The sequence below is a fragment of the Streptomyces sp. NPDC048191 genome, assembly GCF_040652655.1.
In the GTDB taxonomy this organism is placed as follows: Bacteria; Actinomycetota; Actinomycetes; order Streptomycetales; family Streptomycetaceae; genus Streptomyces.
Genome location: NZ_JBEZMO010000009.1, coordinates 229,509 through 285,897, shown reverse-complemented (window position 1 = coordinate 285,897; position 56,389 = coordinate 229,509). Strand labels below are relative to the sequence as shown.

General features: G+C 73.3%; 55 protein-coding genes and 1 pseudogene (2 of these 56 only partly in view). 30 read left to right on the top strand and 26 right to left on the bottom strand.

Annotated features, from left to right (window positions below; all coding sequences use genetic code 11):
* On the top strand, positions 1-208 hold the final stretch of the coding sequence (gene hemE, locus AB0D93_RS18220) for a uroporphyrinogen decarboxylase (protein WP_362120367.1). Its footprint begins 851 nt before the window's first position; 208 of the gene's 1,059 nt are visible here — the last part of the coding sequence; the start codon falls outside the window, past its left edge; the stop codon is at positions 206-208.
* 1 nt (position 209) lies between these two features.
* Here hemE and AB0D93_RS18215 read toward each other — a convergent pair whose 3' ends face one another.
* Positions 210-1,034, bottom strand: coding sequence for a rhomboid family intramembrane serine protease (locus AB0D93_RS18215; RefSeq protein WP_362120365.1), 825 nt, complete (start codon positions 1,032-1,034; stop codon positions 210-212).
* 92 nt (positions 1,035-1,126) lie between these two features.
* Here AB0D93_RS18215 and AB0D93_RS18210 point away from each other — a divergent pair, with 92 nt between their 5' ends.
* Complete coding sequence (locus AB0D93_RS18210; RefSeq protein ID WP_362120363.1) at positions 1,127-1,393, top strand: hypothetical protein; 267 nt, start codon at positions 1,127-1,129, stop codon at positions 1,391-1,393.
* A 3-nt stretch (positions 1,394-1,396) separates the two neighbouring features.
* On the opposite strand, the gene AB0D93_RS18205 is transcribed toward AB0D93_RS18210, so the two are convergent.
* Together AB0D93_RS18205 and AB0D93_RS18200 are read right to left on the bottom strand one after the other, a co-directional pair.
* A complete protein-coding gene (locus AB0D93_RS18205; protein WP_362120361.1) occupies positions 1,397-2,791 on the bottom strand; it encodes an FAD-dependent oxidoreductase in 1,395 nt (464 codons plus the stop codon).
* Between the two features lie 27 nt (positions 2,792-2,818).
* Entirely contained in the window at positions 2,819-3,796 is a 978-nt protein-coding gene (locus AB0D93_RS18200) for a DUF4349 domain-containing protein (RefSeq protein ID WP_362120359.1), read from the bottom strand.
* Between the two features lie 159 nt (positions 3,797-3,955).
* Between AB0D93_RS18200 and hemG the strand changes: the two genes are divergently transcribed.
* The gene (gene hemG, locus AB0D93_RS18195; protein WP_362120357.1) at positions 3,956-5,410 is read left to right on the top strand and encodes a protoporphyrinogen oxidase; all 1,455 of its coding nucleotides are present in this window, start codon (positions 3,956-3,958) and stop codon (positions 5,408-5,410) included.
* Between the two features lie 5 nt (positions 5,411-5,415).
* Positions 5,416-6,147, top strand: coding sequence for a hydrogen peroxide-dependent heme synthase (gene hemQ / locus AB0D93_RS18190; protein ID WP_362120354.1), 732 nt, complete (start codon positions 5,416-5,418; stop codon positions 6,145-6,147).
* Between the two features lie 7 nt (positions 6,148-6,154).
* Here hemQ and AB0D93_RS18185 read toward each other — a convergent pair whose 3' ends face one another.
* The 7 genes from AB0D93_RS18185 to AB0D93_RS18155 form a co-directional block, all read right to left on the bottom strand.
* Entirely contained in the window at positions 6,155-7,801 is a 1,647-nt protein-coding gene (locus AB0D93_RS18185) for an alpha/beta hydrolase (RefSeq protein ID WP_362120352.1), read from the bottom strand.
* Positions 7,802-7,948: 147 nt separating this feature from the next.
* On the bottom strand, positions 7,949-8,728 hold the full coding sequence (locus AB0D93_RS18180; protein WP_362120350.1) for a TIGR04222 domain-containing membrane protein: 780 nt from the start codon (positions 8,726-8,728) through the stop codon (positions 7,949-7,951).
* A gap of 97 nt (positions 8,729-8,825) precedes the next feature.
* Positions 8,826-9,599, bottom strand: coding sequence for a DUF4142 domain-containing protein (locus AB0D93_RS18175; protein WP_362120348.1), 774 nt, complete (start codon positions 9,597-9,599; stop codon positions 8,826-8,828).
* A 146-nt stretch (positions 9,600-9,745) separates the two neighbouring features.
* Complete coding sequence (locus AB0D93_RS18170; RefSeq protein ID WP_362120346.1) at positions 9,746-11,062, bottom strand: DUF692 domain-containing protein; 1,317 nt, start codon at positions 11,060-11,062, stop codon at positions 9,746-9,748.
* Positions 11,063-11,152: 90 nt separating this feature from the next.
* A complete protein-coding gene (locus AB0D93_RS18165; RefSeq protein ID WP_362120344.1) occupies positions 11,153-11,761 on the bottom strand; it encodes a TIGR03086 family metal-binding protein in 609 nt (202 codons plus the stop codon).
* 83 nt (positions 11,762-11,844) lie between these two features.
* Positions 11,845-12,483, bottom strand: a complete 639-nt coding sequence (locus AB0D93_RS18160; protein WP_362120342.1) for a TetR family transcriptional regulator — start codon at positions 12,481-12,483, stop codon at positions 11,845-11,847.
* 8 nt (positions 12,484-12,491) lie between these two features.
* Complete coding sequence (locus tag AB0D93_RS18155; protein ID WP_362120340.1) at positions 12,492-13,247, bottom strand: peptidyl-tRNA hydrolase; 756 nt, start codon at positions 13,245-13,247, stop codon at positions 12,492-12,494.
* 54 nt (positions 13,248-13,301) lie between these two features.
* Between AB0D93_RS18155 and AB0D93_RS18150 the strand changes: the two are divergent.
* A pseudogene (locus tag AB0D93_RS18150) lies at positions 13,302-13,607 on the top strand (ABC transporter); the annotation flags it as partial.
* Between the two features lie 36 nt (positions 13,608-13,643).
* Here AB0D93_RS18150 and AB0D93_RS18145 read toward each other — a convergent pair.
* The 8 genes from AB0D93_RS18145 to zapE form a co-directional block, all read right to left on the bottom strand.
* The gene (locus tag AB0D93_RS18145; protein WP_362120338.1) at positions 13,644-14,489 is read right to left on the bottom strand and encodes a polysaccharide deacetylase family protein; all 846 of its coding nucleotides are present in this window, start codon (positions 14,487-14,489) and stop codon (positions 13,644-13,646) included.
* Positions 14,490-14,552: 63 nt separating this feature from the next.
* A complete protein-coding gene (locus AB0D93_RS18140) occupies positions 14,553-15,422 on the bottom strand; it encodes a PPK2 family polyphosphate kinase (protein WP_362120336.1) in 870 nt (289 codons plus the stop codon).
* Positions 15,423-15,472: 50 nt separating this feature from the next.
* Positions 15,473-16,051: a YbhB/YbcL family Raf kinase inhibitor-like protein gene (locus AB0D93_RS18135; protein ID WP_362120334.1), complete on the bottom strand. Its 579-nt coding sequence runs from the start codon at positions 16,049-16,051 to the stop codon at positions 15,473-15,475.
* 10 nt (positions 16,052-16,061) lie between these two features.
* Positions 16,062-16,862 (bottom strand): slipin family protein, encoded by an 801-nt coding sequence (locus AB0D93_RS18130; protein ID WP_362120332.1) that lies wholly within the window; start codon positions 16,860-16,862, stop codon positions 16,062-16,064.
* Between the two features lie 135 nt (positions 16,863-16,997).
* Positions 16,998-18,476 carry a SulP family inorganic anion transporter gene (locus AB0D93_RS18125; RefSeq protein WP_362120330.1) on the bottom strand — a complete coding sequence of 493 codons (1,479 nt, stop codon included), beginning with the start codon at positions 18,474-18,476 and terminating at the stop codon, positions 16,998-17,000.
* A gap of 8 nt (positions 18,477-18,484) precedes the next feature.
* The gene (locus AB0D93_RS18120; RefSeq protein WP_362120328.1) at positions 18,485-19,063 is read right to left on the bottom strand and encodes a carbonic anhydrase; all 579 of its coding nucleotides are present in this window, start codon (positions 19,061-19,063) and stop codon (positions 18,485-18,487) included.
* 102 nt (positions 19,064-19,165) lie between these two features.
* On the bottom strand, positions 19,166-19,504 hold the full coding sequence (locus AB0D93_RS18115; RefSeq protein ID WP_362120326.1) for a hypothetical protein: 339 nt from the start codon (positions 19,502-19,504) through the stop codon (positions 19,166-19,168).
* A 164-nt stretch (positions 19,505-19,668) separates the two neighbouring features.
* A complete protein-coding gene (gene zapE, locus AB0D93_RS18110) occupies positions 19,669-20,772 on the bottom strand; it encodes a cell division protein ZapE (RefSeq protein WP_362120324.1) in 1,104 nt (367 codons plus the stop codon).
* Between the two features lie 37 nt (positions 20,773-20,809).
* On the opposite strand from zapE, the gene AB0D93_RS18105 reads away from it, so the two are divergent.
* The 14 genes from AB0D93_RS18105 to AB0D93_RS18040 all read left to right on the top strand — a co-directional run bounded on the left by AB0D93_RS18105 (position 20,810) and on the right by AB0D93_RS18040 (position 35,600).
* Entirely contained in the window at positions 20,810-21,667 is an 858-nt protein-coding gene (locus AB0D93_RS18105; protein WP_362120322.1) for a pyrimidine reductase family protein, read from the top strand.
* A 130-nt stretch (positions 21,668-21,797) separates the two neighbouring features.
* A complete protein-coding gene (locus AB0D93_RS18100) occupies positions 21,798-22,271 on the top strand; it encodes an indole-3-glycerol phosphate synthase (protein ID WP_362120320.1) in 474 nt (157 codons plus the stop codon).
* A gap of 213 nt (positions 22,272-22,484) precedes the next feature.
* Entirely contained in the window at positions 22,485-23,873 is a 1,389-nt protein-coding gene (murC, locus tag AB0D93_RS18095; protein ID WP_362120318.1) for a UDP-N-acetylmuramate--L-alanine ligase, read from the top strand.
* A gap of 14 nt (positions 23,874-23,887) precedes the next feature.
* Positions 23,888-24,295 (top strand): peptide-methionine (R)-S-oxide reductase MsrB, encoded by a 408-nt coding sequence (gene msrB / locus AB0D93_RS18090; protein WP_362120316.1) that lies wholly within the window; start codon positions 23,888-23,890, stop codon positions 24,293-24,295.
* Positions 24,296-24,729: 434 nt separating this feature from the next.
* Entirely contained in the window at positions 24,730-26,031 is a 1,302-nt protein-coding gene (locus AB0D93_RS18085) for a SpoIIE family protein phosphatase (protein ID WP_362120314.1), read from the top strand.
* 397 nt (positions 26,032-26,428) lie between these two features.
* Complete coding sequence (locus AB0D93_RS18080) at positions 26,429-27,766, top strand: ferredoxin reductase family protein (RefSeq protein ID WP_362120312.1); 1,338 nt, start codon at positions 26,429-26,431, stop codon at positions 27,764-27,766.
* Between the two features lie 16 nt (positions 27,767-27,782).
* Positions 27,783-28,214, top strand: coding sequence for an FMN-binding protein (locus AB0D93_RS18075; RefSeq protein ID WP_362120309.1), 432 nt, complete (start codon positions 27,783-27,785; stop codon positions 28,212-28,214).
* A 1-nt stretch (position 28,215) separates the two neighbouring features.
* Entirely contained in the window at positions 28,216-28,935 is a 720-nt protein-coding gene (locus tag AB0D93_RS18070) for an FAD:protein FMN transferase (RefSeq protein WP_362120307.1), read from the top strand.
* Positions 28,936-29,061: 126 nt separating this feature from the next.
* Complete coding sequence (locus tag AB0D93_RS18065; RefSeq protein WP_362120390.1) at positions 29,062-30,225, top strand: ABC transporter ATP-binding protein; 1,164 nt, start codon at positions 29,062-29,064, stop codon at positions 30,223-30,225.
* Positions 30,222-30,875, top strand: coding sequence for an ABC transporter permease subunit (locus tag AB0D93_RS18060; RefSeq protein ID WP_362120305.1), 654 nt, complete (start codon positions 30,222-30,224; stop codon positions 30,873-30,875). Before AB0D93_RS18065 ends, AB0D93_RS18060 begins: the two co-directional genes overlap by 4 nt.
* On the top strand, positions 30,872-31,540 hold the full coding sequence (locus AB0D93_RS18055) for an ABC transporter permease (RefSeq protein ID WP_362120303.1): 669 nt from the start codon (positions 30,872-30,874) through the stop codon (positions 31,538-31,540). Before AB0D93_RS18060 ends, AB0D93_RS18055 begins: the two co-directional genes overlap by 4 nt.
* Before the next feature lie 266 nt (positions 31,541-31,806).
* Entirely contained in the window at positions 31,807-32,772 is a 966-nt protein-coding gene (locus AB0D93_RS18050; protein WP_362120301.1) for an ABC transporter substrate-binding protein, read from the top strand.
* Positions 32,773-33,474: 702 nt separating this feature from the next.
* Positions 33,475-34,866: an MFS transporter gene (locus AB0D93_RS18045; RefSeq protein ID WP_362120299.1), complete on the top strand. Its 1,392-nt coding sequence runs from the start codon at positions 33,475-33,477 to the stop codon at positions 34,864-34,866.
* 62 nt (positions 34,867-34,928) lie between these two features.
* Positions 34,929-35,600, top strand: a complete 672-nt coding sequence (locus AB0D93_RS18040) for a GNAT family protein (RefSeq protein WP_362120297.1) — start codon at positions 34,929-34,931, stop codon at positions 35,598-35,600.
* Between the two features lie 104 nt (positions 35,601-35,704).
* On the opposite strand, the gene AB0D93_RS18035 is transcribed toward AB0D93_RS18040, so the two are convergent.
* Positions 35,705-36,718 (bottom strand): AsnC family transcriptional regulator, encoded by a 1,014-nt coding sequence (locus AB0D93_RS18035; protein ID WP_362120295.1) that lies wholly within the window; start codon positions 36,716-36,718, stop codon positions 35,705-35,707.
* Between the two features lie 35 nt (positions 36,719-36,753).
* Positions 36,754-37,209: a TerB family tellurite resistance protein gene (locus AB0D93_RS18030; protein ID WP_362120293.1), complete on the bottom strand. Its 456-nt coding sequence runs from the start codon at positions 37,207-37,209 to the stop codon at positions 36,754-36,756.
* Between the two features lie 166 nt (positions 37,210-37,375).
* On the opposite strand from AB0D93_RS18030, the gene AB0D93_RS18025 reads away from it, so the two are divergent.
* The 3 genes from AB0D93_RS18025 to tatA are packed head-to-tail and all read left to right on the top strand — an operon-like array spanning position 37,376 to position 40,806.
* Complete coding sequence (locus tag AB0D93_RS18025) at positions 37,376-37,744, top strand: metalloregulator ArsR/SmtB family transcription factor (RefSeq protein WP_362120290.1); 369 nt, start codon at positions 37,376-37,378, stop codon at positions 37,742-37,744.
* Positions 37,745-37,772: 28 nt separating this feature from the next.
* Positions 37,773-40,373, top strand: coding sequence for an HAD-IC family P-type ATPase (locus tag AB0D93_RS18020; protein ID WP_362120288.1), 2,601 nt, complete (start codon positions 37,773-37,775; stop codon positions 40,371-40,373).
* Positions 40,374-40,428: 55 nt separating this feature from the next.
* Positions 40,429-40,806 (top strand): Sec-independent protein translocase subunit TatA, encoded by a 378-nt coding sequence (tatA, locus tag AB0D93_RS18015; RefSeq protein WP_362120286.1) that lies wholly within the window; start codon positions 40,429-40,431, stop codon positions 40,804-40,806.
* 342 nt (positions 40,807-41,148) lie between these two features.
* Here the strand turns inward: tatA and AB0D93_RS18010 are convergent, their stop codons facing one another.
* Complete coding sequence (locus AB0D93_RS18010; protein WP_362120284.1) at positions 41,149-41,601, bottom strand: DUF6114 domain-containing protein; 453 nt, start codon at positions 41,599-41,601, stop codon at positions 41,149-41,151.
* A 5-nt stretch (positions 41,602-41,606) separates the two neighbouring features.
* Entirely contained in the window at positions 41,607-42,305 is a 699-nt protein-coding gene (locus tag AB0D93_RS18005; RefSeq protein WP_362120282.1) for a DUF6230 family protein, read from the bottom strand.
* Positions 42,306-42,936: 631 nt separating this feature from the next.
* On the opposite strand from AB0D93_RS18005, the gene AB0D93_RS18000 reads away from it, so the two are divergent.
* A complete protein-coding gene (locus AB0D93_RS18000; RefSeq protein ID WP_362120280.1) occupies positions 42,937-43,590 on the top strand; it encodes a Tat pathway signal sequence domain protein in 654 nt (217 codons plus the stop codon).
* 18 nt (positions 43,591-43,608) lie between these two features.
* Here AB0D93_RS18000 and AB0D93_RS17995 read toward each other — a convergent pair whose 3' ends face one another.
* Positions 43,609-44,460 (bottom strand): lytic polysaccharide monooxygenase, encoded by an 852-nt coding sequence (locus AB0D93_RS17995; protein WP_362120278.1) that lies wholly within the window; start codon positions 44,458-44,460, stop codon positions 43,609-43,611.
* Between the two features lie 431 nt (positions 44,461-44,891).
* Here AB0D93_RS17995 and AB0D93_RS17990 point away from each other — a divergent pair, with 431 nt between their 5' ends.
* Positions 44,892-45,539 carry a ScbR family autoregulator-binding transcription factor gene (locus AB0D93_RS17990; protein WP_362120276.1) on the top strand — a complete coding sequence of 216 codons (648 nt, stop codon included), beginning with the start codon at positions 44,892-44,894 and terminating at the stop codon, positions 45,537-45,539.
* Between the two features lie 22 nt (positions 45,540-45,561).
* On the top strand, positions 45,562-46,764 hold the full coding sequence (locus AB0D93_RS17985) for a damage-control phosphatase ARMT1 family protein (protein WP_362120274.1): 1,203 nt from the start codon (positions 45,562-45,564) through the stop codon (positions 46,762-46,764).
* On the opposite strand, the gene AB0D93_RS17980 is transcribed toward AB0D93_RS17985, so the two are convergent.
* Positions 46,736-47,998 (bottom strand): cytochrome P450, encoded by a 1,263-nt coding sequence (locus AB0D93_RS17980; RefSeq protein WP_362120272.1) that lies wholly within the window; start codon positions 47,996-47,998, stop codon positions 46,736-46,738. The two genes, AB0D93_RS17985 and AB0D93_RS17980, sit on opposite strands and share 29 nt — an antisense overlap.
* Entirely contained in the window at positions 47,995-48,813 is an 819-nt protein-coding gene (locus AB0D93_RS17975; protein WP_362120270.1) for an alpha/beta hydrolase, read from the bottom strand. The genes AB0D93_RS17980 and AB0D93_RS17975 overlap by 4 nt, the downstream gene beginning before the upstream one ends.
* Positions 48,814-49,001: 188 nt before the next feature.
* On the opposite strand from AB0D93_RS17975, the gene cyc2 reads away from it, so the two are divergent.
* Together cyc2 and phsA are read left to right on the top strand one after the other, a co-directional pair.
* The gene (cyc2, locus tag AB0D93_RS17970) at positions 49,002-51,158 is read left to right on the top strand and encodes a germacradienol/geosmin synthase Cyc2 (RefSeq protein WP_362120268.1); all 2,157 of its coding nucleotides are present in this window, start codon (positions 49,002-49,004) and stop codon (positions 51,156-51,158) included.
* 115 nt (positions 51,159-51,273) lie between these two features.
* Entirely contained in the window at positions 51,274-53,151 is a 1,878-nt protein-coding gene (gene phsA / locus AB0D93_RS17965; RefSeq protein ID WP_362120266.1) for an O-aminophenol oxidase PhsA, read from the top strand.
* Between the two features lie 36 nt (positions 53,152-53,187).
* Here the strand turns inward: phsA and AB0D93_RS17960 are convergent, their stop codons facing one another.
* Positions 53,188-53,910 (bottom strand): hypothetical protein, encoded by a 723-nt coding sequence (locus tag AB0D93_RS17960; RefSeq protein WP_362120264.1) that lies wholly within the window; start codon positions 53,908-53,910, stop codon positions 53,188-53,190.
* A gap of 88 nt (positions 53,911-53,998) precedes the next feature.
* Here AB0D93_RS17960 and AB0D93_RS17955 point away from each other — a divergent pair, with 88 nt between their 5' ends.
* The 3 genes from AB0D93_RS17955 to AB0D93_RS17945 all read left to right on the top strand — a co-directional run.
* Positions 53,999-54,862, top strand: a complete 864-nt coding sequence (locus AB0D93_RS17955) for a LysR family transcriptional regulator (protein ID WP_362120262.1) — start codon at positions 53,999-54,001, stop codon at positions 54,860-54,862.
* A 161-nt stretch (positions 54,863-55,023) separates the two neighbouring features.
* Positions 55,024-55,614, top strand: a complete 591-nt coding sequence (locus AB0D93_RS17950; protein WP_362120260.1) for a PDZ domain-containing protein — start codon at positions 55,024-55,026, stop codon at positions 55,612-55,614.
* 225 nt (positions 55,615-55,839) lie between these two features.
* Positions 55,840-56,389, top strand: partial view of an aminopeptidase P family protein gene (locus tag AB0D93_RS17945; RefSeq protein WP_362120258.1) — the 5' portion only. 578 nt of this gene lie beyond the right edge of the window; the window shows 550 of its 1,128 coding nt (coding positions 1-550); its start codon is at positions 55,840-55,842; the stop codon falls past the right edge of the window.

Below are 56,389 nucleotides of genomic sequence, written 5' to 3'. Positions count from 1 at the left end.
CCCCGGCAAGGCGTTCCAGGGCAACCTCGACCCGACCGTCCTGTTCACCGACAAGGACACCGTCGAGACCAAGGCCCGCGAGGTGCTGGACGCGGCCGCGGGCCTGGACGGCCATGTCTTCAACCTCGGCCACGGAGTCCTGCCGAACACCGACCCGGACGCGCTGACCCGGCTCGTGGAGTACGTCCACACCGCGACCGCCCGCTGACTCACCAGGTGTGACGGGGCCGCGCCCGCCTGCCGAACAGCAGGCCGGGCGGCTCCGGCGGGGGCGGGGTGCCGGGCTTGAGCGGCCAGGCGAGCAGCACGCCCGCCACGAAGCCGACCACGTGCGCCGCGTACGCCACCGTGCCCGCCCCGGACACACCGTGACCGGACGAGTACACCGCCTGCAGGACGAACCAGAAACCCAGCACCAGCCAGGCGGGCAGTCTGAGCGGCAGGAAGACCAGGAACGGGACGAGGACCCACACCCGCGCCCTCGGCCACAGCACGATGTAGGCGCCGAGGACCCCGGCGATCGCGCCCGAAGCGCCGATCAGCGGGTCCCCCGACGTGGCGTTGAGCAGCGCGAAACCGTATCCCGCCGCGTAACCGGAGACGACGTAGAAGAAGAAGTAACGGACGTGGCCCATCCGGTCCTCGACGTTGTTGCCGAAGATCAGCAGGAAGAGCATGTTTCCGAGCAGGTGCAGCCAGCTGCCGTGCAGGAACATCGCCGTGAACACGGACAGCGGCGGCGACTTGTCGTAACGGGGCGGCGCGACGACGCAGCCCGGGCCGTGCGGGCCCACCCCGATCTCCCCGGTCGGGACCACCCCGGGCATCTGATGGTGGATCATTTCTCTGGGGACCGCGGCGTACTGGTCCATGAAGGCGTGCAGATGGCACAGCTGCGCCAGATCGCTGCCGCCGGCCACCGAACCGGCTATCCCGGGCGTGGTGATGAACACCAGCACGTTCGCGGCGATGAGGGCGTACGTCACCCAGGGGGTGCGGCGCACCGGGTTCACGTCATGGACGGGGATGACCACACAGAAGTAGTGCCCGGGATGCGGCGGGCGGAATCGGTGAACGGCGCGGGGCGGGTGTCCGTATCTGTTCTCAACCGACGTGAGGACAGGCGATGAGCGAACGAATCACTCCTCCGATGCAGGCTCTGCCCGACGGCGAGGCGGAGATCTCCCTGGTCGTACGGATTCCCTGGGAGGACGTCGCACGGCTCGGTCAGGAAGCGGGGCGGCTCGCCTCGCAGACGGGGCGGCCGGTGACGCTCGACGAAGCGGTGAGCTACCGACTGCGTTCGACCCGGCCGTCCGCCTCCCACGCCAAGCCCGCGGGAGAACAGCCGGCAGCGGTCTCCGCCCTGCCGAGGATCAGCGGGACGGCCTAGGCCCTAGGAAGCCCGTACCTTCACCGCGGCCTTTCTCGCTGCCACCAGGACCGGGTCCCACACCGGTGAGAAGGGCGGGGCGTAGCCCAGATCCAGGGCCGTCATCTGTTCCACCGTCAGCCGCGCGGTCAGCGCGACTGCGGCGACGTCGACTCGTTTCGCGGCGCCCTCCCTGCCGACGATCTGCACGCCGAGCAGCCGGCCCGTGCGCCGCTCGGCGAGCATCTTGACCGTCATCGGGGAGGCGCCGGGGTAGTAGCCGGCACGGCTGGTCGACTCGATGGTGACCGTCTCGTACCGCAGGCCCACCCGGTCGGCGTCCTTCTCGCGCAGTCCGGTACGGGCGATCTCCAGGTCGCAGACCTTGCTGACCGCCGTCCCGACCACGCCTGGAAAAGTTGCGTAACCGCCTCCGACGTTGTTGCCGATGACCTGGCCGTGCTTGTTGGCGTGGGTGCCGAGGGGGACGTACTGGTCCTGGCCGGAGACCAGGTTCAGCACCTCCACGCAGTCGCCGCCCGCCCAGACGTTCTCGTGGCCGCGCACCCGCATGGCGAGGTCCGTGAGCAGGCCTCCATGGGCGCCGACGGGCAGGCCCGAGGCCTTGGCGAGAGCGGTTTCCGGGCGGACGCCGATACCGAGGATCACCACGTCCGCGGGGTACTCCGCGTCCTGCGTGGCCACCGCGCGGGCCCGGCCGTCCGCTCCGGTGAGGATCTTGGTGACCTCGGCGTCGTCGACCATGGTGATGCCGAGGCCCTCCATGGCCCTGTGCACCAGCCTGCCCATGTCCGGGTCGAGCGTCGACATCGGCTCCTCGCCGCGGTTGACGACCGTCACCTCGAAACCGCGGTTGATCATCGCCTCCGCCATTTCCACGCCGATGTAGCCGGCCCCCACCACCACCGCCCTGCGGCCACGCGTGCGTGCCAGCGTCTCCAGCAGGGCCTGTCCGTCGTCCAGGGTCTGCACGCCGTGCACCCCGGGGGCGTCCATGCCGGGCAGGTCAGGGCGGACCGGGCGCGCACCGGTCGCGATGACGAGCTTGTCGTACGACGTCCAGGACTCGGCGCCGGAATCGACGTCACGCGCGCGTACCCGCCCGCCGGCCACGTCGATCTCCGTGACCTCGGTGCGCAGCCGCAGATCGATGTCGCGCGCGCGGTGTTCCTCGGGGCTACGGGCGATCAGGTGGTCCCTTTCGGGGACGTCGCCGCCCACCCAGTAGGGGATGCCGCAGGCCGAGAAGGAGGTGAAGTGGCCGCGTTCGAAGGCCACGATCTCCAGTTCGCCGGGCCCCTTCAGCCGACGCGCCTGCGACGCCGCGGACATGCCCGCGGCGTCGCCACCGATCACGACCAGCCGTTCCGTCCCGCTCCGCCCGCTGCGCATGCTCATGGGAACACGCTACGGCTCGTGGGCATTTCAGTCCCGGTCCGGCCGCTCCTCGGAAGGTCCCGGCGCCGGACGGGCCGACGGCAGCGGGCCCGGTGCGGTCACCGCGGGCGCGGGCTCCCGCCGGCGCGGCAGCCGGGGCCGTACGACCCGCGGCCACAGCAGCGCCAGCAGGGCCGCGCACACCAGGAACGGCAGGGCGGCGCCGAGCGCGAGGACGATCCAGCGCAGGACGGTCACGAACACGTGCCAGCCGCCGGACAGGGCGTCCACGACGCCGGAGGAGTGGCCACCGGAAGTCCGCTGCACCGGTTTCCCGGACAGCGACAGCGTGATGGTGGCAAGGCTCGTGCGGTCCTTCAGCGACGCCTGCCGGGCCAGCAGCGCCTCCAGGTCGGCCTGACGGCTGCTCAACTCGCTTTCCAGCGCGACGACATCGCTGAGCTTGGTCGCCCGGTCCATCAGCGCGCGGATCCGGTCGACGCTGGCCCGCTGCGACTTCACGCGGCTGTCCACGTCCACGACCTGGTCGGTGACGTCCTCGGCCCTGGCCGTGCGGTCGATCAGCCTGCCCGTGCCCTGGAGTGCGGCCAGCACCGTGTCGTACCTCGCGCTCGGCACCCGCAGCACCACCCGGGTGTGCTCGTTGCCGTCGGCGTCCCGGCCCGTGCTCTCCTCGCCGACGTATCCACCCGCGTCCTCCGCGGTGGTCCGGGCCTGCTCCAGGGCCTTGGTCACGTCCTTCACCCGGAGGGTGAGGGAGGCCGTGCGGATGATCGCGTTCTGGGTGAGCCGGGGTGTCTTCGGGGCCGGCTTCGCGCGGTCGGCGGTGCCGGGTCCGGCGGCCACGTCGGCGCCGTTCGCCCCGGACTTCGCCGCGGACTTAGCCGAGGCGCCGCCGCCCGAGTCGTCCGCACCGCATCCGGCGACGGCGAGGGAGGCGGCGAGCAGGATCCCCGCCAGGGTCCGGACCGGGCGTGCGGGTCGTGCGGAACGTGATGGGTGCATGGGCGGTACCCCCCGAGGCCGAAAGCAGTGACGGTCCTTCGACGCCCGGGTGCGCCGGAACGTTGGTACCGGGTGGTTTCCGAAGCGGTCACGGTCCGGACTCGGCGCGGCCACCGGGGCGGCGGAGGAGTGTCCGAGGGGTCTGAGAGAGTGGAGGGCATGAGCGCAACGGGTACGCGTACGGGGCACGTCGTCGTCATCGGAGCCGGTATCGCCGGGCTGGCCGCCGCCCACCGGCTGCTCGGTCGCGGCGGGCGCGTCACGGTGCTGGAGGCCTCCGGACGGGTCGGCGGCAAGCTGCTGCCCGGCGAGGTCGCGGGCGTGCGCGTCGACCTGGGCGCCGAGTCGATGCTCGCCCGCCGCCCCGAGGCCGTGGACCTCGCCCGCGAGGTGGGCCTGGCCGAGCGGCTCCGGCCACCGGCCACCGCGACCGCCTCGATCTGGACCCGCGGCGCCCTGCGCCCCATGCCCAAGGGGCATGTCATGGGCGTGCCCGGCACCGCCGCCGCACTCTCCGGTGTGCTCTCCGACGAGGGCCTGGCCCGTATCGGGCGCGACGCCGACCTGCCGCGCACCGAGGTCGGCGACGACGTGGCCGTGGGGGAGTTCGTGGCCGCGCGCCTCGGCCGCGAGGTCGTCGACCGCCTGGTCGAGCCCCTGCTCGGCGGGGTGTACGCGGGCGACGCGTACCGCATCTCGATGCGCTCGGCCGTCCCCCAGCTCTTCCAGGCCGCCCGCACCCACACCTCCCTCACCGAGGGAGTCCGCGAGATCCAGGCCAGGGCGGCCGCGAACCAGCAGACCGGCCCGGTGTTCATGGGCATCGAGGGCGGCGTCGGCACCCTCCCGCTCGCGGTCGCCGACTCCGTCCGCGCGCGCGGCGGCGAGATCCTGAGCGGCACACCGGTCACGGAGCTGCGCCGGGAGGCGTCCGGCGGCTGGCGGATCACCGCGGGGCAGCGCGTGCTGCACGCCGACGCCGTGATCGTCGCCGTGCCCGCGCCGGCCGCCGCCCGGCTGCTGCGCGCCGAGTCCCCGGAGGCGGCCGCCGAGCTCGCCGCCGTCGAGTACGCCTCGATGGCGCTGGTCACCCTCTCCTACCGCCGCTCGGACGCGGTCCTCCCCGAGGGCAGCGGCTTCCTGGTCCCGCCCGTCGACGGCCGCACCATCAAGGCCTCCACGTTCGCCTCCCACAAGTGGGGCTGGATCGCCGAGGAGGACCCGGACGTGGTCGTGCTGCGCACGTCGGTCGGCCGGCACGGCGAGACGGAGATCCTCCAGCGCGACGACGCCGCCCTGGTCGACGTCTCCCGGCACGACCTGCGGGAGGCCACCGGCCTGGACGCGGTGCCCCTGGAGACCCGGGTCACCCGCTGGACCGACGGCCTGCCGCAGTATCCGGTCGGGCATCACGCGCGCGTGGCCCGCATCCGCGAGCACGTCGCCAAGCTGCCGGGCCTCGCCGTGTGCGGCGCGCAGTACGACGGCGTCGGCATCCCGGCCTGCGTCGCGAGCGCGTACGCGGCCGTCGACCAGCTCGGCGGCGACCTGAGCGGAATCCGGGAGCTTGCGGCCAACCCGGTGCAGAGCCTCCACGGCGGAGCGGGAGAATAGGGACCATGAGTGACGACGCCCCCACCACCGAGTCCGGCAGGATCCCGAACAAGGGCAAGCTGGCCAAGGACCTCAACGAGGTCATCCGCTACACCCTCTGGTCGGTCTTCAAGCTCAAGGACGTACTGCCGGAGGACCGCGCGGGTTACGCCGACGAGGTCCAGGAGCTGTTCGACCAGCTCGCAGCCAAGGACGTGACGATCCGCGGCACCTACGACGTCTCCGGCCTGCGTGCCGACGCCGACCTGATGATCTGGTGGCACGCCGAGACCAGCGACCAGCTCCAGGAGGCGTACAACCTCTTCCGCCGCACCAGGCTGGGCCGCGCGCTGGAGCCGGTCTGGTCGAACATGGCACTGCACCGCCCGGCGGAGTTCAACCGCGCGCACATCCCGGCGTTCCTCGCCGACGAGACGCCCCGCAACTACGTGAGCGTCTACCCGTTCGTGCGCTCCTACGACTGGTACCTGCTCCCCGACGAGGACCGCCGCCGCATGCTCGCCGACCACGGCAAGATGGCCCGCGGGTACCCGGACGTGCGCGCCAACACGGTCGCCTCGTTCTCCCTCGGCGACTACGAGTGGATCCTGGCCTTCGAGGCCGACGAGCTGTACCGCATCGTCGACCTCATGCGCCACCTGCGCGGCTCCGAGGCCCGCATGCACGTCCGCGAGGAGATCCCGTTCTTCACGGGCCGCCGCAAGGACATCGGCGACCTGGTGGCGGGCCTGGCCTGAACAAGCCCTAACGTCGGCCGGACCTCAGCGGGCCCCGCTGGGACTCTCGCACCGGACCGACCGCCCGAGGCAACCGGTGCGGCGCGCACGACGCGCGCCGCCCGGGCACACGGCCGTGGAGGAGATACGCCTCGAAGTGGCCGTTGACGCATGTGTTGGGGCCGCCCCCGATACCGTGCGTGCCCGCGTCCCGCTCGGTCACCAGCACCGAGCCGGCCAGACGGCGGTTCATCTCCAGGGCGCCCGGGTACGGCGCCGCCGCGTCCCGCTCGGCCGCCAGGATCAGCACCGGCGGCAGCTCGCCCGGACCGGTGCGCACGTCCAGCGGCTGCTGCCGCGGCGCCGGCCAGTAGGCGCACGGCAGGTTCATCCACGCGTTGTCCCAGGTCTCGAAGGGCGCGAGGCGGGCGAGGCGGGTGTTGTCCCGGTCCCACACCTTCCAGTCCGTCGGCCAGGGCGCGTCGTTGCACTCCACGGCCGTGTAGACCGCGTTGCCGTTCTCCGCCTCCGCGGCCGTCTCCGGCTTCGGCGCCGCCAGCCGTACCAGGGGCTTGGGGTCGCCGTGCAGATACGCCGAGAGGGCCTCGGCCCGGCTCGGCCAGAAGTCGTCGTAGTACCCGGCCGTCAGGAACGCGCTCTGCAACTGCCCGGGACCGACCTTCCCGCCGGCCGCCTTCCCGGCCAGCCGCTTTTGCGCGGTGTCATAGCTGCGCTGCACCTTCGCGGAGGTGTCACCGAGCCGGTAGACGCCGTTGTGGCGGGCGATCCAGTCCCGGAAGTCCGCCCAGCGCTCCTCGAACGCGGCCGACTGGTCGAGGTTCATGCGGTACCAGATCTTCTGCGGGTCCGGGTTCACCGCCGCGTCCAGCACCATGCGCCGTACGTGCGCCGGGAACATCGCCGCGTACAGCGCCCCGAAGTAGGTGCCGTACGACGCCCCGACGAACGTCAGCCGGTCCTCGCCCAGCGCGGCCCGCAGTACGTCCAGGTCCCGGGCGTTGTTCAGCGAGGTGTAGAAGCGCAGCTTGCTCCCGGAGCGCCGGGCGCAGCCGCGGGCGTAGGCCTTGGCCTGCGCGATGTGCTGCCGCTTGTACGCCTCCGAGGGGTGAGCCGGCGAGTCCGTCGGCCCCTTGAAGAAGTGCTTCGGGTCCTCGCAGGACAGCGGCGCGGAGCGGCCCACTCCGCGCGGGGCGTAGCCGACGAGGTCGTAGGCGGCGGCGATCCGCTGCCACCGCGGGTTCGTGCCGATCAGCGGGAAGTACATGCTGGACGCGCCGGGGCCGCCGGGGTTGTAGACGAGGGCGCCCTGCCGGGGGACCTTCCGCTTGCTGTTGCGCGGGTCTTTCTGCGTCGCCGGGATCCGGCTGACGGTCAGCTTGATCCGCGGGCCGTCCGGGCGGGCGTAGTCCAGCGGGACGGTCACCGTGCCGCACCGCACACCGGCCGGCGCCCGCGGCACGTCGGCGGGTGAGCACGTGCCGTAGTCGATGCCGGCCGCCCGTGCGCGGGCCACCGCCAGCTCGGTGCCGCGCCGTTCGGCCGCGCCGGGCAGAACGGACGCCCCGCTCCCGGCGGCCGCGTGTCCGGCCGGTGCGATGGCCAGGGCGGTCAGGAGCAAGGATCCGGCGGCCGAGTACAGGGCGGCAGCTCTCATCGCGTATCCCTTCGGTGCGGCGGCGAGGCACAGGGCTGCCACGCTCCCGACGACAACAAAAGGGATATTTCGTTCGGCCGACGGTGAAGGCAAGCACCATCCGGCCGGTGTCGGCTCAATGCCCCCTATGCGCCCCCGAAGCCGCTCTCATTCCCGCCAGGGCTGGTCGCGGTGGATGAAGGCGGCGCGCAGCTGCGGCTCGCCGATCGCGCGGATCCCGCGCACGGCGACCGAGGTGAGGAACGACCGCTCGTCGCCGGCCGGCCTGCGCGCGAGCGCGCCGAGCAGCCGCTGTCCGGCCGGGGAGGCCCAGCGCGAGTACGGATGCACCTCGAACCGGGCGATGGCGAGACAGCTCAGGGACAGCGTGAGCGGCAGGGCGAACCACAGGCCGATCAGCAGGCGTGGCGTCCCGGTCTGGACCGGCAGCAGCAGCGCGGTCCCGCCGAGCAGCGCCACGGCCCCCGCGGCGGCGCGGACCTGGCGTACGGCCGCCCCCACCGTCGCACCGGCGCCGTCGGGGACCGCGAGACCGGACCGCACCAGCCCGTCGGCCAGCCGGCGCACGGACTCGGCGCGGGCCGCCCGCGCCCGCGCGGGCGCGATCCGGGACTGTCCCTCCGGTCCTATGGCGCCTATGACGGACTGCTCGATCTCGTCGCGCCCGCGGGGGTCCACCACCGTGGCCCAGCCGGTGTGCGCGAGCAGCAGGCGCCGCTGACGGGCCATCGAGACCATCGTCACATCGGCGACCCGGACGGGGCCGCCGGAGAGGAAGGCCGCCTCGTACAGCGTCAGATCGTGCTCCGGGTCCGCCGCCGTGCCCTGCGCGTCCAGGGCGGCGGCGCGGACGGCCGCGAGGCACAGCCGGGCGCACGCCGTACCGGCGAAAGCCCAGGCCAGGAGCAGGAGAAGGACCCAGAACATGACGTGTTTCTATGCCAGAGGCCTGGCCCGACGCCATGCCCTGTTCATCATCCGGACACAGTGTTGGCGGTCTGTGACATTCCGTTTCCCGCCCAGGTCAGGAGCCGCTCGTCCGCGGCGGCGGGCTGGTGGTGGCGGGCGGCATGGAGTACGTCTCGTCCGGGGAGGGCGTGATCGGCACCGCGGCGCTCGGGTCGACGGCCGGTGGGGTGGGTACGGGCGTCGGCGAGCTCGCCAGCTCCCTGGACAGCGCGCCGAAGTCGACGTAACCGGTTGCCTCCAGGATCTTGATGTGATCCAGGATCGTCGCGTTCGCGTCGTCGGCGAGATCGCGGACCAGGGAGTTCTGGGTGCCCGCCCGGACCTGCGCGACCAGCGCGAACACCCGGCCGTGGGCGAGCCGCACGAGGCCGGCGAACCGGCGGTCGAAGTCCTGGCCCTGAGAGGCCCGCAGGGTGTCGAGCCACTGCTTCTGCTGTGCGTTCGGCTCGTTGGGCAGCGGTACGCCGAGCTGGGTGGCGACGGTGCGGACATGGGCGTCCAGCGAGGTGTGGCCGTCCACCAGGTGCTGGCCCGCGGTGCGCACGGCCGCCGTGGTTCCCTTGCGCTCCGCCAGCTCACCGGCGGGCAGTTCCCACAGTCCCGCCAGCCGGACCCGGATGATCAGGTCCCGGTCCTGTGCGGACAGGGGGCCGTACGGGGTCGTCACCGTCTGGGTGCTCAGCACGGTGGCGCCGGCCGCCGGGCTCTGGCGGTCGGCGTACGACCAGAGCGGGTAGAGCAGCGCCGCCGCGGTCGCCGCGAGGGCCGCGATGACGAGGCCTGTGCCGCTGAATATGCCTCGGCCCTTGATCGGGGGTCGGGGTCGCATGGCGCCTCCTGTAGCGCACCGCACGCGAATGTGCATGAGGGTGGGTGCGAGCAGGCATATTACTGCGGGTTCCCTGCCGGGTCCGTCCGCTGCGCCAGGCCGCCGTCCGGGTGCGGTGCGTCGGTGCGTGCGTGGGCGGCCCGGACTCAGCCGCCGTGTCGCAGCACCCTCCGGGCGACCTGGCTCAGTCGCCCGCGCGGCCTCGGTGCCGGGCCCGCCCGGTCCAGCCACCACTCGCGCAACCGCCGCCGGGTCCCCGCGTCCCCCGGTCGGCCCGACTCCAGCAGGTGCCCGGCGAAGTCCAGGGCGTCACGGCGGTAGCCGCCGGTCATCGGCCGCGGCCGGGCGTAGTCCAGGAACGCTGTCCGGTACCCCTCGCCGAGAATGACCGGCAGCTCGGGCGCCACCTTCGCCACCACGTCCGCCCGCTTCGAGGCGAGTGCCCGTGCCTGCACCCCCATCCGCACCCGGTCGAACCCCTCGGGCACCGGCGTCCCGGCCACGAGGGAGGACAGTACGGCGGCCTGGGCCACCCCGACCCGCTCGCGCGCCCCGACGACCGGCCGGGCGAGAACCGCGACCCCTCCGCCCGCCGGGCCGCCGGCGGAAACCGCTTCCGCCCCCTCGTCGGCCCGTTCGCGTCCCACCGTCACCGCCTCCCGTATCACCGTCAACTCCCGCTCCAGCTCGGCGGGTCCGGGGAAGTTCTCGTCCCGTTCCAGCAGGACGCCGGGCGGTGCGGTGCGGGAGGCGAGGTCGGTCAGGATGTCGAGGACCGGACGCGGCACGGGGTGGGCGTGGCTGTCGTGCCAGACGCCGTCGCGCTCGAAGCCGCCCGCGACATGGACGTAGGCGATCGCCTCCACGGGCAGCACGGCCAGCGCCGCGGCCGGGTCCTCGCCCCGGTTGACGTGGTTGGTGTGCAGGTTGGCCACGTCGATCAGCAGGCGTACGCCGGTGCGTTCGACCAGCTCGGACAGGAACTGCCCCTCGGTCAGCTCCTCGCCGGGCCAGGAGAACAGCGCGGCGATGTTCTCCAGGGCCAGCGGGACGGGCAGGGCGTCCTGGGCGATGCGGACGTTCTCGCAGAGCACGTCCAGGGCGTCCCGGGTGCGCGGGACCGGCAGCAGGTGACCGGCCTCCAGGCGCGGGGAGGCGGTGAGCGGGCCGCCCGCGCGGACGAACGCGATGTGCTCGGTGACCAGCGGGGAGCCGAGGGCCTCGGCGCGCTCGGCGAGCGCCGTGAGCCGGTCCTCGTCGGGGCGGTCGGCGCCGCCCAGGCCGAGGGAGACGCCGTGCGGGACCACGGTGACCCCGCGCTCGCGCAGCCGCAGCAGCGACTCGGGAAGATGACCGGGGCAGACGTTCTCCGCCACGACCTCCACCCAGTCGATGCCCGGCATGCGCTCCACGGCGTCCGCGATCTCCGGCCGCCAGCCGATGCCCGTGCCCAGTGGCCGCATGGCTCCTCCCCTCCCTCGAATGCAGGGGGTATGGCCGCGGCGGCCGGACCCGAACCTCCTCCGCGCCGTGTTCAGAGCAACATTTGAGCTTCAGCCCCGGGCCGGCCACCGCTCGGGGCCACGCCCCAGCAGGCGCAGTGCCTCCTCCAGCGGGCCGGAGCCCTCGGGCACCTCCAGCGCAGGGGCGAAGGCGAAGCCCGGGCCGCGCCGGGCGGGGTCGTCCGGCACCTGACGGGCCACGGCGAGCGCGGCGACCAGGACGTGCTCGGGGAGTTCCACGGCGACGCCGAGGGTGGCGGCGACGTCCCAGGCGTGCACGACGTGGTCGACGAAGTGGAAGCCGATCGCCTGGCCGCCGGGGAAGCCGGCGCCCAGCTCCGGCAGCACGAACTCCCGTTCCGGCGCGCCCGGTTCGGCGAAGGCGGAGAGCACCGAGGCGGCGGCCGACCGGTGTGTCCGGGCCGGATCGCTCATGTCCTCCGGCTCCCGCCAGTACTCCGGCTCCCGCCCCGCTCCGCGGGCCGCCGCGGCGAAACCGAAGTGCTGTGCGGTCATGTGGGCGACGAGCCTGCGCAGGTCCCAGCCCGCGCAAGGGGTGTCCCGCGCCCAGTCCACGGGCGTGGCCAGGTCCACCACGCGTACGGCCTCCTGGACGGCGATCCGGTCGAGTTCGACGAAGTCCGCTCCGGTGACAGTCATGGCCCGAGCCTAAAACAATGCGAACGATCGTGCTTATTTTTTTTGGGAAACAGCGGTGTATGCGGTTCCAACGAGGCTCGCGGTCAGGGAACCTGAGGCACCGTGACGCCGTCCGCGGCCGCGTCGCGCAGCCGTCCCACGATGGCCACGCGTGCCCTGCGGTAGGCCGTCTCCTCGTCGTGCAGCACCGACAGGGCGTTCGCCGTCTCCAGCAACGCGACCAGTTCGAAGGCGAGTTGCGGGGCGTCCGCGCCGGCGCGCAGCTCGCCCGCCGTACGGGCCTCGTCGATCGTGCGCTCCACATGGGCCGACCAGTCGCGCTGGGTCCGGACCACGGCGTCGTGCACCGGCCCGGTCCGCGCGTCGAACTCGGCCATGGCGCCGTAGAAGAAGCAGCCGCCGGGGAACACCCGCTCGCGCGAGTAGTCGAGCCACAGCTCGCACAGCCGCCACACCCGGCCGACGCCGGCCGGGGTCCCGGCGGCGGGCCGGATCACCCGCTCGGTGAAGATCCGCGCCGCCTCCCGCACGGTGGCCAGCTGCAGTTCCTGCTTGGAGCCGAAGAGCGCGAACACCCCGCTCTTGCTCAGCTCCAGCTCGGCGGCGAGGCGGCCGACGGTGAGCGCCTCCAGGCCCTCGACCGAGGCGATGTCCACCGTGCGGCGCAGCACCAGCCGGCGGGTCCGGTTGCCCCGCTCGACCCGCCCGTCGACCCGCGTCATCGGCCCTCCTAGCGCAGGGCGGGGTGGTCGGCGACGACCGTGCAGCTGCCCGGCGCGATCTCCGTGAAGCCGGCGTCCCGCACCACCGGCAGCCCGCTGCCGGTCAGCCGGGCCCAGTCGGCGGGGTCGGTGGTACGGACGGCGAGCACGTGGCCCGCGGCCCGCCAGGCGGCGCGCTCCGCGTCCGGCAGCGCCCACCAGGCCAGCTGGGCGCCGTGCCCGGCCTGGGCCATCGCCTTCCCGGCCGACATCTCCAGCTCCGGATTCAGCCACAGCACGGGCTGCGCCGGGTCGGCGGCGGCGGGCGGCTCCGGGTCGTCCAGCTCGGTGCCGGACACCTGGAGCCTGGCCAGGTCCTTGGGCCAGCCGTCGAGCGGGACCGGCGGGAAGACCCGCACCTGCGCGGACTCGCCGGCCACCGTGATCCCCGGCAGCGCCTCGGCACGCCGCCACTCGGCGCCCCGGGCCCGCCGGACCACCTTGCGGATGCGCGCGTCCTCCCAGCCGCGCACCGCCTCGGCCCACTCTCCGTCCCCCCGCGCCCGCTCGTCACCGAGCAGCACGAGCACCGCCCGGGCGGCCGTCTCCAGCGCGTCGGTACGCGCGGGCGGCGCGCCGCGCTCGATCCGCGCGACGAGGGGCAGGACGAACTGGGGCGCCTCGTCCCGGGCATGGCGCTCGGTCTGGAAGGGACTGTCTCCGGGGGACGGCAGAACTTGGCTCACACCAGCCAACCCTAAGGTGCGAGGGACGGTGTCCGGCATGCGGCTGCCGCAGCCACAATGCCCCTATGCAACGTGATCTACGGCTGGCCCCTGCTGAAGGCGGGCGTGGCCGGGCTGCCGGCCACGCTCACCTGCGCGCTGCTCGGCGCGGCCGTCGGCGCGCTCACCAACCGGCCGCTGCTGCGCTCCACCGGTCGCGCCGTGCCCGCGATGCTGCTGGGTGCGCTGCTGGCGGTGGTGCTCACCGGCTCCCCGGCGCAGGCCGCGGTCAGCGGCCTGGTCACCGGCTCGCGGACCGGCCGGGCCCCGGTGCCGCTGCTGCCGCTGGCCGGGGCGGCCCTGCTCACGGCCGCGGCCTTCGCCGTCGCCGCCCGGCTCACCGCCCACCGGTCACCCTGAGCGGTCCGTGCGCCGGGCTCCACCGCGGGCAGGGCGTCAGTGGTGCTTGCCGGTCCGGGCGATCAGCTCGGAGACCTTCACGAACCGGTAGCCCCGCCTGCGCAGTTCCGGTACGACCGCGCGGACGACCTTCTCGGTGGCCGGGGCGGCGCTGCGGGTGCAGTGCATGATGACCACGGAGCCCGGCTTCACACCCGCCAGCACCTGCCGGGTGACCGCGTCGGCGTTCTTGGCGAACGCGTCGCCGCTCACCACGTCCCACTGCACCGCCGTCACCCCGGTCCCGCTGAGCGCGCGCAGCGCCCGCTGGTCGTAACAGCCGCCGGGGAAGCGGAAGTACGGCAGCGCGTGCGGCACACCCGCGTTGCGCAGGGAGGCGTACGCCTTCTCCACGTCCTCGCGCATCTCGCCGGGATCGAGGGTGCGCAGGCCGTAGCACTTCTCGGTGAACGCGTAGTGACTGTAGGAGTGGTTGGCGACCTCGAACTGCGGGTCGTGGCCGAGGCTGCGGGCCTCGGTCGGGTACTCGTCGGCCCACCGGCCGGTCATGAAGACCGTCGCCGGGACCTTCAGTGTGCGCAGGGTGCCGATGAGGGCGGGGTTGTCGAAGTGCTCTCCGGCGGCCGCGCGGGGCCCCTCGTCGGCGGTCATGTCGGCGTCGAAGGTCAGCGCGACGGTCTTGCCCAGGGTGCGCGGACCGTGCTCGAAGACCGGGGTCAGACCGCCGGGGCCCGGGGCCAGTACCGGCGGACGCGAGGCGGGCGGGGAGGCGGAGACGGACGGCCCGGCCGGGGCCTGCCGGGCACTGCCCGCGGTACCGCAGGCGGCGAGCGTCGCGCCCAGGGCACAGACGGTGGCGATACGGCGTACTCGTGGGATCACCGTACGAACGTAGGACTGAATGGCCGCTTGTATGCCGATATGACCGATGACGCGACGGTACGGTCACCCGGGCGGCTGCGCCAGCAGCCGTTCCCGGCACTCCGCCACGTCGAAGTCGCCCTTCGGGTACTGCGGGTCCAGTTCCTCCAGGTGCTCCAGCAGCAGGCGGCTGATCGCCCAGTTCCGGTACCACTTGCGGTCCGCCGGGACCACGTACCAGGGCGCGTACGGCGCCGCGCAGCGCTCCAGGGCCAGTTCGTACGCCTCCCGGTAGGCGGGCCACAGGGTGCGCTCGTCGATGTCGGCGGGGTCGAACTTCCAGTGCTTGTCGGGGCGGTCCAGGCGGCGCAGCAGGCGGCGCCGCTGTTCCTCGTAGGAGAGGTGCAGGAAGCACTTGATCACGGTCACGCCGTCCTCGGCGAGCGACCGCTCGAAGTCGTTGACGAGGCCGTAGCGGCTGCCGATCTCGGCCGGTACGACGAGACGCCGTACCCGGGCGATGAGGAGGTCCTCGTAGTGCGAGCGGTCGAAGATGCCGATCTCCCCCGGCATGGGCAGGGCCCCGCGCACCCGCCACAGGAAGTCGTGCCGCCGTTCCTCCTCGCTGGGAGCCTTGAACGCCTGGATCCGGCAGCCGGACGGGTTGAGGTGGCCGATGACGTGCTTGACCGTGCCGCCCTTGCCACTGGTGTCCATGCCCTGGAGCACCAGCAGCACGCGCCGGCGGTCCCCGGCCGTGCCCGCCGCCCACAGCCGCTCCTGCAGCCGGGCCAGCCGTTTGCCCATGCGGGTGGCGTCCTGCCGGGCCGGCTTCTTGCCGCCGGGGGCACCGGGAGTGGTCCGGGTGCCGTACGCGGCCAGATCGACCGGCTCGCCCGGCGGGAGCCGCAGCGCGTCACGGAGGTTCTCGCAGCTCCTCTTCGTCACGGCCATCCCTTCCCTCCGCCCACGGCGGACCCGCACACGCACGGCGGCCCACGCCGCTAGCCGCGGCGGTACCGGCCCGTCAACGTCCCGATGGAGAGCGTGTGCCCCGAAAGTGCCCGCAGCAGCTGCGCACGGGAGGCATCCGCGGCGAGTGACAGGCGGCGGTCCGCGGCGTACACGGTGAGGACATAGCGGTGCGGCCGGTCACCGCGCGGCGGACAGGGCCCGCCGTACCCGGTCCGCCCGAAGTCGTTGCGCCCCTCGGTCGCCCCCCGCGGCTGTTCGCCCGCGGACAACCGCGTGGTGTGCGGGCCCAGGTTCCACGCCAGCCAGTGCGTGAACGCGCCGTGCGGGGCGTCGGAGTCCTGCATGACCAGGGCCAGCGCGGCGGTGTGCGCGGGTACGCCGGCAAGGGCCAGCGGCGGCGAGACATCGGCGCCGTCGCAGGTGTGGCGCCGCGGGACGGTGCCGCCGTCGGCGAACGCGGAACTGGTGACGGTCAGCCGCCCGGTGGCCGCGGGGGAGGAGACCGAGGGCGTCGAGGGCGGGGCGGGCGCGGCGGGAGAACCGCCGGCATCCCCGCACCCCGCGACGGCCGCCAGCGCGGCCACGACGGTCACCCAGCATCTGCGCATGCCCGGCACGCTAGCCGGAGCGGAGCTCACCGTCACCGTTCGCCACGGCCTGCTGGTTGCCCCGTTCCAGGAAGTGCAGCAGCTCCACCGGGATGGGCAGGACCAGCGTGGAGTTCTTCTCGGCGGACACCGCCATCACCGTCTGCAGCAGCCGCAGCTGGAGAGCGGCCGGGGTGTCGGCCATCTGCTGGGCCGCCTCGGCCAGCTTCTTGGAGGCCTGGTACTCGGCGTCGGCGTTGATGATCCGGGCCCGGCGCTCCCGGTCGGCCTCGGCCTGGCGGGCCATGGACCGCTTCATGGTGTCCGGCAGGGAGACGTCCTTGATCTCGACCCGGTCGACCTGGATGCCCCAGCCGACGGCCGGGCTGTCGATCATGAGTTCCAGGCCCTCGTTGAGTTTCTCGCGGTTGGAGAGCAGGTCGTCGAGGTCGCTCTTGCCGATGATCGACCGCAGGGACGTCTGGGCCATCTGCGACACCGCGAACTTGTAGTCCTCGACCTTCACCAGGGCGCTCGCCGCGTCGACCACGCGGAAGTAGACGACGGCGTCGACCCGCACGGTGACGTTGTCGCGGGTGATGCCCTCCTGGGCCGGGATCGGCATCGTGACGATCTGCATGTTGACCTTGTGCAGCCGGTCCACGAACGGGATCACGAGGGTCAGGCCGGGTTCGCGCTCGCCTCCCGCCACCCGGCCGAGGCGGAAGAGCACGCCTCGCTCGTACTGCTTGACGATCCGCGCCGCCATCGCCAGGTAGACCACGGCGACCGAACCCGCCGCCGCCACGGCGCCCAGCAGCTCCTGGAGCATGGTGACCTCCTCACGGAGAGGTCTGATTTCGTCCGCTGCTGTCACCATATGCCTGGGGTGGGGCGGAAGCCACAAGCCCGGGACCGGGCCGGGACACCGAGGGGCGTCGGCGTCCCGGCCCGGAGACAGCGGCCGTCAGCCGGCCGGGGCCGTGACCCGCACCAGTTCCGTGCCCGCCGCGCTGTGGCGTACGGCCCAGTTCTCCAGGGCCGTGCGGCAGGCGTGGTCCAGATGGTGCAGGCCGGACAGGTCCAGGCGGACCGGGCGGTCCTGGGGCAGCGACTCCAGGCTGTCCAGGATCTTCGGCAGCCGCAGGAAGGTCGCGTTGCCCGTGAGGCGGACGTCGACGGGGCCGGCGCCCTTGTCCACGACCTCCAGCCTGATGTGCGAGGCCTCCCAGGCCGTCTTGACCACGGCCAGCGCCAGCCCGATCAGCACGCCCTCGAACATGCTGACCGCCACGATGGACAGCGCGGTCACCGACAGGATCAGCGCCTCGCCCCGGTGCTCGCGCCACAGCACGCCCAGTGCCCGGACCGGGACCAGTTTGGCGCCCGAGTGGATCAGGATGCCCGCCAGCGCCGGGACCGGGATGTGGGCGAGCACGTCCGGCAGCAGCGCGGCGAACAGCAGCAGCCACACGCCGTGCAGCACGCGGGAGGCCTTCGTACGGGCGCCCGCCTGGACGTTGGCCGCGCTGCGCACGATCACCGCGGTCATCGGCAGCGCGCCCAGCAGCCCGCACACCGCGTTGCCGGTGCCCTGGGCCACCAGCTCCTTGTCGTACTCGGTGCGCGGCCCGGAGTGCAGCCGGTCCACGGCCGCCGCGCTGAACAGCGACTCGGCGGACGCGATCAGCGTGAAGGCGACGACCGTGCCGAGCGCGCCGACGCCCGCCAGCTCGCCGAAGGCGTCGAGCGGCGGCGGCTGGACCGAGCCCAGCAGGCCCCGCACCTTCACGGTCGCCACCGGCAGGCCGAGCGCGAACGCGGCCACCGTGGCGAGGCCCACCGCGGCCAGCGGGCCGGGCAGCGTACGCACCCTCGCCGGGGTGTGCCGCCACAGCAGCAGCACCCCGATCGTGCCCGCGCACACCGCGAGCGAGGCCACGGCCGTGCCGTCGCCGAGGGCGTCCAGGAACGCCCCGGGCAGACCGGCGATCTTGCCCGGCCCGGAGTCGGGGGCCTTGGCGGCCAGCGCCGGATACAACTGCCCGGCGACGAGCACCAGTCCGATTCCGGCCAGCATGCCCTCGACGACGGAGACCGAGATGGCGCGGAAGTAGCGGCCGAGCCTCAGCAGGCCCATGCCCACCTGGAGGAGCCCGGCGGCGAGCACGATCGCGCCGAGCACCGGCAGCCCGAACTCCTTGACCGCCTCGAAGACGAGCACGGTCATACCGGCCGCCGGCCCCGACACCTGCAGGCTGCTGCCGCGCATCAGGCCGGTGACGAGGCCGCCCACGATGCCGGTGACCAGGCCGAGTTCGGCCGGGACCCCGGAGGCGACGGCCACGCCCACGCACAGCGGCAGCGCGACCAGGAACACGACGAGGGAGGCGGCGAAGTCCTGCCGCGCGCAGGGGAACCGGGATATGAGGTTCCCGCCGGTCATCCGCGCGCTCACAGGGACTCGAAGGTGTCGGTGTGCGGGCGGTGCGCCCGTACGGCGCCGGTGTGCACCTCGTAGTACCAGGCGTGCAGGCCCAGTTGACCCACCGCCAGCTTGCGTTCCACACACGGGTACGAGCGCAGCCGCAGCAACTGGGTCAGGACGTGCGCCTGCACGCCCTCGGCGACCTCGGGGTCCTCGGCCTGGCCGGCCGGGCGCGGGGTGGCGTGCGCGAGCCAGTCGCGCACGGCGGGTACGGCGGTCAGGTCGTCGCCGCGCACCAGCGCACCGACGGCACCGCAGTGCGAGTGGCCGCAGACGACGATGTCGCGCACGCCGAGCACCTCCACCGCGTACTCGATGGTCGCGGCCTCGCTGGTGGGCTGGCGCGAGGTGTGGGGCGGGACGATGTTGCCCGCGGTGCGCAGCTCGAAGAGCTCGCCGGGGCGGGCGCCCGTGATCAGGGCCGGGACGACCCGGGAGTCGGAGCAGGTGATGAACAGGACCTGCGGGGACTGGCCTTCGGCGAGCTTGGCGAACTCCTCAGGGCGCTGTCCGAAGGTACGGGCGTTGTCGATGAGGGGCTGCATGTGTGTGAGTTCCTCCTGGCGCGCCTGCACGGGCGCGTCGGACTTGAACGACGGTTGTGGGGGGGGAGGGGGCCCGGTTCCCGGGCCGGCTCGCACCGGCTGTCAGCAGCGGAAGACCTGAAGGGCTGCCGGGGTGGGGGCTCTTGGGGCTCTGGGGGCGCGCTGGAGGGCGGCGCCGGGGGCGCTCGGTGTGTCGGTACCGGCGGCCCGGCCGACTATGAGGGGGTGTTCCCGCGCGCGGCGGAAGGCGGGGCCGCGGACCCCGTCCGCCGCGTCGCGCACCGGCTGTTCGGGCGGCGTGGTTCCGGCTTCGGCCTTGGCCGTTGCTTCACTGAGAGTGTGCGCAGGTGCGAAGGGGTCCGTGGGGGCGGAGCACAGCAGGGCGAGCAGGACGACGGCGACGGAAGCGAGCACGGCCCGGACCGTCGTACCTCGGGACATGCGGCCTCCTTCCACGGTTCGCGCCTCTCGCGCAGACCAAGCATTGGTCAATGGTTGGTCAAGAAGCACGTTAACCCTGCAAAGGCCTTTGCAGGGTTAACTGGGCGTTACGAGCGCAAGAGAGCGTGAAAAGTGCCGGTCGCGTGGCGCGATCCGGCTCTTGACTACGAGCCGACGAGCCCCTTCGCGTCCCGGGCCAGCGCGGTGAGGCGGGAGATCGCCCGGAAGTACTTCTTGCGGTAGCCGCCGTTCAGCATCTCCTCGCTGAAGAGCTTGTCGAACGGCAGTCCCGAGGCCAGCACCGGGACCTCGCGGTCGTAGAGCCGGTCCGCGAGCACCACGAGACGCAGCGCGGTCGACTGGTCCGGCACCGGCCGCACATCGGTGAGGCACACCGCCCGCACCCCGTCGGTCAGCGCGCCGTACCGGCTCGGGTGGACCTTGGCCAGGTGCTCCAGCAGATGCGGGAAGTCGTCGAGGGAGGCGCCCGGGGTGGCGTAGGCCGCCTTCGTCACCTCTTCGTCGGTGAAGGGCTTCGGGGCCTCGGGCAGACCGCGGTGGCGGTAGTCCTCGCCGTCGATGCGCAGGGCGCGGAAGTGGGCGGACAGGCCCTGTATCTCGCGCAGGAAGTCGGCGGCGGCGAACCGGCCCTCGCCCAGCTTGCCCGGCAGCGTGTTGGAGGTGGCGGCCAGTGCCACACCCGCCTCCACCAGCTTGCCGAGCAGGGTCGACACCAGGACCGTGTCGCCCGGGTCGTCCAGCTCGAACTCGTCGATGCACAGCAGGCGGTGACCGGAGAGGGTCCGCACCGTCTGCTGGAAACCGAGGGCGCCGACCAGGTTGGTCAGCTCCACGAAGGTGCCGAACGCCTTGAGCGCGGGCTCGGCCGGGGTCGCGTGCCACAGGGAGGCGAGCAGATGGGTCTTGCCGACGCCGTAGCCGCCGTCCAGGTAGACCCCGCGCGGGCCGGCCGGGGCCTTGGGCGCCCTGGCCCTGCCGAAGCCGAGGAAGCCGCGCCGGCCGGCGCCGGACGCGTGCGCCCCGCCGAGCCCGCCCGCGAAGCCCTCGAGCACCCGGACGGCCTCGGTCTGGCTGGGCTGGTTCGGGTCCGGTATGTACGTCGAGAAGCGGACCGAGTCGAAGCGCGGCGGCGGCACCATCTCGGCGACCAGCCGGTCCGCGGGGACGTGCGGCGCACGGGCGCACAGGGACAGGGGGCCCGCGTCGGTCAGAGGGCTGGATCCGGGGGCGGTGGTGGAGGACGACACGGTTAACCATGCTAAGCGCCGTGTCAGACTGCACGACATGCGACGCCTGTTCCCTGTGACCGAAGAAACAGCAGCCCAGGCCCCCGGCGGGACGACCGAGCGGGAGGGGGCCAGGGGGGTTGCCGGGGCGCGGGTGACGGATGCGCACGTCGCGGCCCTCGTCGATCGCGAGTGGACGCTCACCGAGCTGGCCGCCGCCTACGCCTACCCGGAGCCCGCGCCCGGCACCCCGCGGCCGTGGCTGCGGGCCAACATGGTCTCCACGCTCGACGGCGCTGCCCAGCACGAGGGGCGCTCCCAGCCCATCTCCAGCGCCTCCGACATGCGGATCTTCGGCACGCTGCGGGCGCTCGCCGACGTGATCGTGGTGGGCGCCGAGACGGTGCGCCAGGAGGGGTACCGGCCCGCACGCGCGCGTGCCGAGTTCGCCGCCGCCCGAGAGGCCGCCGGACAGGGCCCGGCGGCGGCGATCGCGGTGGTCACCGCGAGCCTGGAGCTGGACCTCTCGCTCCCGTTGTTCACCTCGCCGCTGGTGCCCACGCTGATCCTGACCGGAGCCGGGGCCGACGCCGACCGGATCGCGGCCGCCGAGAAGGCCGGCGCCAAGGTGGTGATCGCCGGCGAGGGCGCCGGCGTCGACCCCGCGCGCGCCGTGGGCGCCCTGGCCGGCCTGGGCCACACCCGGCTGCTCACCGAGGGCGGCCCCCGGCTGCTCGGCCAGCTGATCGCCGCCGAGGTGCTGGACGAGCTGTGCCTGACCCTCTCGCCCACGCTGACCGCGGGCGACGCGCAGCGCATCGCCGGGGGGCCGCCGGTCGCCGTGCCGCACCGGTTCGAACTCGCGTCCCTCCTCGAAGAGGCCGGATTCCTGTTCGGTCGTTACCGTCGGTCCTGAAATCAGCGGAATCTACCGTTCCGTTTAGCCCCCGGAGGGCAGACTTAGTCCGGCAGAACCCGTGCGAACACGGGGCAGGATGGTTTCCGCACGGGCCTTGTCCGGGCCCCCGGAGGAGAAGAGGCGTTTGGTGTTCACAAGCGTTCTGATGATCGAGAAGGCTTTGACGTCCGCCGACGTCGAGTTCGTCACCACCTTGCACGGAGACGAGCCCGTCGCTTTCCACGTGCTCCTCCAGCCGCGCGGCGACCAGGCGGACCGCCTGCTGCGGGCCATCGACGACATCGCGCTCGGCGAACTCGACGAGGCGGTCCGGGAACACGACACGCCGGAGGGTGAGGACGCGCGCAGCGTCGGACAGCAGGCGCTCGACGTCTCCGTCCAGGCCCTGCGCTCCTCGGGCAGCGGGGCCGAGGGACGGATGGTCGAGGACCATCCGCTGGACGCGCTGAAGGCGCTGGTCGCCGAGGTGGACGCCGACGAGGTGATCGTGCTCACCGACCCCCACTATGTGGAGGAGTTCTTCCACCGGGACTGGGCCTCCCGGGCCCGCCACAAGGTGGGGGTGCCGGTGCTGAAGCTGTTCTCCCACAGCAAGGCGTAGACGCTCCGCCGCTTCGGCCGCCGATCGCTGTCGGCGAGGGCGTCCGTGGGTGCCGGCGCGTCGTTGCCCGCGCCCGCGCGGCGGAGCCGCACACCGATACGGCCCCGCGCCCCTCGGGTCGGCGACCGGGCCCCTCGCTGCAACGAGCCCGGCGGCCGAGCGCATAGGCTAGGGCCCGCTCAGCCTCGTACCGGAGATCTTGGGGAGAACCACATGGCACCCGGCCTTCCTGCCGCCATGGACCGACCGCACTTCATCGGCATCGGCGGCGCCGGGATGTCGGGGATCGCCAAGATCCTCGCGCAGCGGGGGGCCGCGGTGGCCGGGAGCGACGCCAAGGAGTCGGCGACCGCCGAGGCGCTGCGGGCGCTCGGGGCCACCGTGCACATCGGGCACGCGGCGGAGCACCTCGCCGACGACGCGAGCTGTGTCGTCGTCTCGTCGGCGATCCGCGAGGACAACCCCGAGCTGGCCCGCGCGGCCGAGCTGGGCATCCCGGTGGTGCACCGCTCCGACGCGCTCGCCGCGCTGATGGAGGGGCTGCGCCCGATCGCCGTGGCCGGTACCCACGGCAAGACGACGACCACCTCGATGCTGGCCGTCTCCCTCACCGAGCTGGGCCGGGAGCCGTCGTACGCCATCGGCGGCGACCTCGACGCGCCCGGCTCGAACGCCCTGCACGGAGCGGGCGAGATCTTCGTCGCCGAGGCCGACGAATCGGACCGCAGCTTCCACAAGTACGCGCCCGAGGTCGCCATCGTCCTCAACGTCGAGCTGGACCACCACGCCAACTACGCCTCGATGGACGAGATCTACGAGTCCTTCGAGACCTTCGCCGGGAAGATCGTCCCCGGCGGCACCCTGGTCGTCTCCGCCGACCACGAGGGGGCACGGGAGCTGACCCGCCGGCTCGCGGGCTCGGTGCGGACCGTGACCTACGGTGAGGCCGAGGACGCCGACGTGCGGGTCACGGCCGTCGTACCGCAGGGGCTGAGGAGCCGGGTCACCGTGATCCTCGACGGCGAGGAGCTGACCTTCACCGTCTCCGTACCGGGGCGGCACTACGCCCTCAACGCCGTCGCCGCGCTCACCGCCGCCGCCGCCCTCGGCATCCCGGCCGCGGAGCTGGCGCCCGCGCTCGCCGCCTACACCGGGGTCAAGCGGCGCCTGCAGCTCAAGGGCGAGGCCGCCGGGGTGCAGGTCATCGACTCCTACGCGCACCACCCCACCGAGATGACCGCCGACCTGGAGGCCATGCGGGGCGCCGCCGGCGACTCCCGCATCCTCGTCGTCTTCCAGCCGCACCTGTTCTCCCGCACCCAGGAGCTGGGCAAGGAGATGGGCCAGGCCCTCGCCCTCGCCGACGCCTCCGTGGTGCTGGACATCTACCCGGCCCGCGAGGACCCGGTCCCGGGCGTGACCAGCGAACTGATCATCGCGGCCGCACGCGCGGCCGGCGCCGACGTCACCGCCGTCCACGACAAGGCCGAGATCCCTGTCGTGATCGCGGGAATGGCGAAGCCCGGTGATCTCGTTCTCACCATGGGCGCGGGCGACGTGACGGACCTGGGCCCGCTGATCCTGGACCGCCTGTCGCAGTAAAGGGGCTGAGGCTCATGTCGTACGACGTCGAGAAGCCGGACGAGCAGTGGCGCGCGGAGCTGAATCCGGCCGAGTACGCCGTGCTGCGCCAGGCCGCCACCGAACCGGCCTTCACCGGTGAGTACACGGACACCAAGACCGAGGGTGTCTACTCCTGCCGTGCCTGCGGCGCCGAACTGTTCACCTCGGACACGAAGTTCGCGTCGCACTGCGGCTGGCCGTCCTTCTACGACCCGAAGGACACGGACGCGGTCGAACTGGTCGAGGACCGCTCCCACGGCATGGTCCGCACCGAGGTGCGCTGTGCCCGCTGCGGCTCCCACCTCGGGCACGTCTTCGAGGGCGAGGGGTATCCGACCCCGACCGACCAGCGGTATTGCATCAACTCCATCTCGCTGCGGCTGGCCCCCGCCGAGGACTGACCGCCGGGCCGGCTCCGTCGGTCGGCCGAGGCCGGAAACCGTCCCGATCGACCGGCACTCCCGATCCCGCCCGGTCGTGGGCCCGGACGCCGGAGCGGGGCGGCCCGCCCGTGCGGCTGCCGCCCGGCCTCCCGCCCGGGACGAGGGTCCTCGCCCGTCTGGTGACCGCCGGGGACCGCGCGGGCGCCGCGCGGTTCGCCCCGCGGATCGTCGACGCGGGAGGCACCGCGTACCTCGGGCTGACCGCGCCGGGCGGCGGGGCTCGGCCGGTTCGGGAGCGTGCTGCGGGGGCACGGGCCGGACCCGGACGGCACTCCCGGCCCGCCATGGGGCTGAAGGGCCCGCGTCCGGGCACGGGGGCTGTTGAGGACGCGGGGACGGATGAGGCCGGTGCCCCACTCGCTCCGGTTTGAGATTCTGTGAGGGTGTTGGGTGTGGCGCGCTGGATCCAGTCCCGTCGCAGGCCTGTGCCCGCCGACAGCGGCCACCACCGCGAGGACGGCAGGGGCCGGGAGGGAACCTCGGCGTCCGCGCGGACCGAGGACCCCGCGGATGCCGCGGACGGCGCGTTGCTGAGCGCCCTGCGGGAGGAACTCACCGGCATCGGTACGACCCTCGACGAGGCCACGACCTGTGCCGAGCTGACCCGGATCGCCGTGCGGCTGGCCGGCGGGACGGCCGCCGTGATGCGCCGGACCGGCCAGACCCTCTCCGGGTACGAGGCGATCACCGGCGACGCCGACGCGCTGCCCGACCCCCGCTGGGCCGCCGCGTCGGCCCGGGAAGCGGACGTATCCGAGCTCGGCGCGCCGCCCGGGCCCTGGATCGAGCAGGTGGGCGCCGATCGGGCCGGGGTCGCCCTGTGCGCGCCGCTGACCAGTGGGGAGGACGGCTACGGCGTCCTGGTGTGGGCGCGCTCCGGGCCGCCGCTGCTGCGGGCCGAGGCCGAGCTGGTCAGCCTGCTCGCCGAGCGCGCCGCCTCCCACATACGGCACGCGCGCGCCTACGCGACCGTCAACCGCACCGCCGGCGATCTGCAGCGCGCCCTGCTCGCCGAGCCCGGCCGCCCGCACCCCAACCTCGACATCGCCGTCCGCTATCTGCCGGCCGGCGGTGGCGTCCTGGTCGGCGGCGACTGGTGCGAGACCGTGCGGCTGCACTTCGGGCGGACCCTGCTGGTCGTCGGCGACGTCATGGGGCACGGCCTGGAGGCCGCCGTCGACATGAACGTCTACCGGTCCTCCCTGCGCTACATCGCCTCCGCCGACCTGCCCCCGCACCGGGTGCTGCGGCAGATGGACGAGATCGCCTCCCGGGAGGCGGAACTCAGGCCCGCCACCTGTCTGCTGGCCCGCGTCGACCCGGGGCGCCACCAGGTCACGCTCGCCAGCGCCGGGCATCTGCCGCCGGTGCTCATCACCCGCGGGGGCGAGGCCTCGCTGCTGTCCGTCCCCGTCGGGCCGCCGCTCGGCACGGGGCTCGGCGGGTACGAGTCGGCCACGCATCCGCTGGCTGCGGGGGAGACGCTGGTGCTGTTCACCGACGGGCTGGTGGAGCGGCGGGGGGAGGACATCGACCGGTCTCTGGAGCGGCTGTCCGCCGTGCGGTTCCCCGACGGGGCCGGGCTGGAGAACGTACTGGACATCATCCTCGGCCGCCTGGACGCATGGCATGCGGAGGACGACGTCGCCGCGCTCGCCTGCCGGCCGCACAGCAGGCCCGGTAACTCTCCGTAGGGGCGGCTGGTCGCCCGCCCTCAGGTCGGCAGTCCCACCGTGAACGTCGTCATGCCCTGCTCCCGGGCCGGCCGCGGGCTGCCGCCGTGCGCCCCCCAGGACCCGGGCGGAAGCCGGGGCCCGGGCCCTGGCGCGGCTTCCCCGGAGTACGTGGTGACCGCCCTCCCAGGCCTCGTACCGGGCGACCGTTGCCACCAGGACCGGCAATCGGCGGGTCGTCGTCCACGACGAGTGGCCGTACGTTCTCCCCCCGCTCGTCCCGCGGCACCCGTTCGGCCCCGGCCGGGCTGCGAGCCCCCGCCGGCCGTATCGATACTCGAGTGAAAGTCGTCCGACAGGAGACCGACAGCATCCGCGGGCGAAGCTCGTCCAGGACCCGATCAAGGAGCTGCCGTCCGTGACGACCCTCCAGTCCCGAACCGCGCCCCCCACGGCGATCCGCCCCCGGGTCGTGGCCCGCACCGGCCTCTACACCCTGCTGGCCGTCAACGCGGCCGTTGTCGCCCGGTTCTTCGCCCAGGCCGGATTCGCCTCGAACCCACTGATCGTGCTGGGCCGCCTCGCCGGCCTGTACGGCGCCCTCCTCATGGCCTTCCAGCTGCTGCTGGTGGCCCGGCTGCCCTGGCTGGACCGCCGTATCGGCATGGACCGGCTGACCACCTGGCACCGCCGCACCGGCATCGGGGTCGTGTGGACCCTGCTCACCCACGCGGTGTTCATCACCTTCGGCTATGCCCGGGAGTCCTCGATGGACCCCGTGAACCAGCTGGTGAACCTCGCCGAGACCGTCGAGGGCGTGCTGCGCGCCGCCGTCGCGCTCGCGCTGCTCCTCGTGGTCGGCGCCACCTCGGCCCGCTGGGCACGCCGCCGGCTCGCCTACGAGACCTGGCACTTCGTCCACCTGTACACCTACGTCGCCGTGGTCCTCGCCTTCACCCACCAGGTCGCGGTCGGCACGACGTTCACCGCGTCGCCCGCCGCCCGGGCGTACTGGTACACGGTGTGGGGCGTCGCCCTCGGCGCGCTGTTCCTGGGCCGGCTGGTGCTGCCGTTGTGGCGCAACCTGCGGCACCGGCTGCGCGTCGCGGCGGTCGTCGCCGAGTCCGACGACGTCGTCTCCGTCTACGTCACCGGCCGCGACCTGGACCGGCTGCCCGCCCGGGCCGGCCAGTTCTTCCTCTGGCGGTTCCTCACCCGGGACCGCTGGTGGCAGGCCAACCCGTTCTCCCTGTCCGCCGCCCCCGACGGCCGCACCCTGCGCCTCACCGCCAAGGCGGCCGGCGACGGCAGCGCCGCCCTGCGCCGGCTGAAGGTCGGCACCCGCGTCTTCGCCGAGGGCCCCTACGGCGCCTTCACCACACTGCACCGCACCCGCCCGGAGTCCGTGCTGATCGCCGGTGGCGTCGGTGTCACGCCCATCCGGGCGCTGCTGGAGGACCTGCAGGGCCACGCCGTGGTCATCTACCGGGTGGCCACCGACCGCGACGCCGTCCTCTACGACGAGCTGCGCGACCTCGCCCTCACCAAGGGCGCCGAGCTGCACCTGGTCACCGGGCCGGTCCTCCCAGACAAGCTCGCGCCGGGTGAACTGGCCCGGCTCGTGCCCGACATCGGCGAGCGCGACGTGTTCCTGTGCGGGCCGCCCGGAATGATGACCGCGGTGCTGCGCAGCCTGGCCGACCTGGGCGTGCCCAAGCGGCAGATCCACTTCGAGCGCTTCAGCCTCGCGGGCTGAGAGAGGGCTTCCCACCGTGAAGCGAGCCATTCCCGTCTTCGTCCTGACCGTCGCGGGCCTGATCCCGGTGTGGCGCTACCAGCCCTCGATCGGGACCACCGACGTCGCCCAGCCGGCGTCGACGCCGACCCCCGCACCGACGCCGCCGACGTCTTCCCCCTCCTCCCCCTCGTCCTCCGCGACGGTCGCGAAGGTCGTCCCGGGCCCCGCGGTGAACACGTCCAAGGGCGTCATCCAGGTGGAGGTGACCCTCCAGGGCGACCGGATCACCTCCGTGCGGATGCTCCAGGCGCCGCACCACCGGCAGACCGCGTTCGCCGTACCGCAGTTGATCGCGGAGACACTCCGGGCCCAGAGCGCCCGCATCGACGCGGTCTCCGGGGCCACCATCACGAGCGCCGGATACAGGGAGTCCCTCCAGGCCGCGCTCGACGCCAAGGGCTCCTGAGGTGCGCCGCGTCGAGCACGTCATGGGGTTCCCGGTCTCGCTGCGGATCGACGACGCGGGTGACCACGCCGCCGCCGCGGACGCCGTCTTCGACTGGCTGCGCCAAGTGGACGCCCGTTTCAGCCCGTTCAAGCCCGGCAGTGAGGTGTCCCGGTACGGGCGCGGCGAGTTGGCCGACGGCGAGCGGAGCGCGGACCTGAGGGAGGTCCTCGGCCTGTGCGAGCGGTACCGGGACGAGACCGGCGGCGCCTTCGACGTCCGGCTGCCCGGCCGGGGGCTCGACCCCTGCGCGGTGGTCAAGGGCTGGTCGGTGCAGCGGGCGGCCGCACTGCTGACGGCGGCCGGGGTACGGCGGTTCTGTCTCAACGCCGGCGGTGACGTGGTCGTCTCCGGCGGACCGTGGCGGGTCGGGGTACGGCATCCCGAACGGGCCGACCGCGTGTGTGCCGTGCTGGCGGTCACCGACGCGGCGGTGGCGACCTCCGGGCCCTACGAGCGCGGCGACCACATCCTCGACGGGCGCACCGGACGCCCCGCCACCGGACTGCTCAGCCTCACCGTGGTGGCCGCGACCCTGACGGAGGCGGACGCGACCGCCACGGCCGCCTTCGCCCTGGGCGCCGAAGGACCGGCCTGGGCCGCCGCCCGCCCCGGCTGCGAGGTCTTCGCGGTCGACGCCGCACGCAGCGTGCTGCGCACGCCGGGGCTGCCGGTGGCCTGAGCCGTCGCTCACCCGCCAAAACGCTGAAACACTCGCGGTCTAGACTCTCCCCGCAACGGCCTGCGCACCGACGCCATCGGCCGGAAACGGGCGGAAATCTGCCAAACCCGAAGGGTGTCCGGCGTTTTGATACGGATAGATTCAGTCACGAAGCGGTACCCGGACGGCACGGTCGCGGTCGACCGGCTGTCACTGGAGATACCGGACCGCGGGATCACCGTCCTCGTCGGGCCCTCGGGCTGCGGAAAGACGACGACCCTGCGGATGATCAACCGGATGGTGGACCCCACCGAGGGCAGCATCCTCCTCGACGGCACGGACATCCGGCAGCAGCCCGTCAACACCCTGCGCCGCTCGATGGGTTACGTCATCCAGAACGCCGGGCTCTTCCAGCACCGCACGATCGTCGACAACATCGCCACCGTCCCCCGGCTGCTGGGCTGGAGCAGGCAGAAGGCCCGCGCCCGGGCCGCGGAGCTGATGGAGCGGGTCGGACTCGACGCCTCCCTCGCCAAGCGGTACCCGTACCAGCTCTCCGGCGGCCAGCAGCAGCGCGTCGGTGTCGCCCGGGCGCTCGCCGCCGACCCGCCGGTGCTGCTGATGGACGAGCCGTTCTCCGCCGTCGACCCCGTGGTGCGCAAGGGGCTCCAGGACGAACTGCTACGTATCCAGGACGAGTTGGGCAAGACCATCGTCTTCGTCACGCACGACATCGACGAGGCGATCAAGCTCGGCACCATGGTCGCCGTGCTGCGCACCGGCGGCCGGCTCGCCCAGTTCGCCCCGCCCGCCGAACTGCTCAGCGCCCCCGCCGACGCCTTCGTGGAGGACTTCCTCGGCGCCGACCGGGGCATCCGCCGGCTGTCCTTCTTCCCGTCCGCCGGCCTCGAGCTGCAGACCGCGCCCATCGTGCGCGTCGACGCCGACGCCGCGGGACTCTCCGCCCGCGCCGGTGCCCCCTACCTCCTCGTCACCGACCTCGACGGCCGCCCGCTCGGCTGGAGCGAGCCGGACCGGCTCACAGCCGGGCCCATCGACAGGGACCGGCTCCTCGACCACGGGCGGCCGTTCGTGCCCGGCACCGACTCGCTGCGCGCCGCGCTCGACGGGGCGGTGCTCTCACCCACCGGGTGGGCCGTCGCCGTGGACGGCGAGGGGCGCGCCGTCGGCGTCGTCTCCCAGCAGGTCATCGGCGACGCCATCCGCGCCGCCCACAGCCGGGTCGCGGACGGCTCCGGCGCCGCGCCCGGCCCGGCCGCGGACGGCACCGACGTCGAGGCCGTCCGGTGAACGGCTTCTTCGACCTCCCGAGCGACCTCCAGCACAGCTACCTCGGACTCGTCGGCCTGCATGTGCGCGAGGGCCTGCTGCCGGTGCTGGCCGCGCTGCTCGTCGCACTGCCGGTGGCCCAGCTCTGCGTCCGCTTCCGCTGGGTCTACCCGCCCGTCCTGGGCATCACCACCGTGCTCTACTCCATCCCGTCGCTGGCCTTCTTCGTCGTCCTCATCGACTACTTCGGGCAGAGCGAGACCACGGTGATGATCCCGCTCGCGGTCTACAGCCTGGTGGTGCTGGTGCCGGGCATCGTGGACGGCGTCCGCTCGGTGCCGCAGGAGACCCTGGCCGCCGCCCAGGCCATGGGCCTCGGCCCCGTACGCCGTTACCTACAGGTCCAGTTGCCCATCGCCGCACCCGCGATCATCGCGGGCCTCAGGGTCGCGGTCGTCTCCAGCTTCTCCCTGGTCAGCGTCGGCATGCTCATCGGCAACCAGGGCGCGCTCGGCAACATGCTCAACGACGCCACCACCTACCACCGGCCCGCCCTCGCCGTGAACTCGGTCGTCACGACAGCGGCGTTGGGCATCCTGGCCGACGCCCTGCTCGTCCTCGTCCGCCGCCTGCTCACCCCCTGGATGCCGAGGAAGGGTGCCACCCGGTGAACGTCCTGAACTTCGCGCACGCCTTCTTCGGCGACAGCGCCCACTGGCACGGCTACGACGGCATCCCCACCCGCCTCGCCGAGCACGTCAAGTACTCCCTGGAAGCACTGCTGTTCGCCGCGCTGATCGGGCTGCCCGTCGGCCTGGTCACCGGCCACTACGGCCGCGGCGGCAACGCCCTCGCCCTGATCGCCACCGCAGGCCGGGCCCTGCCCAGCTTCGGTCTCCTCGTGCTGATGTTCATCTGGATCGGGTTCGGGCTGCTGCCGGTGATGATCCCGCTGGTCGTGCTCGCCGTACCGCCCATCCTGGTCACCACCTACGAGGCGATCCGGTCCGTCGACCCCTCGCCCGTGGACGCCGCCCGGGGCATGGGCATGGCCGAGGCACGGGTGCTGTTCCAGGTGGAGGTGCCGGTCGCGCTCCCGCTGATCCTCAGCGGCCTGCGCACGGCGGCCATCCAGATCGTCTCCACCGCCACGATCGCCGCCTACGTCAGCCTCGGCGGCCTCGGCCGGTACATCATCGACGGGCTCTACCAGAAGAACTACGAGAAGGTCGTCGGCGGCGCCACTCTCGTCGCCGGCCTGGCCCTCGCCACCCTCCTGGTCTTCTGGGCGGCCTCCCGCATCACGGTCTCGGCGGGGGTGCGCCGCAGTGGCTGACGTCGGGGCCCGGATGTGTCGGTGACGGGCAAGGGGCATCTCCCGCCCCGTGCCAGGGCGTGCCGGGCCGGAGGGGCACTCGCACACCGGTGTGGCCGATGGCAACTGCCCCTAGACCGCGTCCGCCTGGAAGTCCGGCCGGTGCGCCTTTCATCAGGAATCCGTTACGAAGGGACTGCTCCGTGTGCGCAAGTGACCGCAGATCGAGGCCAATCGGTGATCTACGGCCCTTGACTGACCGAGAACCGGCTGGATTGGATCGTCAGGTGACTTCCACCAACCGCATCAGCAGGTCCATCCGGAGGAACCGAGGCGCGGCGGTGGTCGCCCTCGCGGCGGCGACGGCTCTGCTGGCGGGCTGTTCCTCCAACGGCGACAAGTCCGGCGGCAACCCTCTGTCGGACGACAGCAAGGCGAGCGGCGGCACCGTCGTCGTCGGATCCAACAACTTCCCCGAGAGCACCCTGCTCGCCGACATCTACGGCGAGGCCCTCAAGGCCAAGGGAGTCAAGGTCACGTACAAGCCGAACATCGGCAGCCGCGAGACCACCTACGGGCTGATCAAGAACGGCTCCATCTCGGTGCTGCCCGAGTACAACGGCGCGCTGCTGGCCTACCTCGACCCGAAGGCCGCGCCCAAGACGGCCGACGCCACCACCGCGGCCATCGAGGCCAAGCTGGACTCCAAGCTGACCCTGCTCAAGCCCTCGCCGGCCGAGGACAAGGACTCGGTCACGGTCAACGCGGCCACCGCGAAGAAGTACGGCCTGACCGGGAAGTCGTCGATCTCCGACCTCAAGGACATCGCGAAGGACCTGGTCATCGGCGCCTCGCCGGAGTTCCAGACCCGGCAGCAGGGCCTGGTGGGACTCAAGTCCGTCTACGGCCTGCAGTTCAAGTCCTTCAAGGCGCTGGACGCGGGCGGCCCGCTCACCCAGGCGGCACTGAAGAAGGACGCCGTACAGGTCGCGGACATCTTCACCACGGAGCCGACCATCTCCAAGGAGAAGTTCGTCGTCCTGCAGGACCCGAAGAACCTCTTCGGCTTCGAGAACGTCCAGCCGCTCGTCTACAAGAGCGCCCTGCCCCAGAAGGGCGTCGACGCGCTCAACGCGGTCTCGGCCAAGCTCGACACGGCGACCCTGCTGGAACTGGCCACCCAGGTGCAGAGCCAGAACAAGGACCCGCTGGACGTCGCCAAGGCCTGGCTGAAGTCCGCGGGCCTCGCCTGACACCCTGGCCCTTCGGCCCGGACGTGGACGTGCACGACGCGGGTGCCCCCTCGGCAGGGGACACCCGCGTCGTGCCGTACGGCACCGTCCTCGGTCCGGCCGGCCTGATCCGGCTCGCCGACGGCACCGTCCGACCCGTCGACGGCCCCGGCGCGCCGGACCGGGGCCGCCGCGCCCGGGAGAGGGCCGACCGGCTCGCCGCCGCCGGCCGCCGGTACGGGCGTGGCTCCGGCGACGGCGCCCACCGCTCCGTCCCCGTCGACGTCGCCGGGGAGCGTGCCCGCGAGCGCCGGCTCCCGCGCAGTCACGGCGGCGCCCTGCTCCGCGGTCCGCCCGGTCCGCGCGATGCCCGCCGTCCGCGCCCGCCAACTCCTCGCAGGCGGTTCCGGATCCACCCCTCCTTCGTCACCGCGCCCACCGACGCCCTCCGCCTCGGCGGGCCGCGTCGTCCTCTCCGAGGGCCTGGAGGAGACCGCGGCCCGGAGGCCGCACCACGGCGGCCGAACCGCCGCCCCGCCCCGCCTCGCGGAGTCGCGAGCCCTACGGTCCCCGCCGGTCACGCTGTGGGAATTCTCCGGAAACAGCGCGGCTGATGGAGGAAAACCGCATCCGTACCGCTCCCGGTGGAGCCGGGATCCCTCTCCCTCCCACGCTGGCCCGGGGCCGCTTCCGGCCCCCGGAGCGAGCATGAGAGGAACCACCATGACCACGGAACACGTGGCTGTCGCCCCACCGCACCGCACACGGTGGCCGGGCCTGGCCGCCCTGCTGCTGGGCGAGGCGATGAACCTGCTGGACGCGACCGTCGTCCAGGTGGCCGCGCCGGCCGTCCACGCCGACCTGGGCGGCCCGGTCTCCGACGTCCAGTGGTTCGGCGCCGCCTATACCCTGCCGTTCGCCGTGCTGCTGATCACCGGCGGGCGGCTCGGTGACATCGCGGGCCGGCGCCGGATGTTCGTCCTCGGCGTGACGGTGTTCACGGCGGCGTCCCTGGCCTGCGCGCTGGCGCCGTCGCCGGGGCCGCTCATCGCCTTCCGGGCCATGCAGGGCGCCGCGGCGGCGCTGATCATTCCGCAGACCATCGGGCTGATCAAGGCGATGTTCTCCGGGGAGGAGACGGCCAAGGCGCTCGGCAGCATCGGGCCGGTGATGGGCCTCGCCGCCGTCTGCGGACCCGTCGTCGGCGGTGTGCTGACCCATGCCGACCTGTTCGGCTCGTCCTGGCGGTCGGTGTTCCTGGTGAACGTTCCGGTGGCCGCGGTGGTGCTGGCCCTGGCCCGGAACCTGCCGGAGAACCGCGCCCCGCGCCGCCCGTCCCTCGACTGGCCCGGCACGGCCCTGGCCGCGCTCGGCAGCGGACTCCTGGTGTACCCGCTGATCGGCGGCGACCTCTCCAGGCTGTCCCCACGTGACGGGCTGTTCCTCGCCGCCGGCCTGCTCGTGCTCGCCGTCTTCGCCCGGCGGCAGGCCCGCGCGGCCCGCCCCCTGCTGGAGCGCAGCCTGTTCACACACCGCGGCTTTCCGGCCGCTCTCCTCACCTCCACCGCCTTCTTCGCGGTGACCAGCGGACTGACCGTGGTGGTCGTCCTCCAGCTCCAACTCGGCGCGCACACCGGTGTGCTGGGAGCCGGGCTGAGCCTGCTGCCGTGGTCCGCCGGGCTCGCCCTCGCCTCCTGGTGGTCGGGCTCGCGGCTGGTACGGCGGCACGGGCGCCGGGTCATGCCGTACGGACTCGGGACACTGCTGGCGGGCCTGCTCGCCGCCGTGGCCGCGTACCGCACGACCGCGCCGGGCCACTACCCGGTGGCGTTGCCGCCCGCACTCGCCCTGATCGGCCTCGGCGCCGGCCTGTTCACGCCCGCCTTCTTCACCCTCGCCCTGCTCCCGCTGCGTCCGCAGGAGGTCGGCTCGGCCGCCGGACTGCTCAACGCCGTTCAGCAACTCGGGGCCACGCTGGGGGTGGCGGTGCTCGGCAGCGTGTACCTGGCGGGGAGAGGGCCGGGCGCGCCGCAGGATGCGTGCTGGGTCGCGGTGGGGCTGCTGGGCGTGGCCTGGGTGGCGAGTGCGCGGGCAGGGGCGGGGGAAGGAACGTAGGGCCGGACTCGCGCGGAGGAAAGCGGATGCGGCCCCTGTCCACTGCGGCTAGGGTGGCGCCCGTGCCGGCGACCATGATGACCGCGTCCTCGTATCCTCCGCTGAATGTGCAGGTGCACACGCCCCGGCTGTCGTTGCTGGGAGCGACCGACGAGTTGTTGGAGCGACTCGTCCCGACGGTCCGCAAAGGTGTGGTCACGGAGGCACCGTGGCCGTTCGACGACCCGATGTCCTTGTACAAGGACAGCCCGGAGCGGGAGTGGGAGTGGCTCCGCAAGGTGTGGGCCGGCCGCGGGAACGTCAGTGACAGCTACTGGCGGCTGTATTTCGTGGTGGTCGTCGACGACCAGCCGGTGGGCATGCAGGACCTGATCGGACGGAGCTTCTCGACGTTCGGCACGGTGGAGACGTTCTCCTGGCTCGGCCCCGACGCGCGTGGCCGCGGCCTGGGCAGGGAGATGCGCCAGGCCGTGTTGCATCTGGCCTTCGACGGGCTGGGAGCCCGGGAGGCCGAGAGCGCGGCGTTCGTCGACAACCACGCGTCGAACCGGGTGTCGGAGGCCGTGGGCTATGTGCCCAACGGAGTCTGCTGGGACACCCGCCGCGGCGAGCCTGCCGAGTTGACCCGGTGGAGGCTCACCCATGACCGATGGTCCGAGGGGCGGCGCGACGACATCGAACTCGTCGGCGTCACCGACTGCCTGCCGGTCCTCGGCATCGACCGGTCCGCCTGATCACGAGCGCGGACCCCGGCAGCACGGATGCCGGCCGCCGGGAGACGGTCGCCGGGGGACGGCCGCCGCGGCGCTGAAGCCGTCCCGGACCCCGGCGTACGGTCTCAGCCGCCCCGTTGGACGGAGACCGTGCCCGGCCACCGGCGTCGTACCCTCGCCAGGTCCGTCAGCACGGGGCTCGCCGCCTTCAGCGTGCGCAGCACCGGGCTCGTCTCCAGCGCGTCGATCTCCCGGAGCGCGCCGAGGCGGCGCGTGAGGTAGCGGTGCAGGTCGGCCGGGTCCCGGCAGAGGGCCTGAGCGACCAGATTGGTGCGGCCGGTGGTCGCGGCCACGAAGGCCAGTTCGTCATGGCCGGCCAGGGCGAGCGCCACCCGCTCCAGGTCCGCCGGGCGCACCGACAGCCACAGCAGGGCCCGGGTACGGACGCCGAAGTGCCCGGCGTCCACCTCCACGTCGAAGAACAGCGCGCCCGACGCCCGCAGTTCGGCCAGCCGCCGGGCCACGGTCGTGGGCGACCAGCCGGTCACCCCGGTCAGCTCCCCCTGCCCGGTCCGCCCGTCCCGCTCCAGCGCGGCGAGCAACTCCGCGTCCTCCGGCCCAGGTTGCCGTACTCCCTCCACGCTCTCGCGGTACTCCAGGGCCGCCCGCTGTTCCTCGTTCAACGCCTGTGCGCTGCGCCGCCAGTTGGCGGGGCCGCCCAGGTAGGTGTGCAGCAGACAGTGCGCGGAGACGGCGGTGACGCCGCCCGTGCGCGGCACGTCGTGCAGCAGCAGCGAGCCGGGGGAGGCGTCCTCGGCCGGGGCGTGGATCACCGCCGTGATCTCGGTGCCCCCCGACGTCAGCTTCACCCAGGACGTGTCCGGCCGTCGCACCAGCGCCCCAGCGATGTCCTGCGCCGAGCGTGCCGTCGCCGTCAGCCGGACCAGCCACTGCGCGCGGCCCGCCCGGTCCGGGTCGGCCAGACCGACCACGCGCAGCCCGGCCTCCGCGCGCAGCCTGCGATAACGGCGGGCCACGGTCTGCGCCGAGACCCCGAGCACCTCGGCGATCCTGCTGAACGGCGCCCGCCCGTCCAGATGCAGGGCGTGGATGAGGGCACGGTCGAGATCGTCGAGCATCCCCCCATCCTGCCCGCCGGTCCGGGCCGTACGGCTCAGAGGTCGAACTCGTGCGGCGGCAGGTCCAGCGTGTAACACGCCTCGCGCACCACGGCCTGCTCCGTCTTGTCGAAGTCGCCGTCCGCGCCGCCGATCACGATGCCGATCTGGATGACGGCCCGCGCCTCGGTCGGCTTCTTCTTCGCCTTGGCGACCTCCTGCAGCACGCTCACCTTGCCGAAGGCGAAGTCGGTCGTCAGCTTGTTCAGGTTCTCCTCGAAGCGGCGCCTCAGGTCGTCCGCCGGGAAGTTCTGCAACACCTCGTTCGTCGCAATGAGCTGGGCCACCCGCTGCCGCTCCGACGGATCGACCGTCCCGTCCGCGGCGGCCACGAGCGCGCACATCGCCATGCTCGCGTCGCGGAACGCACCGCTCTTCAGATCGTTCTTCCTCGCCACCAACTGGGTCTGCATCTGCGACGCCGACTCCTTGACGCGGTCCCACAGGGCCATGCGCACTCCTCGTATCACTCGTGGCAACGGCCGGGTGCTCCCCGGCACACCGGCAGCAACCTCTACAGCACCGTAGAAACTCACGGGACCGCCGGAAAGTTCCTGCGGACCTAGACTGATCCCCCGCACACGCATCCGACACAGGACGACACGGAGGAAGGCGACAGTGGCGACAGCGCCCGGCACCGGCCACCAGGACCCCTCCGCCGAGGTGCTCACCGAGGCGGCCGCCGCCTTCGGACTGCTCGCCTCGCCCGCGCGGCTGCACATCGTGTGGGCGCTGATCCAGGGGGAGAGCGACGTCACCGGGCTCGCCGAGCGGGTCGGCGGCGCACTGCCCGCCGTCAGCCAGCACCTGACCAAGCTGAAACTCGCCGGGCTCGTCCGCTCCCGTCGCGAGGGCCGCCGCCAGGTGTACTTCGTGGACGCCGCCGGACAGGCCGCGGTCGTCGACGTCGTACGCCTCCTGGTCGGCCGGCTCGCCGAACGGGAGGTGGCCGCCCCGGCCCCGGCCCGCCGGCTCCGTGGCCTCTGAGCCCCCGACGGGCCCGCAGGCCGGGCCCGTGACCGCAACCTCCCTCCAGGTGCTGCGGCGCCTGGACACCGGCCCGCGCGGACTCACCGACGCCGAGGCCGCCGCCCGGCTCGCCGCACACGGTGAGAACACGCCGCCCCGTCCGCCCGCCCCCTCCGTGCTCCGGCGCTGCCTGCGGGGTCTGCGCGACCCGTTCACCGCCGTGCTCCTCACCCTCGGCATGGTCTCCGCGTTCGTCGCCTCCTGGGGCACCGCCACGGTGATCCTCGCGCTGGTCGCCGTCAGCTGTGCACTGCGCGCGTCCGGCGAGCGCCGCGCCGACCGCGCGCTGGCCGCCCTGCGTGAACTGGTCGCCGGCACCGCCACCGTGCTGCGCCGCACCGACGACACCGCCGCACCGCGCGCCCACGAGGTCCCGGTGGCCGACCTGGTCCCCGGCGACGTCGTCCGGCTCGGCCCCGGCGACCTCGTCCCCGCCGACGTACGACTGCTGCGCGCCCGCGGGCTGACGGTGCGCGAGTCCGCGCTGACCGGCGAGTCCGCGCCCGTGCCCAAGGCCGCCGCCGATGTGCCGGAGCCGCTCGCCGAGGCCCATCTGTGCTTCCAGGGCAGCGCGGTGGTGGCGGGCGGCGCCACCGCGGTCGTCGTGGCGACCGGGGCGCACACCCGGTTCGCCGCGGCGCAGCGGTCGCCGGAGCCGCGCGAGCCCAGCGCCTTCGACCGGTCCGTGCACGGCATCGCCTGGGTACTTGTCCGGTTCATGCTGCTCACCCCGCCCCTGGTGCTCATGGCGGGCGCGGCGCTGCGCGGCCGGGGCCTGCAGACCCTGCCGTTCGCCGTGTCGGTGGCCGTCGGGCTCACCCCCGAGATGCTTCCGGTGATCGTCACCACGTGCCTCGCGCGCAGCGCCGCGCTGCTGGCCCGGGCCCGCCGGGTCGTCGTACGGCGGCTGCCCGCGCTGCACGACCTGGGCGCGATCGACGTGCTGTGCGTGGACAAGACCGGCACCCTCACCCAGGACCGGCCGGTCGCCGCCCGCTCCCTCGGGCCCGACGGCCGGGACGACCCGCAGGCGTTGCACTGGGCGGCCGTCTGTGCCTGGTGGACCCTGCAACTCGCCGAACTGCCTGCCCCCGACGCCCTCGACGAGGCCCTGCTCGACGTCGCCGGCGCGGTGGGGGAGGAGTACGACGGGATCGCCGCGCTGCCCGTCGCGCCCGGCCGGCGCCTCGCGGGCGCCGTCGTCGCCGGCCGGCTCGGCCACCATCTGCTGATCACCAAGGGCGCCGCCGAGGACGTCCTGGAGCGCTGCGACCTCACCGCCGCCGAGCGGCAGCGGCTGCTCGCCCTCGCGGCACGCGAGGCCGCGACAGGCCGGCGCGTGCTGGCCGTGGCGACCGCCGACCTCCCCCACACCCGGCTGCCCTCGGGCGGGGGGACCCCCATCGCCCGCACCCGCCCGTACACGCCCGCCGACGAACGCGGCCTCACCTTCCGCGGCCTGGTCACCTTCCAGGACCAACTCGCCCCCGGCGCCGCCGACTCCCTGCGCCGGCTCACCGCCCTCGGCATCACGGTCCACGTCCTCACCGGCGACCACCCCGCCACCGCCACCCGCGTGTGCCACGAACTCGGCCTGGAACCAGGGGAGACACGGACCGCCGGGGGCGTCGACGGTGCCGGGGCCTCGGCTTCGCCGGGCACCGGGGTCGGCGGGGTCGGCGTGGACGGGGCGGGGGTTGGTGGCGGCGCGTTCGCGGGCGGGGGCACCGTCGTAGTCGCCCGTTGCAGTCCCGAGGACAAGGCACGTGTCGTCGCCGGGCTGCGGGCCGCCGGGCACACCGTCGGCTTCCTGGGGGACGGGGTCAACGACGTGCCCGCGCTGCTCGCCGCCGACGTCGGCATCGCGCCGCGCGACGCGGTGCCGGTGGCCCGGGAGAGCGCCGACGTCGTGCTCGCCGGGAAGGACCTCACCGCCATCGGCCACGCCGTCACGGCCGGCCGCCGCAGCAGCGCCAACATCGCCGCCTATCTGCGCGTGACGCTCTCCTCCAACCTCGGCAACGTCCTCGCCATGCTCGCCGCCGGACTGCTCCTGCCCTTCCTGCCGATGCTCCCGGTCCAGGTGCTCGCGCAGAACCTGTGCTTCGACGCCGCCCAGCTCGCCTTCGCCCACGACCGCCCCGCCCCGGGCGAGCTGCGCCGGCCGACCGTGCTGCGGCCGCCCGCCTTCCTGCGGTTCATCACCGGCTTCGGCGTGCTCAACGCCGTGGCCGACCTCGCGACCTTCGGCGTCCTCGCGCTCGCCCTGAACGGCCCCGACGCCCTCGACGACGAGGCCGTCTTCCACTCGGCCTGGTTCACCGAGAACCTGCTCACCCAGGCGCTGGTCATGCTGCTCCTGCGCGACGGCCGGCGGCTCGCGCGCGGGGCCCGGCCGGGACCGGTCGGCCGGGCCGCCGCCGTCCTCGCCGCCATCGGACTCGCCCTGCCGCCCAGCCCGCTCGGCGCCGCGCTCGGCATGACCGTCCTGCCCGCCGCGTACCACCTGCTGCTCGCCGCCGTCCTCGGCCTGTACGCCCTGGCCCTCACCGCGGCGAAGGTCCGCCACGCGCGGCGCCGGGCGTAGGCCGCGGGTTGTACAGTTGCGCAAAACAGCAAGCATTCCCGAGAAGGGGGCGGTCGTGCTCCGCAACGGACTCGAGCCCTGGCACCTGTTGATCGTCGCCGTCGTGTTCCTCCTGCTGTTCGGTTCCCGGAAGCTCCCGGACACCGCGCGGGCGCTGGGCAAGTCCATGCGCATCCTCAAGAGCGAGGCGAAGGCGATGAAGGACGAGAACGGCACGCCGGGAACCACCGGCACGCCGGTCGTGGAGCCGTCGGAGGTCCTCACGGCCGACGACGTCCACGCGGCGGCGCACACGGGTACGGCGACGGCACACACGGGTACGGCGGCGACGGGCGCGGGTACGGGTACGGCGGATGCCGGTACGGCGACGGCGGGCGCGCGTACGGTGACCGAGCCGGCGTCCCCTGCCGAGGCGCCGGTGAGCGCCGGCTGACGGGCGGAGCGGCCGGTCTCGCGCTCCGCCGACCGGCGGAGCGCCGACGGCGTCCTCGACCAACCCGCGGCCCGGCCCGGTCCGTGCCGGGTGGATTGGCGGAACGGGTCGACTGGCCCGCCCGTGCCCGGTCGTTCGGCGGGATGACGGCGACCGTGGCCGTGCCCGGTCGGCCGGGGGAACGGGTCTACACGGCCGTGTCCGGTCGAGTGGCGGAACGGGTCTGGCATGTGCTCGGTCGTTTCGGCACCTCACGCTCGGGCACCTCACGCTCGGGCACCTCACGCGCCAGCACCTCACACGCCGGCACTTCTCACGCCGGCACCTCACGCCCCGGCTTCCTCAGGCGGGCGTGCGCTCCGCCCCCTCCGGTACCGTGGGCGCCGTCGCCCTCGCGAGCTTCCGGCGCTTGCGGCGACTGGTCCGCGGTTCCTGGTCGGGCAGCCAGCCGAAGGCGAGGCAGCTGCCGGTGATGCCCAGGAGGAGGCCGACGAGGAAGCCGCCCAGGTTCGAGGTCACCCACGTGCCCAGGGAGAGCAGGACGCCGGTGATGGAGTAGAAGAGCCGCTGCGCGGGGTTGAACAGGATCAGCAGCCCCAGCAGTGCCATCAGCGTCGGCAGCAGATAGCCGGCCAGCCCCTGCGCGCCGATGTGCATCACGACCTTCAGCGAGGCCTTCTCGGTGAGCAGGATCTCGCCCCCGGCCAGGGCGAGCAGCAGCCCGCCCCAGAACGGCCGGCGGGCCCGCCACCCGCGGAAGGCGACCCGCGCTCCCTGGTGTGGACGGTCCGGCACCGCGATCAGCAACCCGAGTCGCTGAAGCGCAGCTTGAGACCGGGCAGCTTGAACACACCCGCTGTCGTCGCGTAGTTGGTCTGCCGCAGATTGCCGATGTGCACGGTGTCGGCCTGCTGGCTGAAGACGCCGATCGGACCCTTCACGCCCGCCTTGGTCAGCGTGCTGGCGTCGTTGCCGATCTCGATGTTGTTGAACGCCGCGTCGCCGGACAGCTCCGTGGAGTCCGTCGTGAGGTCGCTCGCGATCACCTTGTCGGCACCGCTCCCCGCGGTGATCAGCAGGTTGGTGCCGCCGAGGTCGACGCTCTGGCACAGCTTGGTGAGCGTGGCGTTTTTGATCGCGGAGGTGACGATGAGCTCCTGCCCGCCGGTGTCGCCGGCGTTCGGGCTGCCGTCCGCCATGGTGTCGAGGCCGCCGAACTGCTCGAAACCGGTTCCGTTCAGTTCCGTCGCGGTGACCGTGAACGGCATGCCGGAGATCGCGAACTGCACACCCAGCGCCCCCTGAGCGGTGAGCACCGCGAGACCGGCGACGACGAGGGTGGCGGGTACCGCCATCACCGCGGCCCGGCGGGCCCGGACCCGGCCCCGTCTCGGGCCGGCGTCGGTGGTCCCGGCGGTCTGCGGTGCTGCGGACGGTGAACCGTTTCCCGGGTTCTCGGGGGTGTTGCCGACGGACGGGACGTCCGGGGACGAGGCCATGTCTGCTCCCATGGGCATGGATCAACGCGGGTTGGGCTTCAGTGGCACGGTGTCCTGGCGCGGACAGCGACCGCCGCGCACGCCTCCTCGCACTCCCGGCGGGGCAAGGGCTTTCTCGTTACGCGGCAGTAGTCTGCGAGGAAGTTACCGCCGGTTACTTTGAAGGGTCAAGGGAGTTGTGAAAAAAGAGTGTCGGATGTGCGCGAGGTGCGACCGCATCCGACAACTCCCTTGGAACTCCTTGACGTTGACGGTTGATCAGGTCTACAACTTCCCCTGTTTCACGGATCCGTGGCGCCGGATCCGCCGAGCGGTACCGGAAGCGTTTTCCCGGTCTCTTACGACGCCGCTCACCTCAGCTCGCGGAAACCGTTCACATCGGTGCGGCCGTGCACGGCCCCTTCCCCCCCGGGCCTGCCCGGCCGCTTCCTGCCGGCCCGGCCGAGGGCCTCCCTCCGGAGGTCTTCGGCCGGTGCCCGGATCACCGCCGGCGCCGGTCCGTCGCGTACGGAGAAGGCGCCACGGCCCGGCGCCGGCGGCACCGCGCAGCCCCGGCGCGCCACGCCTCACGGCGTCATCCGTCACCCCCCGCCACACCTCGTCCGGACCCCACCAGGAAAGAGGCACCCGCATGCGTACTCGATCCCTCCTCGCCCTCGCCGGCACCGCCACCGCACTCGCCCTCGCGGTGGCGGCCCCCGCCTCCGCCGACGGCAGCGCCGTGCTCACCACCGGCGGCGCGGGCGGCACCGCCGTCGCGACCGGCGACACCCTCGTCGCCCCGCTGGCCACCGGCACCTCCGCCACGCTCTACTCCAGCGCGACCGGCACCAGTGGCGTCAGCTGCACGTCCTCCCAGTTCACCGCCGCGGTCACCGGCAACCCGACCGCCCCCGGCACGGCCACCGAGTCCGTCACCGGGCACACCTTCGACGCCTCCTCCTGCACCAGCAACGTCGTCGGTGTCACCGGCGTCAGCAGCATCACCGTCGACCACCTGCCCTACACGGCGACGGTCGCCTCCGACGGCACCCTCACCGTCTCCCCGGCCGACGGTTCGACCATCCAGACCACGGTCAAGCTGAAGACCCTGCTGGGCACCATCACCTGCGTCTACCAGGCGGCGTCCCTGACCGGGAAGGCGGACAACTCCGACAGCAGCATCACCTTCACCAACCAGCAGTTCACCAAGTCCTCGGGCTCGTCACTGTGTTTCGCCAGCGGTTACTTCACCGCCAAGTACGCACCCGTGACGGACGGCGGCGCCCCGGTCTACGTCAACTGAGCCGCTGAGGCGCGCGGTTCACCGTCGCCGTAGCCGTACGGCCAGGGCGGCGCCCCCGGTGAGCACCAGCACCGCGGCGGCGCCGCCCGTCAGCATGTGCGCCGAGGGACCCTTGCCCTGGCCCGCGCCCTCGTTCGCGGCCGGAGCCGGATTCGCCGCCGTGGGCTGCGGGGCCTTCGCCTGCGCTGTTCCGGCCGCCGGCGCTGTTCCGGCCGCCTGCGCCCTCTCCGGGAAGACCACGTCGGAACACGAGTAATAGGTGTCCGGCGTGCTGCTGTTCTGCCAGACGGTGTAGAGGACCTGACGCCCTGTCCGGTCCGTCGGCAGCGTCGCGCCGATGTGGTACGCCCCGTCCCGCAGTGGTGGATCGGTGACCCGGGCGAAGGGCCGCTCGGGCAGATCGGACCACGTAAGCGGTTTCGACGGGTCGTAACCGGGCTTGGTCAGGTACAGCCTGAAGGTGCCCGTGTGCGCGATCGTCGAGGCGTACGTCATCGTCAGCCTGCCGCCGGGCGCCAGCCGCGTCGCCGGCCAGTCGCGCCGGGCGAGGTCCAGGCCCCGGTACGCCGGCAGGTTCCCACTGCACAGTCTGCCGTCCGGGATCAGCTGCCGGTCCCGGCCGTTGACCCCCGCCACGCGCAGGTTGTCCCACGCGGTGAACGGAGCGCCGTTGGCCGCGACCGCCGCCCGGCAGGCCGCCGAGCGGGTGGCGTCGCCGCCCTCGGGGGAACAGGCGTACACCCGGCTCACCGGGGCCGTGGGGGCGCCGTGCGCCTGGGCGGACCCCGCCGCCCACGGCAGGAGCAGGAACACGGCCGCGGTGGCGGTGGCGGCGGCCGTGACGCTCGGGCGGGCGGTCATCCGGGTCATCCGGGACATCTCCTCGGCGGGCGCGGAACGGGGTCTGCGGGTTCCAGTACGGCGGCGGCGTCCGGTGCGTTCACCACAACCGGCGCACCGGTGACCGGGGGGCGTGAAAGCACCGACCGGTTGGGATGTTTCGCGCCTGCTCCGTCACCCCGTTGAGGAGCCGGGCGTCGGCCTCGTATCGTGGCGATCATGGGTTCGGCACCCGCCGCCCCGCGGCTGCCGAGGGTGGTCGGGCAAGGGAAGGGGGAACCGTTCTGGTCTCGTCCGTTCACGGGCCGCCGGGGCGCGTCCGCGACCGGATTCGCAGGTGACAGGTGTTGTGCGGCCGGCCCGCACCACGGACTCCCGTTGCCCTTCGGTGAGTTATCGTGTGCGCGGGGTAAAAACAAACCGCTTGTCCCGTTCGTTCGAGTCGCGAGGAGGGGTCCAGGATGGCGAGGCAGTTACGCGCCGAACAGACCCGGGCAACGATCATCACGGCCGCCGCCGATCTGTTCGACCGGCACGGCTACGAGTCCACCAGCCTGAGCGACATCGTCACCCACGCGAAGGTCACCAAGGGTGCGCTGTACTTCCACTTCGCCGCCAAGGAGGACCTCGCCCACGCCATCCTCGAACTCAACGCCAGGGCCGGGCAGCAGCTCGTCGCGGAGGTGGAGAGCCGCGGCTACTCCTCGCTGGAGGCCCTGATGCGCACCACGTTCGGCGCCGCCAGGCTCGCCGTGGAGGACCCGGTGCCGCGCGCCGCGCTGCGCCTGGCCACCGCCGACATAGCGGTACGGGCGCCGCTCAGGCACCCGTTCACCGAGTGGCTGGAGTTCGCCACCAGGAAGTTCACCGCGGCCGTCAGGGAGGCCGATGTGCACGGCGACCTCGACGTCGGCATCGTCGCGCACTCCTTGGTCTCCTTCTTCATCGGCACGCGGGTCGCGGGCCGCTCGCTCGAACCGGTCGGACGGCTTCCGCGCCGGGTCGCGGAGATGTGGCACCTCCTAGTCCGGGGCCTGGTCCCGGTGCACCGCCGCCCCCGCTACGTCACACTCGCCACGCAGCTGGAGCGGGAGATCAGAACCGCCTGACGCCCGCGCTACCGTGACGGACATGCCCGACACCCCGTTCGCACCCGTGATCCTCGGCAACGAACCCGGCTCGTTCCCGCACAGCGTGCTGGCCGACCGGCACCCCGCGATCATCCAGCGGGTACGGGACGCGTTCCCGTACGGCCCCGGGCACCACCGGGCGCTGGACGAGCTGCTGAAGAGCTGCACCGAAGGGACGGTCGGGCACCTGCCCGCCGACGCCCCGGACCGGGACCGGTGGCAGCGGTGGGGCCTGGCCGAGTACGCCGGGCGCTCCTGGTACGACGTGCCGTGGCTGTGGTCCGAGAGCTACTTCTACCGCCTGCTGCTCGACGCCGTCGGCTGGTTCGGCCCCGGCGCCTGGCAGGGGGTCGACCCCTTCCGCCCCTTCAAGCGTGCCGAGCTGGACGCGCCGGACACGGACGAGGAACTGGCCGCGCTGGACGCCCTGCCCGGCCTGCCGGAGCGGGAGCGGGCGCGCGCCCTGCTGCACGGCTCGCTGTGGGGCAACCGCGCCGACCTCGGCTTCCGGCTCTCCGCCGAGGGCGCCGAGGTCCGGGACCCGGCCCCCGCGCTGGTCGCGGACGACAGCGAGGCCCTGTGGGCGCTGCTGCCGGCCGGCGGCGCGGCCACGCTCGTCCTGGTCGCGGACAACGCGGGCCGCGAACTCGTCCCGGACCTGCTGCTGATCGCCCATCTGCTCGCCGAGGGCCGGGCCGCGCGGGTGGCGCTGCACGTCAAGCCGTACCCGTACTACGTCTCCGACGCCACGACCGCCGACGTCGTCGACGCGCTGCACCGGTTGCGCGCCGCCTCCGGCGCGGCCGCCGAGTACGCGCGCGTACTCTGGTCGGCCATGGCGGACGGCCGCCTCACCGTGCGTGCGCACCCCTTCTCCTGCGCCCCGCTGCCGTACGCGCGGATGCCGGACGACCTGCGCGCCGAGTTCGCCGCGGCCACGCTGACCGTCCTCAAGGGCGACCTCAACTACCGGCGCCTGGTCGGCGACCGGATGTGGCCGCCGACCACCCCCTTCCAGGAGACGACCGCCTACTTCCCCGGCCCGGTCGCCGCACTGCGCACCCTGAAGTCCGACGTGATCACCGGCCTGACCGGGGCGACCGAGGCCCGGCTGGTGGCGTCCGAGGGCCGGCGCTGGCGCACCGGCGGCACCCACGCGCTGATCCAGGTGGACGTCAAGTCACCCGCAGCGGCAGAGACTTGATGCCGTTGATGAAGTTCGACACGAGCCGCCCGGCCGGTGCCGCCAGGCGCGCCTCGGGGAGCACGCGTACCACCTCCTCGTGGAACAGCCGCAGTTGCAGCCGGGCGAAGTGGGCGCCCAGGCACACGTGCGGGCCGTCGCCGAAGGACACGTGCGGGTTGGGGGAGCGGGCGAGGTCGAGCCGGGCCGGATCGGGGAAGGCCCGCTCGTCCCGGTTGGCCGAGGCGTGGAAGACCACGACCTTGTCACCGGCCCTGATTCGCCGCCCCGCCAGCTCGGTGTCGCGCACGGCGGTCCGGCGGAAGGTCAGCACCGGCGGATGCCAGCGCAGCAACTCCTCGACGGCCAAGGGAAGTTCCGCCTTCCCGTCACGCAGGGCCGCGTACGCCTCCGGGTGCTCCGCCAGCGCCAGCAGCCCGCCGGGGGCCGCGCCGCGTACGGTGTCGTTGCCGGCGACGGTGAGCAGGAAGAAGAACATCTCCAGCTCGGCCTCGGCGAGTTCGGCGTCGTTCGCGAGGGTGGTCATGACGTCGTCCGCCGGGTGCCGCCGTTTGTACGCGGCCAGCCCGCGCGCGTAGGCGAACATGTCCTTCAGCATGGCCGGGGAACGCGGATTCACGCGCCTGCCCCGCTCGTCCAGCACCGCGGGACCCGCCTCCTCCGGGTCCTGGTAGCCGATGACCCGCTGCGTCCAGTGCAGCAGCAGCCGCCGGTCGCTCTCCGGGACGCCCAGCAGATCCGCCAGATTCAGCAGGGCGTACTCGTCGGTGACGGACGCCACCAGATCGACGGTGCCGTCCCCCTCCCGTGCCTCCCGGAGCGCTCCGGCGAGGAGTGCGCGCGCCCGCTCCCGGGCGACCGCGGTGAACCGGTCGACCCGGCCGGGGGTGAACGCCCGGCTCACCAGTCGCCGCAACCGGCCGTGCCGGGGCGGGTCCTGATTGAGCATCATGCCGCAGATGAACGGCAGGTCCTCCGGGTCCGGATCGCGGATCTGGGTCGCGCCGAGGTGGGAGGAGTACGTCGTCGCGTCCTTCAGTACCCGGACGACGTCCGCGTGCCGGGTCACCGCCCAGAACCCGGGCCCGGCGGGCCAGCCCAGCACCTCCGGCTCCTCCTGCCAGGCGACCGGATGGTGGTCGCGCAGCACGCGGTAGTCGTCGTGCGGCACCCCGACGGCATACCGGCGCGGGTCGAACACGTCGGGCACCTCCGGCGCCCCGGGCACGCTCACGCCGGCTCGCTCTCGCCGGCCCGGACCGGCTCGCTCGCCGGGGCTCCGGCGTCCTCGTGGAGGAAGTCCTCGACCACGCGGATCAGCTCCAGCGGGCACTCGTCCATGGGGTAGTGCCCGGCGAACGGCAGCGCCACGAGTTCGGCCCGCGGGTACCAGCTCATCCACGTCTGCCGCATGACCTCCGGCGAGAGGGCCGGGTCGAGTCCGCCGGCCACGGCCAGGGCGGGCACCTCGATGCCCTCGACGTCGGCGTGGAAGTCGTCGCCCGCCCAGGAATCCAGCCAGGACCGGAACGCCTTGGCGTCGCTGCGCTCCAGCGAGCGGGCGACCATCCGGTCCAGCCAGGCGGCGGGACGCCGGCCCCCGGTGGTGAAGTCGATGATCGCGCGCCGGTTCTCCGGGCGGTGCGCGGCGTCCGTGAACAGCGCGCCCTGCTCGCCGGCCAGGGGCACCCCGGACGCCGGCACCGGGGAGACACCGACCATCCGGCGCAGCCGGTCCGGCGCGAGGGCCGCCAGTCGCTGCGCGACGGCACCGCCCATGGAGTGCCCGATCACCGAGAACCGGTCCCAGCCCAGCCGGTCGGCCAGCTCCAGCAGGTCCGTGGCCGCCTCGGCCGTCGTGCAGGCGCCCGACACGTCCCGGGCCTCGCCGTACCCGCGCAGGTCGACCAGCGCGTAGCTGAACGTGGTGCGGTCGAGATCCGGCAGGACGGCCGCGAAGGCGGAGCGGTCGGCGAACCAGCCGTGCACGGCGAACACCTTGTGGGCGCCGTCGCCGTGCACCTCATGGGGCAGCACGAAGGAGGTCATGCGCCTACCGTGGCCCGGCCGTGCGGGCACGGCAAGGGCGCGCACGGGCATACGGGCGGAACGGCGGCGCCCCCGGTGAACACCACGGGCCACGGCGGCCGTTCCGTGTTCCGGGGGCGGTTCACGCGATGGTGTGATCATGTCCCGTGCGGTGGATGGGCGTTGGGGACCACGGGTAGGGCCCGGCCATGACGCAGCCGTTCGAACTCCCGCACTTCTACATGCCGTATCCCGCGCGGCTCAACCCGCACCTCGACGAGGCCCGCGCCCACTCGACCGGGTGGGCGCGCGAGATGGGCATGCTGGAAGGCGGGATCTGGGAGCAGGCCGACCTGGAGGCGCACGACTACGGGCTCCTGTGCTCCTACACCCACCCCGACTGCGACGGTCCCGCCCTCTCGCTGATCACCGACTGGTACGTGTGGGTGTTCTTCTTCGACGACCACTTCCTGGACATGTACAAGCGCACCCAGGACCGCGCCGCCGGAAAGGCCCACCTGGACCGGCTGCCGCTGTTCATGCCGCTCGACCCGTCGGCCCCCGTGCCCGAGCCGGAGAATCCCGTCGAGGCGGGCCTGAAGGACCTGTGGGCGCGTACGGTGCCCTCGATGTCCGTGGACTGGCGCCGCCGTTTCTCCGTGGCCACCGAGCACCTGCTCAACGAGTCGATGTGGGAGCTGTCGAACATCAACGAGGGCCGGATCGCCAACCCCGTCGAGTACATCGAGATGCGCCGCAAGGTGGGCGGCGCGCCCTGGTCGGCGGGGCTCGTGGAGTACGCGACCGCCGAGGTGCCCGCCGCCGTCGCCGGCACCCGGCCGCTGCGCGTCCTCATGGAGACGTTCTCCGACGCCGTCCACCTGCGCAACGACCTGTTCTCCTACCAGCGCGAGGTCGAGGACGAGGGCGAGAACAGCAACGGCGTGCTGGTGCTGGAGAAGTTCTTCGACTGCTCCACCCAGGAGGCCGCCGACACCGTCAACGACATCCTCACCTCACGCCTGCACCAGTTCGAGCACACCGCGCTCACCGAAGTCCCCGCCGTCGCCCTGGAGAAGGGCCTCGCCCCGGACCAGGTCGCCGCGGTCGCCGCCTACACCAAGGGGCTCCAGGACTGGCAGTCCGGCGGCCACGAGTGGCACCTGCGCTCCAGCCGCTACATGAACGAGGGCGCGCACACCGGCTCGCCGTGGCAGCTGCCGAGCGGCCCCGGCGTCTCGGCCGCCGACGTCGGCGCGCTGCTCGCCGCCGCCCGGGAACGCCTGCGCGCCTACACCCACGTGCCCTACCAGAAGGTCGGCCCGTCCGTCCTGCCCGAGTTCCACATGCCCTACCCGCTCGGACTGAGCCCCCACCTCGACGACGCACGCCTGGGACTCGTCACCTGGTCGCACCGCATGGGCATCCTGGAGGAGGGCGTCTGGGACGAGGACAGGCTCGCCGCCCACGACCTCGCGCTGTGCGCCGCCGGCCTCGACCCGGACGCCACCCCCGAGGCCCTCGACCTCAGCGCCCAGTGGCTGGCCTGGGGGACGTACGGCGACGACTACTACCCCCTGGTGTACGGCCACCGCCGGGACCTGGCCGGAGCGCGGCTGAGCACGGCCCGGTTGTCGCGGTGCATGCCCGTCGAGGGCGAGCCGGCCGTCGTGCCCCGCAACGCCATGGAGCGCGGGCTGGCCGACCTGTGGGTGCGCACGACCGCCGGGATGAACGCCGAGCAGCGGCAGGCCCTCAAGGCCTCCGTGGACGTGATGACCGAGAGCTGGGTGTGGGAGCTGTCCAACCAGCTGCAGAACCGCATCCCCGACCCGGTGGACTACCTGGAGATGCGGCGCGCCACCTTCGGCTCCGACCTCACGCTGAGCCTGTGCCGGATGGGCCACGGCCCGGCGATCCCGCCGGAGGTGTACCGCAGCGGCCCGGTGCGCTCGCTGGAGAACGCCGCCATCGACTACGGCTGTCTCCTCAACGACATCTTCTCGTACCAGAAGGAGATCGAGTACGAGGGTCAGATCCACAACGCCGTCCTGGTGGTGCAGAACTTCTTCGGCGTGGACCAGCCGGCCGCGCTGCGCGTCGTCCACGACCTGACGACCCAGCGCATGCAGCAGTTCGAGCATGTCGTCGCGCACGAACTGCCCGTGCTCTGCGACGACTTCGAACTGCCGGAGGCGGCCCGGGCGGCGATGGACGCCTACGTCCTCGACCTGCAGAACTGGCTCGCCGGGATCCTGAACTGGCACCGCGAGGTCGACCGGTACAAGGCCGAGTGGCTGGGCCGCAGGTCGCACGGCTTCCTGCCCGGCCGCCCGCCCGCCGTGCCGCCCCTGGCGCCCGCCTGACGGGCGCCGAATCTTCTCGTCCGGAACCGGGCATTCTGGGAACTTCGGTGAGTCCTCGGGAGTCTTGTGGAGTAAGGGGAACAACAAGACCGCGAACACACGGGGGTGTTCGACCTTGACCGAGACCATCGACAGGCCCACCGGGGAGAACGCGGCGGACCGGGCGCCGCAGGCGGACGAACTGACGCCGTATCTGGCGCCGTTGACCGTCCCGCCCGTCCTGCGTCCCGCCGCGGCCGACGTCCGGCGCGAGACCGAGATCGCCCTGCGCCCGACCTGGGTGCGCCTCCACCCGCAGCTCCCGCCGACCCTGATGTGGGGGTACGACGGGCATGTGCCGGGCCCGACCATCGAGGTGCGGCGCGGACAGCGCGTCCGCATCGCCTGGACCAACCGCATACCGAAGGACGCCGAGTACCCGGTCACCTCCGTCGAGGTGCCCGCCCGCGCGCCCGGCACCCCGCCCGCCACCACCGAGCCCGGCCGCGAGGGCGTCGAGCCGGACAAGGACGTCGCCGCCCTGCCCGCCTGGACGGTGACCCATCTGCACGGCGCCCGGACCGGCGGCGGCAACGACGGCTGGGCGGACAACGCCGTCTCCCACGGCGACGCCCAGCTGTCGGAGTACCCGAACGACCACCAGGCGGTGCAGTGGTGGTACCACGACCACGCCATGAACATCACGCGGTGGAACGTGATGACGGGCCTGTACGGCACCTACCTCCTCCGTGACGACGAGGAGGACGCCCTTCGTCTGCCGTCCGGGGAGCGGGAGATCCCGCTGCTCCTCGCCGACCGCAACCTCGACACCGACGACGACGGCCGCCTCAACGGCCGGCTGCTGCACAAGACGGTGATCGTCCAGCAGAGCAACCCGGAGACCGGGAAGCCGGTCTCGATTCCCTTCACCGGCCCCTACACGACGGTCAACGGCCGCATCTGGCCGTACGCCGGGGTGGACCCGGCCTGGTACCGCTTCCGGCTGGTCAACGCCTCGAACGCGCGCATCTTCGAGCTCGTCCTGATCGACGAGGACGGCGACCCGGTGCCGGGCGTGGTGCACCAGATAGGCAGCGACGGCGGGCTGCTGCCGCGCCCCGTGCCGGTCGACTTCGACGCCGGGCTCCCCACGCTGACCGCCGGACCGGCCGAGCGCTTCGACCTGCTCGTCGACTTCCGCGCGCTGGCGGGCCGGACCCTGCGGCTGGTGAACAAGGGGCCCAACCGGCCGGCGGGCGTGGCCGACCCGGCCGGTGACGTGCGCTACCCGGCCATCCTGGAGTTCCGGGTCGGCGAGACGTGCGAGGAGGAGGACACCTTCGAACTGCCCGAGGTGCTCTCCGGCTCCTTCCGCCGCCTGACCCACGAACTCCCGCACGGACACCGCCTGGTCCTGCTCACCCCGCCCGCCACCAAGGGCGCCGGCGGCCACCCGGAGATCTGGGAGCTGACCGAGGCCGAGGCCGAGCCCGGCCTGCGGCTCCCGGCCGACGGCATCGTGCAGGTCACCGGGCCCGACGGCACCACGAAGACGTACCGGCGCACTTCGCGGACGTTCAACGACGGACTCGGCTTCACCATCGCCGAGGGCGGCTACGAGCAGTGGAGCTTCCTCAACCTCGCGCCCATCGTCCACCCCATGCACATCCACCTGGCCGACTTCCAGCTGCTCGGCCGGGACGCGTACGACGTCTCGGGCTTCGACCCCACCGCCGGCGGCACCCGCACGCCGATCCGGTACGACGCCGGCCGGACGATCCCGCTCGCGCCCAACGAGCGGGGCAACAAGGACGTCTTCCGGGTGCCCGGAAGCCAGATGCTGCGCGTCATGGGCCGATTCGACGGAGCGTACGGCCGGTTCATGTACCACTGCCATCTGCTGGAGCACGAGGACATGGGCATGATGCGGCCCTTCGTCGTCATGCCGGCCGAGGCCATGAAGTTCGACCACGGCGCCGGGCACGGCGGCCACGGCGCGGGCCACACCGGCTGAGGCCCGGTCCGGCTCGACCGGTCGGCGCGGTGCGGGTCACGCCGGCCGGACGGCCCCGGCCGCCGCGTGCTCGACCGCGGCCCGCGCCAGCGCCCGGACCATCGGGTGCGGGTGCGAGCCGTCCCCGGACAGCTCCGGCTGGAACAGGGACGCCAGGAAGAAGGGGTGGCCGGGCAGTTCCGCGATCCGTACGTGCCCGTCCTGGTCGTGCCCGGAGAACCTGAGGCCGTGGGCGCGGAGCGTGTCGAGATGGCGGGAGGGGCCGTAGGCGCAGAAGTACCGCTCGACCGTGCGCGCCGAGCCGATCACGGACTCCGCCAGTGAGCCCGGCTCGATCGTCACCGCTGCCTCGTGGCCCACGAGCGAGCAGGCCAGCGGCTCGATGAGCGGGTCGGTGGCGTCCGGGTCGTTCTCGGCGTGGCCGACGCCGGTCAGGCCACAGACGTTGCGGGCGAACTCCAGCAGCGCGTGCTGGAAGCCGCCGCACGTGCCCAGGAACGGAGTGCCCTCCTCGCGGGCGGTGCGCACGGCCGCGAGGACACCGGCCTCGCTGCGGTACGGGCTGCCCGGCAGCACCCACACCGCGTCGAACCCCCGGACCGCGCCGTCGGCCTCGGCGTCCCGAGAGGAGATCCAGTACGCGTCCAGGACCAGCCGGTCACGCTCGGCGAGCGCCTCCAGCAGCAGCGGGACGCGGGTGTGCGACAGGACGTTGGGGGAGCGGTCGCCGACGAGGGCGACGGTGGCGGTGTTCGTCATGCCGGTCATCCTCGGCGCGACGACGAGTTCACGTCCAACGATGATTCCTGCACCGGCGATAAGCAACACTGATGGGATCCTGGGCTGCATGGACCCGCATCTGCTGCGCACCTACGTCACCGTGGCCCGCCTCGCCTCCTTCTCGGAGGCCGCCCGCGCGCTCGGCTACACCCAGTCCGCCGTCTCCCAGCACATCGCCGCGCTCGAACAGGACCTGGGCGCACCCCTGCTGACCCGGCGGCCCGTCGCGCCCACGGCCGCGGGCGAGCGGCTCCTGGAACACGCGGGCCCGCTGCTGCTGCGCCTGGACGCGGCCCGCGCCGACGTCGCCCGCATCGCCGCCGCGCCCCAGCAGGGTCTGACCCTCGCCACCACCCCGACCGCGCTCGGCGCCGCGGTCCTCGCCGCCCTCCCGCCCGCCGGCGTCACCCTGCGCGTCCTCACCCGCGAGGAGATCCCGGCCGCCGTCGCCACCGGCACCGCCGACCTCGGCCTCGTCGACGGGCTCGCCGCGCCGAGCGACCCGCTGCGGCTGCCGGACGTGGCGCCGCTGACCACGCACGGGATCGCCGAGGAACCCGTCAGCGTCCTGCTGCCCGCCGGGCACCCCCTGGCCGCCCGCCCCGGCCTGCGCCTCGCCGACCTCGCCGACGCCCGCTGGCTCGACGCGCCCGACGCGGCCCTCCCGCTCGACCAGCTGAGGGCCGCCACCGGCGGCGCCTTCCGCTCCGCCCTGCGCTACGAGGGCACCGATCTGCGCACCCTCACCACGCTCGCGGCCGCCGGACACGGCCTCACGCTGCTTCCTCGCTCCGCCGCCTGCGCCGTACCCGGCGCCGTCGCGGTCCCGCTCACGGCGCCCCGGGTCGTCCACCGCACGGAACTCGTGCACGGGGGAAGCCCGGGTGGAGCGGCGGGTGAGGTGGCGGGCCGGCTGGTGGGGGCGGTGTGAGTCGGGCCCGCCGCCCAGGGGGTGACGCCGGGGGGATGACTCCGGATGTTCGTCGCCGGGTGACATGACTACCCTCCGCCACGCTCCGGCCAGTCTCACTCGTTCGTGTCTCGTCGTGGCCGGGCGCCCCGGGTAGAGCACCAGCCGGAGGCGAGCGAACCATGGAACAGACTGCGTTGCGTCCCAAGCCGATGCCTGGTCAGAACCGGCGGGAGGGCGGCACCCCCGGCCCGCCCCACCGCCCGCACGCCGCGCACCGGCGCGGACGGCGACTGTGGACCCTGCTGTTCGGACTGTGCGTCGGCACCGTGCTGGTGCTGTCCGGCGTCGGCATCGGCACGGTCGGCGCCACGGTGATCGGCATGAGCAGGCTCGCCGAGCTCCAGCGCCAGGCCCCGCCGACCACGGCGCCGGCCAAAGCCAGGCCCGGCACCACCCCCGCCGCCGGTCCCGCTCCGGCAGCCGGTCCCGCTCCGGTTGCCACCGCGCAGGCCACCCTGGGCGTCGAGGCCGTCGACGCCGACAAGGCGGGCGCGCTGGTCGTGGGCGTCCACGTGCCCGGGCCGGGCTACGCGGCAGGCCTGGTCCGCGGGGACGTCCTGCTGCAGCTCGGCTCCGCCCGCGTCGACACGGCCGCCGACCTCGTCCGCGCCGTCGCACAGGCCCGGCCCGGCAAGCAGGTGCTCCTCACCGTGCGTCACAGCGGTGGCGGCTACCAGCAGTTGGCCGTCATGCCGGGCGTGGTGACCTGACCCGCGCCCGGCACGCGCCCGCACCTCCCGGTCACCCCGGTCATCCCGGGAAAGCCGCTGGTCACCATCCGCCCCGCGCGCCATGATGGCCCCATGCCGAGTCCCTTCCGCGCCGACCGCAGCCCGCGGGGAGCACCGGCGATCGGCTCGCGTGTCCCTGTCCGGACGGGCAGGATGCTGCCCGAGACGCCGTCGCCCGTTCCCGACCCGCGCCCGGAGGCCCGGATGACCGGTAGTACGCCCGCGCTCTTCACCGCCGCCGACTACAGGGCCCGCATGGAGCGGGCCGCGCGCTCCGCGGCCGACGCCGGCCTCGCGGGCCTGCTCGTGGCACCCGGCCCGGACATGGTCTGGCTCACCGGCTACACACCCACCGCCGTCACCGAACGGCTCACCGTGCTGGTCCTCACCCCCGGCCACGAGCCCGTGCTCGTCGTACCGACCCTGGAGGCCCCGGACGCCGAGCACGCGACCGGCGCGTCCACCCTCACCCTGCGCGACTGGACCGACGGCAAGGACCCCTACGCCGTCACCGCCGCCCTCCTCGACGGCCGCGGCCGGTTCGGCATCAGCGACAACACCTGGGCCATGCACCTGCTGGGTCTCCAGCGGGCGCTGCCCGACAGCTCCTACGCCTCGCTCACCGACGCCCTCCCCATGCTGCGCGCCGTCAAGGACGCCGCGGAACTGGAACTCCTCGCAGCCGCCGGAGCGGCTGCCGACGCGACGTTCGAGGAGATCCGCAAAGTTCCCTTCGCCGGCCGCCGCGAGTCCG

Coding starts and splice junctions, on each gene's coding strand:
- AB0D93_RS18210 (WP_362120363.1), top strand. CDS start 1,127: ATGAGCGAACGAATCACTCCTCCGATGCAGGCTCTGCCCGACGGCGAG.
- AB0D93_RS18205 (WP_362120361.1), bottom strand. CDS start 2,791: ATGAGCATGCGCAGCGGGCGGAGCGGGACGGAACGGCTGGTCGTGATC.
- AB0D93_RS18200 (WP_362120359.1), bottom strand. CDS start 3,796: ATGCACCCATCACGTTCCGCACGACCCGCACGCCCGGTCCGGACCCTG.
- hemG (WP_362120357.1), top strand. CDS start 3,956: ATGAGCGCAACGGGTACGCGTACGGGGCACGTCGTCGTCATCGGAGCC.
- hemQ (WP_362120354.1), top strand. CDS start 5,416: ATGAGTGACGACGCCCCCACCACCGAGTCCGGCAGGATCCCGAACAAG.
- AB0D93_RS18185 (WP_362120352.1), bottom strand. CDS start 7,801: ATGAGAGCTGCCGCCCTGTACTCGGCCGCCGGATCCTTGCTCCTGACC.
- AB0D93_RS18180 (WP_362120350.1), bottom strand. CDS start 8,728: ATGTTCTGGGTCCTTCTCCTGCTCCTGGCCTGGGCTTTCGCCGGTACG.
- AB0D93_RS18175 (WP_362120348.1), bottom strand. CDS start 9,599: ATGCGACCCCGACCCCCGATCAAGGGCCGAGGCATATTCAGCGGCACA.
- AB0D93_RS18170 (WP_362120346.1), bottom strand. CDS start 11,062: ATGCGGCCACTGGGCACGGGCATCGGCTGGCGGCCGGAGATCGCGGAC.
- AB0D93_RS18165 (WP_362120344.1), bottom strand. CDS start 11,761: ATGACTGTCACCGGAGCGGACTTCGTCGAACTCGACCGGATCGCCGTC.
- AB0D93_RS18160 (WP_362120342.1), bottom strand. CDS start 12,483: ATGACGCGGGTCGACGGGCGGGTCGAGCGGGGCAACCGGACCCGCCGG.
- AB0D93_RS18155 (WP_362120340.1), bottom strand. CDS start 13,247: ATGCCGGACACCGTCCCTCGCACCTTAGGGTTGGCTGGTGTGAGCCAA.
- AB0D93_RS18140 (WP_362120336.1), bottom strand. CDS start 15,422: ATGGCCGTGACGAAGAGGAGCTGCGAGAACCTCCGTGACGCGCTGCGG.
- AB0D93_RS18135 (WP_362120334.1), bottom strand. CDS start 16,051: ATGCGCAGATGCTGGGTGACCGTCGTGGCCGCGCTGGCGGCCGTCGCG.
- AB0D93_RS18130 (WP_362120332.1), bottom strand. CDS start 16,862: ATGCTCCAGGAGCTGCTGGGCGCCGTGGCGGCGGCGGGTTCGGTCGCC.
- AB0D93_RS18125 (WP_362120330.1), bottom strand. CDS start 18,476: ATGACCGGCGGGAACCTCATATCCCGGTTCCCCTGCGCGCGGCAGGAC.
- AB0D93_RS18120 (WP_362120328.1), bottom strand. CDS start 19,063: ATGCAGCCCCTCATCGACAACGCCCGTACCTTCGGACAGCGCCCTGAG.
- AB0D93_RS18115 (WP_362120326.1), bottom strand. CDS start 19,504: ATGTCCCGAGGTACGACGGTCCGGGCCGTGCTCGCTTCCGTCGCCGTC.
- AB0D93_RS18105 (WP_362120322.1), top strand. CDS start 20,810: ATGCGACGCCTGTTCCCTGTGACCGAAGAAACAGCAGCCCAGGCCCCC.
- murC (WP_362120318.1), top strand. CDS start 22,485: ATGGCACCCGGCCTTCCTGCCGCCATGGACCGACCGCACTTCATCGGC.
- msrB (WP_362120316.1), top strand. CDS start 23,888: ATGTCGTACGACGTCGAGAAGCCGGACGAGCAGTGGCGCGCGGAGCTG.
- AB0D93_RS18045 (WP_362120299.1), top strand. CDS start 33,475: ATGACCACGGAACACGTGGCTGTCGCCCCACCGCACCGCACACGGTGG.
- AB0D93_RS18035 (WP_362120295.1), bottom strand. CDS start 36,718: ATGCTCGACGATCTCGACCGTGCCCTCATCCACGCCCTGCATCTGGAC.
- AB0D93_RS18030 (WP_362120293.1), bottom strand. CDS start 37,209: ATGGCCCTGTGGGACCGCGTCAAGGAGTCGGCGTCGCAGATGCAGACC.
- AB0D93_RS18005 (WP_362120282.1), bottom strand. CDS start 42,305: ATGGCCTCGTCCCCGGACGTCCCGTCCGTCGGCAACACCCCCGAGAAC.
- AB0D93_RS18000 (WP_362120280.1), top strand. CDS start 42,937: ATGCGTACTCGATCCCTCCTCGCCCTCGCCGGCACCGCCACCGCACTC.
- AB0D93_RS17995 (WP_362120278.1), bottom strand. CDS start 44,460: ATGACCCGGATGACCGCCCGCCCGAGCGTCACGGCCGCCGCCACCGCC.
- AB0D93_RS17990 (WP_362120276.1), top strand. CDS start 44,892: ATGGCGAGGCAGTTACGCGCCGAACAGACCCGGGCAACGATCATCACG.
- AB0D93_RS17985 (WP_362120274.1), top strand. CDS start 45,562: ATGCCCGACACCCCGTTCGCACCCGTGATCCTCGGCAACGAACCCGGC.
- AB0D93_RS17975 (WP_362120270.1), bottom strand. CDS start 48,813: ATGACCTCCTTCGTGCTGCCCCATGAGGTGCACGGCGACGGCGCCCAC.
- cyc2 (WP_362120268.1), top strand. CDS start 49,002: ATGACGCAGCCGTTCGAACTCCCGCACTTCTACATGCCGTATCCCGCG.
- AB0D93_RS17960 (WP_362120264.1), bottom strand. CDS start 53,910: ATGACGAACACCGCCACCGTCGCCCTCGTCGGCGACCGCTCCCCCAAC.
- AB0D93_RS17955 (WP_362120262.1), top strand. CDS start 53,999: ATGGACCCGCATCTGCTGCGCACCTACGTCACCGTGGCCCGCCTCGCC.
- AB0D93_RS17950 (WP_362120260.1), top strand. CDS start 55,024: ATGGAACAGACTGCGTTGCGTCCCAAGCCGATGCCTGGTCAGAACCGG.